Raw genomic sequence first — 57,671 nt, 5'->3', positions numbered from 1 at the left:
TACGGAGAAGTAGAAACCAGCAGAAAAGGTATTCAGCCCAATCTGGAATATTACAAAAGAGACTTATTCTTAAAAGGGTTAACTGCAAGAATATCTGCCAACTACAATATCAACAGCAATAAAAGTATTGACACTTCAAGCTATAAATACAACTGGCTTGGAGAAAGAACAATGGCCGTGAGTAAAGGCGAGCGAGGCACTTCTGCCTTATCAGAATACGATAACGAGAATTATTCAGCAATGGGCAATATCAGCTATGAAATCAGTCCATCACACTCGGTTACTATAAACGATGTCCAGACTGGCTCAAAACGATATTCAACTTCCACTGCCCCTGTGGAGCTTGTGACAGAATTTGAAAAATTACGCCGTCTAAGTTACAAAAATGTTTTAGGGATTTCGTACCGCTTCCGTCAGCTCAATAAATGGAATGTCAATGTTTTTGGAAAAAATTATTATCAGAAAGTTATCGGACCTTATAATACTGCCGACGAGGCGCATCCTGACTGGCAGGAACGTGATGCCAGCTATAATACAACGGGCTACGGAATTGCTTCAACTTATTTCTGGAAGTTTTTCCAATTCAAAGCTTCTATGGAAAGGGCTTACCGTTTACCGTCGGATAATGAACTTTTTGGTGATGAAAATGCTGAAGTAGGAAATTCATCTCTTGTGGCTGAAAATTCAATGAATTATAATTTAGGTTTTACAATAAATAAAGAATTCAAAAATTCTGATGCTCTTTATTTTGATGTAAATGGCTATTTCAGAGATACCGATGATTTTATTAAAAGAGAAATTTTAGTCAGAACAGGAACACTGACCTCTGTCAATTTTGGAAGCACTCACAATCTTGGTGTAGATGTAGAAGCCAGATACTACTTTAGAAACAAAGCCATGATCGGCGGAACATTTACTGCAATGCATCTGTATGATAATGAAAAATTCAGAGGATCTGAAGGTACCGTTTTAAATAGTCATTACAAGGATCGTATGCCAAATATACCATATAAGTTTGGTAATCTTGATGCTGCTTATTACATCCATAACATTGGAAAAAAATCTTCCGGAAATGTATTAAACCTTGAATACAGTCTTAATTATGTAGGTCAGTTTTATCTCAACTGGGAAAGTTTAGGCGGTACCGACAAATATGAACTGCCAACGCAATTGTCTCATGACTTTAGTGCTACTTACAGTATGAAAGGAGGTAAATACAATTTTTCCTTAGAAGTAAAAAATATAACCGACGAAGAACTAGCTGACAATTTCGGGATGATGAAACCCGGAAGAGCATTCTACGGAAAAATCAGAGTTTACTTCATGCATCGTGGAAAACATCAAAATAACTAAAAATAATAATTAAATTTTAATACTAAATGACTATGAATCGATTACTAAAAAACAAATCACTACTTATAGGTTTAGCTATGCTAACTCTTGCTTCATGTTCAAATGACAATAACTCCGGAGAACCGGAAGTGGACAATACTGCAGCCGATAAATATTTTCTGGCCGGAACATCATCAGATGGTACTACTACTTTTACTTATACTATGGCAGTTAAAGACCTTGCAAAAGATACTTTGGTCAGTACAAATTATCCAGGAACGATTGAAAATATGGGCAGTTATACACAATGGGGCTATAGCGGCACCAAAGCACTTTTTGCTATCAGCTATCAGCAGGGAAATCCCGCACCAGGTTCTGTTTTTCAATTAAGTGCTGCCGGGGCATTAAAAAAAATAGATGATTTTGTACTTGACAAAGGCTTTAATACCATTGGTAGTTTTAGTCACTACCTGGTTGCTGCCGCAAATGGTGAAACGCTTACTGGAGCAAATGACGGAAAAAAAGGTTCTGTCTTTTATTCATTTGATTTGAATAATAACAATGCAATTACACAATACGCAGCTGTAGGAGAAGGTTTTGTCGGAGGTGACCAAATTGCAAGCTTTGTAGGTATCGCAGATGCAGGAAATGATACTTTTTTTACAGCAGTTAATTTAGCTATTGGACCTAGTGCAAGACCTGTAAATGCAGATAGTATCTATGTAGCAAAAATGGATGCTCAGGCAAAATTAGTACGTCTTTACAAAGACAATCGTTTAAGTGCTTCAGGAGGTCAGTTTCGTTCTGCCCGCTACGGACAGCTTGCAAATGATGCTGATGGCAATACTTATGTTTTCTCAACAGGATACGGTACAACTACTAAAAAAAGTGGTGCTTTATTAATCAAAAAAGATGCGACGGCATTTGATGCTGCTTATTATTTTAATATTGAAGAAGCATCAGGCGGATACAAACTGCGTAAAGTTTGGAACATAACCGCTGATTATTTCCTTTTAGAAATGTACAATACTTCAGGAGTAGTGGCTTCTACTGTTGCCGCGACACAATATGCTGTTGCGCGCATGAGTACAAAAGATTTTAAATGGGTTAGAGACGGTTTCCCTACGGTAAGTGAAATCACAAGTGTGGGATGGCCATTTACAGCAGACGGAAAAGCTTATATTTCTGCTGTTACGCCAAATACAAATCCAACAGTATATGTAATTGACCCTATTACAGCAACAGCAAAAAAAGGAATCTCTGTATCAGGAGTATCTGCAATTCCGGGTATGGGGAAATTAAGCCCTCAAAGCGATATAAAATAATCACTTCAATCATTTCTGGAAGAAAATTTAAAGCTCTGCCAAAAATGAACAATTTTAAATTTAGTTAATTTAAAAAAGACTGTTGGTAAGCAAAGTCCCCTTACCAACAGCCTTTTGATGAAAAATAAAAGTAATGAGAAAAATATTTTTAATAGCAATTACAATGGCTTCTTTAACCTTTGTAAACGCACAAAAGTCAAAATTAAAAATTCTGGACAGGGAATTCTGGAAAACAAATCCGGATTTAACAGCTGTGAAGGCAGAATTAAATGGTTTCAAATTTGAAGATGTAAAAAACGGCGATGACCCTTTGAGTTTAGCCATTAATAATGATGCCTCAATCGAAGTAATTAAATATTTGGCTGATCAGCCGGGAATCGATTTCCAGAGAAATATACGCGAAGGGAGGACTTACCTGCATGCCGCTGCTTCAAAACCAAATGCGGAGGCTGTAGATTATTTATTGCAGAAAGGTGCCGATATGAACTTTTTATGCCATCACGATCAAACCGCGTTAACCTTCGCCGGTTTCAGCGGAACTGTAAATCTTGCTGTAATCAAAGCTTTTGAGAAACACGGATTAGATTTAAAGAAGACATATCCAGCCAAAAACGATGCTAATATCCTTTTATTAGCTGTAGGTTCTGATACCGATTTCAGCATTACCAATTATTTAATTTCTAAAGGTATTTCTATACAATCGAAAGATAAGAAAGGACTTAATGCTTTTGATTATGCTGTAAAATACGGAAACGTAAATGTCCTGAAAAAGCTGGTTGAAAAAGGGGTTAAATATTCTGATCAGGATTTAATCTTTGCAGCTCAGGGAGCTTTCCGCAAAGCAAATAAAATCGATGTTTTTAAATACCTTGTTGATGATTTAAAAATTAAACCGACCGTTACCAGCGAATCGGGCGATAATGTTTTGCATTACATTGCCGCTAAAAACAATCAGGATGACATTATTACTTATTTCATTAATAAAGGCGTAAACATTAATCAGGAAAACAAAGAAGGAAACACACCTTTTATAAATGCTGCGGGAGGGAAAAGTTTCGAAATAGTAGCCTTGATGCTTCCTAAAGTAAAAAACATAAATACTGTAAATTCAAAAGGAGAATCTGCCTTAACGTATGCTGTAAAAAGTGGCTCTCCAAAAGCGGTTGATCTTCTTCTAAGTAAAGGAGCTGATGCAAAAATCAAAGACAAACAGGGAAATGATTTAGCCTATTATTTGGTAGATTCTTACCGCCCGGCCCGTGGTGGTTTTGGAGGAGGCACTGCAGAAAATCCAAAACAGGATGATTTTGGCGATAAATTAAAATCGCTTCAAAAAAGTGGTTTAAATTTTAATGCTCCTCAAAAAGACGGAGGCACTTTATATCATGTGGCTATAACCAAAACCGATTTGGAAATACTTAAAAAACTGGCTCCTTTAAAAATTGATGTAAACACCAAAAACAAAGATGGTTTAACAGTTTTACACCGTGCGGCTATGTTGTCTAAAAATGATGAAGTCTTAAAATATCTGATTTCAATAGGTGCTAAAAAAGAAATAACATCTGAATTTAATGAAACGGCATACAATCTGGCGAAAGAGAATGATTTGTTGACCAAAAACAATATTGATATTGAATTTTTAAAATAATACTATGAAATTGTTATCACGATTATCATTTTTAATGCTGGGCTTTCTGTTTGTATTAAATGCATCAGCACAAACAAGCAAATACAAATGCATGCTTCAAATGTCAAATTATATGGGCGAAGGTGCCTATATTGTGGTTTCTCTAATAAATCCGCAGGGAAAATATGACAAAACACTTTATGTTATGGGAGAAGATAAAAAGTGGTACAAAAGCCTTAAGGAATGGTACGCCTTCTACTCTAAAAAGCCCACTGATATAAGTGCAAAAACCGGAGCATCGGTTACTGGCGGAGATAGAAGTTCGACTACTTTGGAAATTGAAGATTCTAAAATTAATAGCGGATACAAATTGCGTTTTGAATCGGCCGTGGAAGATCAGAAATATTATCAGGCAGATCTTGAAATCAATATCACAACTGAGGAACTATCTTCAAAAACTGAAGGAAAAAATTACATTAAGTATGTAAGATTTACTAAAGTCTAATGAAATTTAAACAGACACTGTTGGATATGCAGTGTCTGTTCTTATCATTCTGTTCTCAAACTGCCTAATTAATTCCTTTTAGAAAAAATAATTAGATGCATTGATTTAAGTAATACAATAGTTTTGAAAAATGGTATTGCATTGAAAGCTTTTTGCTGCACATTTTTATGCAGAAGTAGACTTTTCAAAAACACGCCAATAGTTTCCACCCGTTATCGCAATTATTTCCTTTTCAGAAAAGCCATTCTTCAGCATTGCTTCTACGACTCTGTACAAAAAGCCCTCTGAGCTTTCTCCCCAACTGTAATTAGTTTTTTTACCAAATCGCTCCTGTACATTATTTGGGAGTGCCATTTTTGTGTCTGTTCCTATGCATATATGCTCAGTTCCAACAACATCGGCCATCGCCTTCAAATTCTCAGCAAATTCCAATGGTGTATCTGCAAGATGCGTCCAGACACCTATTACACCTCCTGCAGAAGCAAATGTTTTAGCCTGTTCTTCACTAATAAGTCTCGGCATCATCATTTTCGCCATTTTTTCATCTTTACCTAAACGAGTATTGAGACCAGTGTGCGAAATAATCATTGATTTGGAAGAAACTTCTATAGCCCTGTTTATAGCTTCATTGTTACAATGCGCAAGATCAACCAGTATTCCCAGTCTGTTACATTCTATAATTGTATCAATTCCAAGTTGAGTTAATCCATTAAATTGAGGTTTATCTGTATAGATATCTCCCATTGGCGGTGATGTCTGCCCATCATGCATAAGTCCCAGATGTCGTATACCACGTTTGTAAGCTATTTCCAGACGTTCCAGCTTTCCTTCAATGAAGTGTCCTCCTTCAACAGACTGGATTACAAATTTCTTTTTTTGTTGGACGGAATTCTTCACATCTTTGTAGTTCAAAGCGCGGGTAAGATTATTCTCAATCAGCAGCTGATCCATCTCATCAAGGCTGGTAATAAAACGTTCGTAAGCTTCACCTTCATAGTTTAGCTTTGGACGGTCTACCTGAAAGGTCATACAAATTGCAGATAGTCCCGAACTATTTAATTCGCTCGCTAAAGCATAATGCTGTAACTTAAATTCTTCCCTGTTAAAAGGCACATCCATATGGTTGTGTGTATCAATTCCGATACATTTTGCCACAATCTTTTTTATATTGTCGGCCTCTTCTTTTCCTATCCATGAAGCAAGCGGATTAAACCCAAGTGCTGCACCAGCCACTGCGCCGGTTATTAAAAATTTACGTCTTGACCAATTATTGTCCATACTTTAATATTACGGTTTATTCAGTTTTATAATTCTGATAATTAATAGCTAAATTTTTTTTGCTTATATTTTTAAATCGTTCTTAGCAGCATTTACAAGTCCTTCCAGCCAATCCTGATGGCCGTTAATCATCGGATTGGGTTTTACTCTAGCCAGTCCCTGTGCCGGTTTTCCAATCTGGCTTTCCTGTGTGAGAATCCTAACTCTTCCACCAGGTAGGTCCTCAATAAGCCATGCGTGAATAACATCCAGTCTGGTTTCTGCATCACCTTCTGCCCAGCCATGCCACGCAAGCCTTGCTGGTTCATTTGCTGCAGGTGGCACAAATTCTGTGATTTCTGCTTCAATCGGAAAACCAAATGTTTTGAATCTGAATCTGGAATCCTTAGTGAATTCAGGTCCTCCTTTATGATCAAATTCGATTTCGGATGAGTTTGCATAATAAACAGGCCACGCAAAAGGATTGTTTAAATAAGGCCAAACCTTATCGACCGTTAATTCTGAAACTATAACTTCATTTGAGCAGTAATTATCTGTAGTACCCGGAAGGTATTCCTCGGACCAAAATATTTCATTTGCCATTTTTAATCTGTTTGATATTAATTTATTATTTAACGATGACCGATGTTATACCATCAGGTCTGCCTATTTCGAGGCGTTTAATTTCTTTTCGGGTAGTAAGGTCAATCACAATTACATAATTATCCGGTGTACAGGAAACAAACATTCTATTGCTTTCTTTATCCATGTAAATACCGGCTCCCCTACCAATATTCATCTGCTTTTCAAGCTTACGAGTTTTACGATTATAATAGAGAAGATCACCCGTTTTTACACTTACAATACATACCGTTTGACCGTCGGGAGTAATTTTTAAACGATGAAGTCCAAATACTTTAGAATCAAAATCAGACGTAACTTTTTTAGTCTAAAGATCAACTGTCATAATATGACCATCGGGTCTTGCTGTCCATAATTCTTTTCCGCCAGGTGATACATCAAAGTCTTCAGCCCCTATTCCAACATTTACTAATGTCTGCCGCCATTCTTGTCTATTTTTAGCATTAGCAGGCAGTACACCAGTTGGCGGCATATAAGGTGGAATTTCCAAATATTCATAAATACTAAGTGTCCCGGACTCTACGTTGGTAGTGTAAAATCTTTTTCCATTGGGAGTAACATAAAGCAAATGGGTAAAATCCTGACCGGTTCCAAAAACTGCTGTAACGGCATTTTGTTTTATATCAAAAACACCAATAATTTTAGAACCTTGTGCTGTAAACCAAAGCTGATCATTAAGATAAACAAGTCCATGCGGAATAAAGAAAGGTTTTGTATCTATAGTTTTTTCAGGCTGTAATGTTTTTAGATTTAAAACTGCAATTTCATGGCCTTTATCATTCATGAGTGGTTTTGAAACATAAGCAAATGATCCGTCGGGACTGGTTACAACCTCATGCGGATCTTCTCCAACAGGAATTTTTGCAATAGTATCGAGTGATTTATAATCATAAACAATTACCTTTTTCTCGCCTTTTGAAAGTGCTAAAATATATTTTTTGCTTTGACTGAAGCTTATACTTGATATTGTCAGTAGTAAAATTAAAAAGAGTTTCTTATATGTATTCATATTTTAAGTTATGAGATTTGAAAATTATACACGTAATTACACGAAGACATTCTCTAAATGTGTCAGATATTGCAATTTTAAATTGTTCAATCTGTTATTGTCCATATTTTTTTCAACATCATGGAAATGAAAACTCTCCAAAGGCTGTAACCCGCAAAAGGCATTCATTTTATGAAAAGGAAAAAGAACTCCATCATCGACACTTCTTCCCATAAAAAATTCCTCAGGAATTGTAAATGCTGCTTCTGGAGCATTCCATGTTGTAGTCACGAAGTATTTTTTATCGTTCATTAATCCGCCTGTTCCATAATTTCTTTCGGGATTATCTGCTTTTCTGCCGTCACTGTAATACATTCCTTTCCTATGTCCGGCAGTAAGTACTTTATCCAGATACTCTTTAAGTGTAAAAGGAATATACATCCACCATATTGGAAAATGGTAAATGATTATATCCGCCCAAAGAAACTTATCAATTTCACTTTCCACATCATAAGAATCTGATATTTTGGTTATTTTATATTCAAAATCGTCAGCTGTAGTAAAAAATTCCGTATCCCAAAAAGTTATTTCATCATTCAGTTTTCCTCCGGAGTGAGCAAAATGCTGTCCGGCATTTATAATAAATATATTTTTCACTCTTTATACTATAAAAATTATAGTTGCAAAAATACTTATAGTGAACTACCTTTGCAATAACTATCAAAAGCGATAGGTTTACTTTTATGGGAAAAAATGTAGTAGTTAATGGTAAATTGTATGCCTGCACGATAAGTTTGGCTATGGATATCGTGGGAGGCAAATGGAAAACGGTTATTCTTCATCACTTGAAAAGTGGTGAGAAAAGATACAATGAATTGAGAAAGGAAATTCCAGCCATAACTGAAATGACCTTAAGCCTGCAATTAAAACAGCTTGAAGAAAACGGACTGGTTAACAGGGTTGTATATGGAGATAAACCTCCTATAAAAGTGGTTTATAACCTGACTGAATTTGGGAGAACTTTTATTCCCGCTCTGGAAGCAATTGACCAATGGGGAATTTTTGTGGCAGATAAGATTGGCAAACCAGTTCAGTAAAAATTTAATATAAATTTTTACAAAATTATAATTTTGATTTACGTTGACCAATTTGATTAATTTCAATTAATAATCAATTACATATGCACAAATCATTATAAAAATATAAACCAATTTTTAACTTCAGTGGAACAACAATTATTAAGTAGGATTAAATGAAAATTAAGTAAATTATGATTATCAAATTTTGACCTAAATAAAGAAACAGCTTTAATTCTGTATGTAATGAAAAGATATTGAGAGTCCGATAGGTTTTTATTTCCTGAAACTGATTTAAGTAATTAGATTTTTCTCAAATAGATCTTGAACAGCTTGTTCCTCAAATTTAGTCATATTCAGTATTTAAAAGTAATTCTCAAATGTATATAAATTAGGTCAAAATTTCTTAATTTTTAAAGAATAAAAAAACCGATTTGTTTAGTTCACAAATCGGTTTCGGTATTTTTTAGAAAGAACTTTTAAAAAGCAGCTTTCATCTTATCTTTTATATTTTCTAAACACAAATTATTAATACTTCCTTCGTGGGTGTGTCTGGTTTCTTTTGGAGACTTATAAGTTCCTGCTTCTAATTGTTCTGCAACAGCTTTATAAGCATCTCTAAAAGGCATTCCATCAACTACCATTTCGTTTAAAGTATCTACAGTAAACAAATAATCGTATTTTTTATCTTCCAAAATATGATCTTTTACTGTGATATCTTTTATAGAAAAGATTGCAATATCCAAACAAGCTTTCAGATTTTGAATCGCCGGAAACAAACCTTCTTTTAAAAGCTGTAAATCTCTGTGATAACCGCTTGGAAGATTATTGGTGATTAAAGTGATTTCGTATGGAAGCGCCTGAATCTTATTGCATTTTCCTCGAATCAATTCAAAAACATCCGGATTTTTCTTGTGTGGCATAATGCTCGAACCTGTTGTAAGATGCGCCGGAAGACCAATAAAATCAAAGTTTTGGCTCATATACAAACAAACGTCCATTGCAAATTTTGACAATGTTCCTGCAACGCTTGTCATGGCAAAAGCAACTGTTTTTTCTGCTTTTCCACGGCTCATTTGCGCGGCAACGGCATTGTATTTTAAAGTCTCGAAACCTAATTCTTGTGTTGTAAATGTCCTGTTGATTGGGAAAGAACTTCCGTAACCTGCAGCAGATCCTAACGGATTCTGATCTACAATTTTTGAAGCTGCGTTCAGCATTGTGATATCATCAATCAAACTTTCGGCATAAGCAGAAAACCACATTCCGAAAGACGATGGCATTGCGATTTGCAAATGCGTATAACCCGGCAATAAAACATTTTGGTGTTTTTCTGCCGATTCCATCAACAAATCAAACAAGGTTTTTACCTGTTCTTTTATGGCTTTTAGCTCATCTTTTAAATACAAATGAACATCTACCAAAACCTGATCGTTACGGGAACGTGCGGTGTGGATTTTCTTTCCGGCATCGCCTAGTTTTACTGTCAACAGATATTCGATTTTAGAATGTACATCTTCAAAACTGTCTTCGATTTCGAAATTACCTACTACGATATCTGCAATGATTTCGTTTAAGGCATCAACCAGAGAAGTTGTCTCTTCTGCAGTTAACAAACCAATCTGACCCAACATTTTAGCGTGAGCGATTGAACCTAAAGCATCGTATTTTGCTAAAACCAAATCCAGTTCACGATCGTTTCCAACGGTGAATTGTTCAATTTGTTTATCTGTTGGTATTCCTTTTTCCCAAAGTTTCATATTGTCGATTTTTTTGTTTCACCGAGATACACAAAGTAAACTCAGAGATTCACAAAGTTTCTATTTTTCTTTATTTCTTAGTTTTCGAATGCCTTAGCCCCGATAGCAGTGGAAATCCTTTTGTGCCGGGGTTCGGCACAAAAGATTGTAACGGATAGCGGGATTAGCTCCTAAAAAATATTATAATTTAAAGAAATCGGTTAGTATTTTGATATACAGGTCGACTCCTTCTTCAATTTCATTTACAAATATAAATTCGTCTGCAGAATGCGAACGCAATGTTTCTCCCGGTCCTAATTTCAAAGACTGACAGCTTAAAACGGATTGATCTGAAAGCGTTGGAGAGCCATAAGTTGTTCTCCCCAGGGCAATTCCGGCCTGAACCAGACCATGAGAGATTGGAATAGACGAAGCATTCAAATGCATAGATCTTGGTTTAACTTCGGCATTTACATTCGTTTTTACTACTTCCAGAATTTCAGCATTGGTATAACAGTCGTTTACACGAATATCAACCACCAAATCACATTCTGACGGCACTACATTATGCTGTTTCCCGGCGTTTATCTGGGTTACTGTCATTTTTACAGGTCCTAAAACGTCTGATATTTTGTTGAATTTATAGTTTTTAAACCATTCCATTACCGGAATTGATTTGTATAAAGCATTATCGTCGTTTTGGTGTGCGGCATGGCTTGCGGTTCCTTTTACTTTTACGTCAAGAACTAATAAACCTTTCTCTGCAACAGCCAATTGCATTAAAGTTGGTTCACCAACAATAGCGCAATCCAGTTCCGGTAAATGTTTCAAAACACTGTTTAAACCATTTTTTCCGCTGCTTTCTTCTTCTGCAGAAGCTACAATTACGATATTATGTGATAAATTTTGATTTTCGTAAAAATGTACAAACGTCGCCAATAACGAAACCAGACACCCTCCGGCATCATTACTTCCTAAACCAAATAGTTTACCGTCTTTTTCAATCGCTTTAAACGGATCGTTGGTGTAGGCCTGATTTGGTCTTACCGTATCGTGGTGTGAATTTAGTAAAAGTGTCGGTTTATTTTCGTCGAAATATTTATTGAAAGCCCACACATTGTTGTTTTCTCTCTTGAATGGAATTTCATTCTGATTGAACCAATTTTCTATTAAAAGAGCTGTTTGATCTTCTTCACTTGAAAATGAAGGGGTTTCAATCAGTTTTTTTAATAAATTAATTGCTTCTTGGGTAAGCGTTTCTATATTTTTCATTTTAATTTAGGTACTGATACTATCCCGATAGCTATCGGGACTAAAATTCTAAGACTGCAAAAGTCTTGGTTTCTTTGAAACTTAGCAACTTTTTCTTTTATAAAGTAATCGTCGTATGCAGAATATCTGAATTTTGAAGCATTCGGTGATGCCCAATTTTGATTTTCTGTACACCTCTGGATAAACTATTGAAACAGTTATCCAGTTTTGGAATCATTCCCGAATGGATTACTTTTTCTTCTTTTAATTTATGGTATAAAGCTTCGTTGATTTCTGTTATTACAGACGAATCATCTTCTGAATCTTGTAAAACACCTTGTTTTTCAAAACAATAAGTCAGAGTAACATCAAAAACTTCTGATAATGCAATTGATAATTCGCTTGCAATCGTATCCGCATTTGTGTTTAATAATTGTCCCTTTTTGTCATGTGTAATGGCACAGAAAACCGGCACAACTCCGGCTTCTAATAAAGTAGCCAGTAATTTGGTATTAACTTGTTTTACGTCGCCAACAAATCCGTAATCTATTGTCGGGTGGTTTCTTTTTACAGATTGTATTAAATTTCCATCTGCTCCGGAAAAACCAATTGCATTATTATCTTTTGCCTGTAACTGCGCTACAATATGTTTGTTAATTTGTCCTGCATAAATCATCACGACAACATCAAGCATTGGAGCATCAGTAATTCGGCGTCCGTCAATCATTTGCGGAACCAGACCAATACTCTGTGCCATTTTCGTGGCCGATTTTCCGCCTCCGTGAACTAAAACTTTATGTCCTTCGATTTTAGAAAAATCCGTTAGGAATTGCTCTAATTCTGTTGGATTATCGATAATATTTCCACCTATTTTGATTACTGTAACTTGCATAAGTTTCTAAGTAGCTTAACTACAATTTCTTTAAAATTTTCTGTAAAACTAATTGTGCAGAATACGTTCTGTTATTCGCTTGCTCGATCACGATTGAATTTTCTCCATCTAAAACTTCATCACTTACAATTACGTTACGACGAACCGGAAGACAGTGCATGAATTTCCCTTTATTGGTTAAAGCCATTTTTTCGGCTGTAACAGTCCAGTTTGGATCGCTATTGGTTACTTTTCCGTAATCGTTGAAATTACTCCAGTTTTTTACGTAAACGAAATCGGCATTTTCGAAAGCTTTATTTTGATCATATTCGATTTTACTGTCTTTTGTGATTTCCGGACTTAGTTCATAACCTTCGGGATGTGTGATTACAAAATCCATATCTTTTTGCATCTGCATCATTTCAACAAACGAGTTTGCAACTGCCTGTGGTAAAGCTCTTGGGTGAGGTGCCCACGAAAGCACTACTTTTGGCTTGTGTTTGGTTTTATGCTCTTCCATCGTAATAGCGTCAGCCAAAGACTGTAATGGATGACGTACAGCACTTTCCATATTTACAATTGGCACCGTAGCATATTTCAGGAATCCTGAAATCACTGTTTCCTGATAATCTTTTTCTTTATCAACTAAACCAGCGAAAGCACGGATTGCAATAATATCACAATATTGAGAAACTACTTCTGCTGCTTCTTTAATATGCTCTGAAGCACCTTGATTCATAACAGTTCCATCTTCAAATTCAAGTGTCCAGCCTTCACTGCCAAAATTCATGACCATAACGTTCATACCTAGATTTAAGGCTGCTTTTTGAGTACTCAAACGAGTTCTTAAACTGGAGTTGAAAAACAACATAACCAAGGTCTTGTTTTTCCCTAGTTTTTTGTTTTTAAGTGGATTCTGTTTGATTTTAATCGCACTTTTTACCCATTTTGATAATGAGTCAATATCTTTTATTGAAATATAGTTCATGTCTTTGCCTTTGTTTTTGTTTAATCGGTTAATCGTTAATTTGTTTAATCGGATTGCCAAATAAACAAATCCAACTTTTATATTTTTATTAAAAATAGTCTTGAATTGTCCTCTGTATTAATCGATTAAACGATTACACAAATAAACAATTAAACAATTCTTGTAAATGAAATTTCATTCTTTAATGCTTTTAGAATAAAATTATCATTTAATCCATTGACGATCCAGGTTTCTATGTTGGCTGCTTTCGCAATTCCGGCAGCTTCAATTTTCGACTGCATCCCCCCTGTTCCATGTGATGACTTTGAATCTCCGATTTCTTTTTCGAGTGATTTTAAATCATTCACCTGAGTTATTGTTTCCGGAACTTCATCATGAATTGATTCTTTTGTATAAATTCCATTTGTATTAGTTGCAATTATCAGAATATCAACATTTAGCAACACCGCTGTTAAAGCCGCTAATTTATCATTATCCCCAAATCGAATCTCATCTGTCGCAACGGTATCATTTTCGTTGATAATCGGAATATAATTATTTTTAACTAATACATTAATCGTATTTACAATGTTCTTTTTGGTCTGTTCTTTTTCGAAATCAGAATAAGAAAGTAAACATTGTGAGGTATTCAATCCTAAATCTTTAAAATTCTCATTGTAAATCCGCATTAAATGAGGTTGTCCGATAGAAGCTAAAGCCTGTTTTACAAATACATCTTTATCCTGATTATCCAGCTTTACAAATTGCTTTGCTGCTGCAATCGCTCCGGAGCTCACTATGATAAATTCATATTCGTCGTTTAAAGCTGCAATCTGTATACCAAGGTCTTCAATCTTTCCCCGTGAAATATGATTGGTTTCTTTGGTTAAAGTATTACTTCCTATTTTTAATAAAATCCGTTTTTTAGTCATTTTATAAGATGCTAAGATTCTGAGATGCTAAGATTCTAAGTCTTTTTTCCCAAAATGAAAATTTTCTAATTATCAAATTGACACATTATCTAATTTGTCCCTCTCCGTATACATACCATTTATTGGTTACCAAATGCTGTAAACCAATTGGTCCTCTTTGATGTAGTTTATCAGTGCTGATTGCTAATTCTCCACCAAGACCGAATTGTCCGCCGTCTGTGAATCTAGTTGATGCATTTTGGTAAACCGCTGCTGCATCTATTGATTCCATAAACTGTTGTGCGACTTCATTATCTCTAGTAATAATTGCTGCAGAATGTCCTCCGCAGTATTTATTAATCATATCAATGGCATGATCTTGAGAATCAATGGTTCCGATTACAATTTTATAATCCAGAAACTCTTCGTGCCAAATATCTTCGTTTTGAATTGTTTTCGTATTCTCGAAATTCTCTAACGATTTATCGACAATTACTTCCACTTTCGATTCAATTAAAGCTTCGATTAACATCGCTGTAAAACCTTCAAAATTTGGTAGCTTAGAACTTATCAAAACTTTATCTAAAGCATTACAAGCCGAAATTTTAGCCGTTTTAGCATTTAAAATTACTTTTAAGGCTAAATCTGTATCTGCATCTTCATGAACGTAAACAAAGTTATTGCCGCGTCCACTTACGATTACCGGGCAAGTCGCATGTGCTTTTACAAACTCAATTAATTTTTCTCCTCCTCTTGGAACAATTAAATCTACTTTTTGAGTTGGTTTTTCTAAAAATGCTTGGGTTTCAGTTCTATTATAATTCAGATATTCTACCCAGTCTTTTGAAACTCCATTTTCTTCTAAAGCTTTATGCCAAAGACTAACAATCTTTAAATTTGATTTTAAAGATTCTTTTCCGCCTTTTAATAAAATTTTATTTCCGGATTTAAAAGCAATTCCTCCCGCTTCAATTGTAACATCTGGACGCGATTCGTAAATAATTAAAATGGTTCCGAAAGCTGCAGTTTTATTCACCACTTTAATTCCATTATCATGAGTAAAATGAAAACGCTCAATGCCGATGGGATCTTCCTGCGAAGCTAACTGATTCAATGACAAAATCATTTCATCTACTTTTTTATCATCTACTTTCAGGCGTTCTTCCATCGCTAAATCCGAACCGTCGTAATCGCTGAGATCTTCCTTATTGGTCAAAATGATCTGATTCCGCTCCTGTTCGACCAGCTTTGCCATAGTCCGCAAAACTGCATTGCGTGTTTCAATTGATAATGATTTCATTTTTTTGGTTTAATTTGGTTAATCGTCAATTCGTTTAATCGATTAACCAGTTAAACGATTAAACGAATTAACAGTTATAGACAAACTTAGTTTTTAAGTTCTTCTAAACTTTCTTTTAAAGCTTTTACAAACGTATTAATATCAGCTTTTTTCACTGTAAGCGGTGGTAAAATTCTCAATAGATTTTTATTGTTCGCACTTCCTGTAAAAATATGTTTTTCGATGATTAATTTCTTTCTTAAAGCTGCTACATCAAAATCAAACTCCACTCCAAGCATTAATCCTTTTCCTTTTACTTGTTTGATTCCTTCAACTTCTTTGATTTTTTCTAAGAAATATGCATAAACTTCATTTACATTTTTCTGTAAATCCAGTTTTTCAATTACATCTAAAACTGCAATTCCTGCTGCGCAAGACAAGTGGCTTCCGCCGAAAGTAGTTCCTAATAATCCAAAACTTGCTTCGAATTTTGGAGAAATTAAAATCGCTCCAACAGGAAAACCATTCCCCATTCCTTTTGCAACTGAAATAATATCAGCATTGATTCCGTGGTGTTGGAAAGCAAAGAATTTTCCGCTTCTTCCATATCCAGACTGTACTTCATCTAAAATCAAAACCACATCATGTTTTTTACATGCTTTTTCTAAAGCCTGAAAAAATTCTGTTGTTCCCTGGTCTAAACCTCCAACTCCCTGAATTCCTTCGATAATTACTGCTGTAACATCGCCTTTAGCTAATTCAGCTTCAACTAATTCAATTTGATTTAGAGGTAAAAAAGTTACTTCTTGCTGTGCATTGATTGGCGCAACGATTTTTTTGTTATCCGTAACAGCAACTGCTGCAGAAGTTCTTCCGTGGAAAGAATTATGAAAAGCTACCACTCTTGATTTTCCGTTATAGAAAGAAGCTAATTTTAAAGCATTTTCATTCGCCTCAGCACCAGAACTGCATAAAAACAATTCGTAATCTTCAAGACCAGAAAGTTTTCCTAATTTCTGTGCCAATTCCACCTGCAAAGGATTTTGGATCGCATTAGAATAAAATCCTAAATTATCTATCTGATCTTTAAGTTTTGCTACATAATCCGACTGTGTGTGTCCAATAGAAATCACACCATGTCCGCTGTATAAATCTAAATATTCTACTCCTTTGTCATCAATAATGGTACAATCTACTGCTTTTACCGGAGTTATGTCGTATAATGGGTAAACGTTGAATAAGTTCATGTGTTTTTTTGTTTAATTGTTTAATCGTTGATTTGTTTAATCGATTAACTGAATTAACGATTAAACGGTTAACCAACAATCTAAAATCCGCTTGGTTTCAAATGTAAACCTGTGGTTTCTTCTAATCCGAACATTAAATTCATGTTTTGAATCGCTTGTCCTGAAGCACCTTTGGTTAAGTTATCTATAATTGATGTTATGAGAACCCGGTTTCCTTTTTTCAATAAACTAATAATACATTTATTCGTTTGCACCACTTGTTTCATGTTGATGTTTGTTGTGGTAATGGTTACGTAAGGCTCATTTTTATAGAACTCTTCGTATTTTGCTACTAATTGTTCCAAACTATCATCGCACAATGTATAAAGTGTTGCAAAAATTCCTCTTGGAAAATCTCCTCTGTTCGGAATAAAAAGCAATTCGCTGTCAAAATCATCCTGTAACTGAACCAAACTTTCTGAAATTTCACCTAAATGCTGGTGTTCGAAAGCCTTATAATGAGAAAAGTTATTATTTCTCCAGCTGAAATGAGAAGTTTCTGAAAGACTTACTCCTGCACCTGTACTTCCGGTTGTTGCATTAATATGGACATCATTATTCAATAAATTGTGTTTTGCTAAAGGCAATAAAGCCAACTGAATAGCAGTTGCAAAACAACCAGGATTTGCGATATAATTTGCTTTTTTTATTTCAGCTTTATTTATTTCAGGCAATCCGTAAACAAAGTCTTTTCCTTCGAAATGCGCATCTTTGTTCAATCTGAAATCGTTTCCTAAATCAATGATTTTAGTATGACTGGCAAATTGATTTTCTTTCAAAAACGAAATCGATTTACCATGGCCTAAACACAAGAAAACAACATTCACATTTGGATTGATTTCGGCGGTGAAATTCATTTCAATATCGCCCATCAAATCGTGGTGCGCTACAGAAAGTGGCTTTCCGGCGTTTGTGGTACTGTAAACAAAATCGATGTTTACATTAGGGTGATACATTAATATTCTGATGAGTTCTCCGGCTGTGTAGCCCGAACCACCAATGATTCCAATATTAATCATGATCTAAATGATTTACAGATGAAAATATGTTTTGTGCATTTCCTAAAATCTTAATAAATCCTTTTGCATCTTCAGATGTCCAGGCATTGTTCATTTCGCCATACTGACCAAAACCTGTATTCATCAAATCATTTTTAGATTCGATTCCGTCAAGCGAAAAATGATATGGTTTTAATGAAACCGTAACAGTCCCATTTACAGTCTTTTGAGTATCCTGAAGGAAAGTCTCTATATTTCTCATAACCGGATCCAAGAACTGACCTTCGTGGAATAACATTCCGTACCAGTTTCCTAACTGCTCTTTCCAGTATTGCTGCCATTTTCCTAAAGTATGTTTCTCTAATAAATGGTGCGCTTTGATGATAATTAATGGAGCAGCAGCTTCAAAACCAACTCTTCCTTTAATTCCGATGATAGTATCACCAACATGAATATCTCTTCCAATTGCATAAGCATTTGCCAGTTTTTCAAGTTTTACGATATTATTTTCAGGAACATCTTTTTTTCCATTTAATGCAACTAATTCTCCTTGTTCAAAATGCAAAGTCACTTTTTCTTCACCTTCTTTTTGCAATTGCGAAGGATAAGCTTCACTTGGTAATGGCTGGCTTGAAGTTAATGTCTCTTTTCCTCCAACACTTGTACCCCAAAGTCCTTTATTGATAGAATATTGCGCTTTTTCCCAAGAATAATGAACCCCATTTTTAGCCAAATAATCTACTTCTTCTTGTCTTGAAAGTTTTAAATCTCTAATCGGAGTAATGATTTCAATTTCCGGAGCGATAGTCTGGAAAATCAAATCGAAACGAATCTGATCATTTCCTGCGCCTGTACTTCCGTGTGCAATTGCACTTGCTCCTACTTTCTTAGCATATTTAATAGCTTCAATTGCCTGAAAAACACGCTCAGCACTTACTGATAACGGATACGTATTGTTTTTTAATACATTTCCGAAAATCAAATATTTTATCGCTTTATCATAATATTTGTCTATGATTGTTAGGTTTGCATGCTGTGCACTTCCTAATTCGTAAGCTCTTTTTTCTATAGCCGATAATTCTTCTTCGCTAAATCCTCCTGTATCAACAAGAACGGTATGAACTTCATATCCTTTTTCATTTTTTAAATATTTCAAACAATACGAGGTATCTAATCCTCCGCTATAAGCTAATACTACTTTTTTCATTTTTTATAATTTTGGCTAATACTTTCGTATATAGCAGTTTGAGATTTTTTCTAATTTAAATTTTGAATAAAAAAATAAATGACAATATTTTAGTAAGAAATAAAGCCTGTTTAATTTTTTTAAGTCTGCTTAAAACAGCCTCATTAAAAGGATGTCTTGGCGGTGTTTTTTGTTTTTCTTTAGGGTCATATAACATCCCTGTGCAAAGACACATTTTGTTTTCTTTACTTTGTAAAATTGGAAAATTAGTACAGGTTTTACAGCCCGCCCAAAAACTTGGATCAGTTGTAAGTTCTGAGAAAGGAACTGGTTTGTAACCTAATTCAGAGTTAATTTTCATAACTGCCAAACCGGTTGTAATTCCAAATATTTTGGCATCAGGATATCTTTTTAATGAATAATCAAAAACTTTTGATTTTATCTTTTTTGCCAAACCTAAACTTCTGTAATCAGGATGCACAATTAACCCCGAATGTGCCACGAATTTTCCGTGCTGCCAGCTTTCGATATAACAGAAACCGGCAAATTTCCCATCAGCCAAAGCAATCATAGCATCACCATTTGCCATTTTTTTCTGAATGTATTCAGGAGTTCTTTTAGCAATCCCCGTACCTCTTAACAAAGCAGACGATTCTATTGTATCACAGATTTCCTGTGCAAATTTGAAGTGTTCTTCCTGAGTAACAACAATAGAGATTTTCATTTCAATAATTGAAGTTAGAGTTAAATATTAAAACGTATTGTTTGGTTTGAAATCCAAAAAACCAGTTAATAACAGATACAAAAAAAGCACTACCTTTAAAATCGAAAATCTGATTAAGGAAACTTTGATAAAAATAAATACTTTGGGTATATATCTGTCCGATGGACAATGTATGTGATTTCAAAATGAAAAATGAATATAAATAAATACGCGACGAAAAACTCTTGAATACTATGCTAATAGCATCCGTACTTCGGGAGAAGTACCAGGAGAAATTGTCCGTGACAAAGAAGTTATATGTAAACTTATTTTATTCATGGTGCAAAAGTACATTATTTTTTTATTTAGAAAACAAATTTTTAAAATTCTAACGTTTTTTTAATACAATGTTATTTTTTAGGACAAAAAAAGCCCGATAGATTACATAAACCTATCGGGCTGAGCAAATTACGTGTTTTGTTTTTATTTTTTGGTAAACGGAATTACTTGTCCATTTCCTAAAACAGTCATATCAAAAGCTGTTTTTGTTTCGTTAAATTTAAATTTCAAACCCGCTCTGTTAGACTGAAAAGTATCTTTTTCTCCAGCAACAGGCTCCACGGTAAACTTAGGAAAATCTGTAATTTCTACATTTAAAGTACTGTTTTTTTCAGTAAACTCAATTTTCAAAGGAGCTCTGTTTGTCGAATAAACTCCTAAATAACCATCAAGAATAACATCTTTTTCGATTTTACTTTTTGAAGCTGCCCAAATATTATTTGACTCATTATAATCAGGGAAAACATGATCAGGATCTAATACAATACTTTCTATTTCTTCTGTCGAATTATGCTTGAAAGACCAGTCGTTATTGCGCTGCCAAATTTCTACAGGTAAATTAACCCTTGTAACTTTTCCGCTTTTGCCCTTTATATCCAAAACAATAGGCATTGGCATTTTGTCAAAATTTTCAACATTAATAATAACCCCTTTTGCAGGATCATTTTTCACATATTTAATAGAGTTTATTCCCTGGTCAAAACGCCAGTTGTTTACATACCAGCTTCTCCAGAACCAGCTTAAATCTTCACCTGCAACATTCTCCATAGATCTGAAAAAATCATCCGGAGTTGGGTGTTTATAAGCCCATCGTTCAATATAAGTCCTAAAGGCAATATCAAAACGTTCTTTACCTAAAACCTGCTCTCTTAACAAAATAAGACCCGCACTTGGCTTAAAATAACAAAGTGTCCCAATATTAGCTTCCTTCATATTATCAGGAGAGCTCATTATCGTTTCTAAATCCGGACTGGTGAATGATTCTGCTTCTTCATGCAAATCGGTTGGTTTTTCTTTGTATTCACCATTATTAAATGCTGCTGTACTCAATGAATTGATAAAAGTGTTAAAACCTTCATCCATCCATCCGAATAGTCTTTCGTTTGAACCAACAATCATCGGAAACCAGATATGACCAAACTCATGATCTGTCACTCCCCATAAATCCTGGCCTTTTGATTTCCATCCACAAAAAACAATTCCCGGATATTCCATTCCGCCTTCGTTTCCTGCAACGTTCGTCGCAGCCGGATAAGGATACTCAAACCATTGTTTAGAATAATGTTCAATGGATGCTTTTACATATTCTGTAGAGCGTCCGTATCCATCTCTTCCTGAACTCTCTACCGGGTAAGCAGACAAAGCCAACGCTTTTTTACCACTTGGAAGATTAATTTTTGCTCCATCTAAAATAAAAGCCGGTGACGAAGCCCACGAAAAATCACGTGCATTTTTAATTTGATAATGCCAGGTTTTTTCAGCAGATGCATTAGTATTTGCAGTCGCTGCAACTTCTTCTTCAGAACGTATCATAACCGTTTTATCACTTTGAGAAGCTTCTTTATATCTCTTAAATTGCTCTGCAGGTAATACTTCAGCACCATTTAACAATTCTCCGGATCCAACAACATAATGATTTGCAGGAACTGTAAGTTTTACATCAAAATTACCGTATTCCAGATAAAACTCAGAAGCTCCCAAATATGGCGGTGTATTCCAACCTCTTACGTCATCATACACACACATACGCGGGTACCATTGAGCAATAGTAAAAATTTTACCATTTTTAGTTTCCAAAACTCCCATTCTATCTGAACCTTCAAACGGAGCTATAAATGAAAACTCTATTTTAATTTTTACTGATCCGCCTTTTGATCCTAGTTCCTCCGGAAGAAAGATTTGCATTCTGGTATCTGTAACTACATATTTCACATCAGTTTCTGTACTTTTCTTCCCTCCTGAAATTACTTTCACTGATTTTATTTTATTTCCTCCGTCAAAAATCTGTCCCTGAGCCCCGTTACGACTTCCTGTCAAAGGTATAACCGCATTTCCTCTTGAATCATTTTTGAATAAATTCTGATCTAAATTCAGCCAGACAAAAGACAATTTATCCGGACTATTATTAGTGTAAGTAATTATATCAGTACCAATAATTTCGTTTGTTGTAGCATTTAATTTTGCTGTAATTTGATAATCAGCCCTGTTTTGCCAGTATTCAACACCCGGCTGACCACTTGCTGAGCGGGTTGGAGTACCGTTTTTAGTGTAAAAATGCGGTGCGAAAGCATCATGATAATTGTATTTATTAACTGGATTCCCAACAGCCTTTGGTGCTTCCTGCGCCCAAACCGAAGAAAATCCCACAAAAAAAGCCATACTTAATAAGGCTTTCGAGAAGTTTGTTTTCATATTTATACCTATTTGTATAACAAATTAATGAAAAAAAAAGCTATTTACAGAGAAAAGCAAAACCTTTAATTTAATTTTAGCTAAATTTTATTAAAACAACAATTTGCTAATTTGAAAAGATAAAAACAGATTTTAAAAATATATTTACAACTATTATAAATCCAATTTTAAATCAATTCTCATTATTTTGAACACAACAATCTCAAATAAAAAACTAAAAGCTTCTATAAAACATGCGGGAGCCGAATTATTCTCTCTGATTGACAATCAAAACATAGAATACATGTGGAATGGCAACCCAGATTATTGGCCAAAACACTCTCCTGTTCTTTTTCCAATTGTCGGAAGTTTAAAAAATGAAACTTATACATTCAATCAAAAAGATTATCATTTACCAAGGCACGGTTTCGCACGCGATATGGAATTTCAATTGATCGAAAAAACAACATCGTCTGCTGTATTTTCTTTGATATATAATGAAGAAACTCTCATAAAATATCCATTTAAATTTGAGTTACAGATTGTTTACAGTCTTGAAGAAAACAAACTAAACATCGCTTACAAAATAATCAATAAAGAAGAAAAAAAGCTCCCCTTTTCTATAGGTGCACACCCGGCTTTTGCTTTGCCAGGAGATTTTTCTAATTATAGTATTCAATTTGAAAAGCAAGAAAAACTGGAATATCACCTCCTTGAAGATGGTTTAATTTCAAATACAACTGAAATTTTAGCCGCTTCTAATAATATAGTTCCGTTAAATTACAAATTATTCGAAAAGGACGCATTGATTTTTAAAACCATAAAATCAAATTCACTAACAATTTATGAAAACACAAAACCTTACCTAAAAGTTGATTTTGAGAATTTTCCAAATTTAGGAATCTGGACCAAAGAAAATGCTCCTTTTATTTGTATAGAACCCTGGTATGGCTATTCTGATACAACTGAAAAATATGGGGATTTATTAAAAAAAGAAGGAATATTAATTCTTGAGGCAAATCAAACTTTCGAAACCTCATTTGATATCGAAATTCTTTAAATCAAGTATAAGAAAAACCCATTTTGAAAATTGTCTCAAAATGGGTTTCTTTATTTTTAAATCTGGAAGCAAATCATCTACTCCACTCTGAAATGCTGTCTTTATTCATTTTTACATAATCCTGATTATTCGCAGCTTCAGAAGCGGCCAAAGAAATTTTAGCAGTTTCTATAGCACCAGCTTTGTCTCCTTGTTTTGCCTGAATTAACGATTTCAATCTTGATAAATAATATGGCTTATCCTGACTCATTTCCCATGCACGGTCAACATAATCCCTTGCGTTTGTCAAATCTCCATTTGACTGAAACAAATATTGGGATGCTGCATAATAATCATTCCATGTTGGTCCGGCTAAAGTTTTCTTGATACTCGCAGCTGCCATTTTTTCTGTAGGAACTTCAAATTTTAATGCTACACGAGAGTTTTCCCATGCCATTTCTAAATGACCAAAATTCTGATCAAGACTATTGATACCAATCGTAAATGTTTCAACCGGAATAGTCAATGCTTCTTCTTTAACAGTTGTTTTCAAAGCTACATAAGCGTCACTCCAATTTTCAGGTAATCCCCAATTATCTGTCGAAAGATAAAAAATCACTTCCCAGCTTTCTATTCTTGGAATGGTATAAATGGAATATTTACCCTTTTTTAAAGTTTTTCCGTCAATAACTACATCATCGCCAAAGTTGATGATTGTATTTTCATTAGCCCCTGTTCTCCATAACTTTCCAAACGGAACTAAATTTCCAAATACTGCCCTTCCTCTTGCACTTGGTCTTGAATAAGTTACTTCAACGTCAGTAAGCCCGACAGTTTGTTTAATATATCCTTTTGGACTCGCCTGCGGTGTTTTTATTTGTGCTTCTGAGGCAAAAGGAGCCAAAATAATGGCTAATGCAATTAGTAGTTTCTTCATTTTTTAAAGTCTGTTTTGTTTTTTTTTCAAATTTACAAATTCAAAAAAGGCGAAAAAGTTAAATTTTACTTAATTCAAACACTTAACTGTGATATACTTAAAGCATTTAATTCGTTGAAATGATTAATCACCAAACTGGCCTCTGATAAATCCTGTCCTTCAGAATTTTGGCTTCTGTAACCAACACAAAAAATCCCGGCGCCTTTGGCTGCTTTGACACCATTTGTACTGTCCTCAATTATAATACAATTTTCTTTCGGAGCAATTGACAACGAAGCTGCATGCTCAAAAATTGCAGGATTTGGTTTTGATTGCGGAAAATCCTCTCCACTTACAATTGCAGAAAAATACTGATGAAGATTAAATCGGGTAAAAACACGTTCAATTGTCACTTTTGAAGCTGACGAAGCTAAAATTAACTGAATTCCGTTTGCATGCAGATCTTTAATTAAATCCTCGACTCCTTCCAATAAATATAAATCCTCTTTGGTATCAAAAGCATCATTAAAAATACTTCTCTTTCTTTGAATCAATTCTTCAACACCAGATTCAATTGCTGGAAAAAATTCCTTTAAAGTCTGAAAAGTATTTCGCGTTGAAAATCCGGTAAATGAAGTGTACATTTCTTCGGAAACATCAATATTTAATTCTGAAAATTGTTTATAATAAGCATAACGATGAACGGGTTCTGTATCGACAATTACGCCGTCCATATCAAAAATTACTGTTTTAATCATTTTTTTTAATTAATAAAGGCTGAGCTCCTCAGATTCTAAGTTTTCATCCCTGATTTAGTTACTTAAAACTTAGCATGAGCTATAAACCTATTCTTTTTTAAGTAAGTGACGAATTACGGTTTCAGCAGCATGTAAGCCAAATAAAGCAGGGATATAACTATTCGTACCGTAAAATGACTTTTTAAAATTCTTACCGTCGGTCATTCGTAAACTCTTCTTATCGGGAATCTCAGGCGAAAAAATAACTTTTAATTTATAAATTTTTTCTGCTTTTAATCGGCGTCTAATTGTTTTTGCAAAAGGGCAATAACAGGTTTTTGAAATGTCTCCAACTTTTACTTTTGAAGCCAGCATTTTTCCGCCAGCTCCCATACTGCTTATAATTTTTACTTTTTTACGTTTTGCAGCAAAAATTAAATTTAGCTTTGGAGTAACACTATCAATACAATCCAAAACATAATCAAATTCTGGAGAAACGATTTCAAAAGCACGTTCGGGAGATAAAAATTCCTGCACTCGGGTTAGCTTTAATTCAGGATTAATATCCATCAGACGATCCCCTACAATTTTAATTTTTGGTTCTCCTACAGTCGAATGTAAAGCAGGTAATTGTCTGTTTATATTGGTAATATCAACAACATCACCATCAACGATAGTCATATTTCCGACTCCTGCCCTAGCCAAAAACTCAGCTGCAAATGATCCGACTCCACCTAAACCTACAACCATAACATTTGCGTTTTGCAGGTTATTTAATCCTTCTTTTGTAAATAAAAGCTCGGCTCTTTCTGTCCACTCTGCCATATATTTCTTTTGTTATTTTAATTTTATTTGTTTCACGTTTCATGTTTGAGATTTCATGTTTCATTTAAACTTCTAAACATCCCATGTAATCAGAACTCAAACACATTTCTATAATTACTTGAAATTATACTTTGTAATTCTTTTATTTTTAAATTTTTATATTCAGAAGCTAAATTATAAACCTGCTCTATATTCTCTTCAATTGTATCTGTTTCCAAAAAGAAACGATTATTCGGAATTTGTTGAAAAACCGTTTTTAAATCCGGATTTTGCAATAAATATTTCCCAAACGAAATGTAAAATCCTTCCTTAATAAGCTGACCGGCAACCTGACTATTTTTAGAAAATCCATGAATGATCATCGGAACTGAAATCTTTAATTTCTTTTTAACAGCAATCACTTCCTGATACGCTGCCACACAATGAATAATCACAGGTTTTTTATATTTTTCAGCTAAAAACAATTGTTTTTCAAAAACAGTAACCTGTTGTTCTAATGGGATTTCAATTCGTTTATCTAAACCACATTCTCCTACTGCAAGACAATTTTTTGTACTCAGTTTTTCTTCAATAATCTGCAATTCTGAATCAATTTTACTTTCCTTAATATGCCAGGGGTGTATTCCGATTGAATAAAATGGAATCGACTCGTCAAATTCCATCGGATATTGATTCACCAATTCTAAAATATTGGGATTATTTGTAAACTGATGTGTATGAAGATTAAAAAATTCCATTAATGAAAAGTTTTTACCCCAGCTTTAATTTCTACATTCAAATCATTTTCCGAAGGAACAATTGGACATGAATACTTATAATTGTAAGCACAATATGGATTATAAGCCTGATTAAAATCTATTGAAATAGTATTTCCTTTCGGAATTTTCAAATCAATGTATCTACCTCCGGCATAACTTCCTTTACCACAAGTCAAATCTGAAAAAGGTAAAAACAGATAATCCTTATACTCATCCTTTTTTAAAAGTTCCACATCCTGATAAACACTCAGTTGTAATGCCACACCATTTAAAGTAAAAAATACTGTACCGAATTTAATATACTTAGGCCTTCTGCTTGTAGACGTTTTCATGTCGAATGCCTTTTCATTTTTTGCCTGAACAAACTTCGCATTTACAAAATACTTACTGTTTACCGGATAAAACTCCAATGATTTAAATACCTTCAAATCTTTTTCCTCCAAAGGGCTTGTCTTAGCATCAGCATATTCCGAATTAATCTTCTTCTGAAATTTTTCTGCATCCGAATGACTGAATTTCTTTTGACAGAAGCCCGAAGCAAAAACTAAAGACACAATAAAAATAAAAAAATTCTTCATTACTAAAATTTTGGCAAAATTAAACCAAAAAACAATAAATCAATTATTCACTTTAATTATTTATCAATTCAATACTTTTCTGTTTCAAAACTGCGTTTTCAACCGATTTCAGCTAACTAAAAAATAAATTATAAATTTTAGTTAATTTATTGAACTAATTCATTTTTTTAATAAAAATATTTTTGTAATAATCATTTTTTTAATATTTATTTTAAATAAAATGTAATTTGTACATTTTTTTTACATAAGTTTGCGTAATCGATTACATTACTGAATATCAGTATTTTATTTCAAGCGCTTGGAATACAAAAAAACTTTATTAACCACTATCAAACTTTAAATTATTATGAAAACAAATTTTAAATTACTTGTTTTATGTTCAATTCTTTCCCTTACCGCCTGTGAAACCAGCGATACACCTGTTACAGAAAACGAAACTGCTATCGATAATCAGGAAGTTACACCAACAAACAGCAGTTCTCTTACTGCTAAAAGTACGACCGTTACAACTGAAGCTGCTTTAAGGTCTGCAGTTTCATCAGCAGTAGCCGGAGATATTATCACAATTAGCGGTACCATAAATCTTACGCAAACTTTAGAACTTGCAAAAAGCGGTACTTCCAGTTCTAAAATAAATCTAACAGGAGGTGTTTTAAATTGTTCAGGACAGCCATCAGGCAGCTGGGGTGTAAAAGTAAACGGAAGCTACTGGAACATTACCAATATGACCATTAAAAACGCAAAAGACTGCGGTTTGGTTTTCCAAACTGGTGGCTACAATTATGTTTATAATGTAAGTACTTTGGCTAACGGAGATTCTGGTTTGCAAATTTATAACGGAGGACATGACAACTATGTTCTTTCCTGCAAATCAAACGATAATTATGACTCAGCTAACGGAGGTGAAAATGCTGATGGATTTGCCTGTAAATTATCTGCCGGAGCAAACAATAAGTTTGAAAACTGTACTGCTAATCACAACTCTGATGATGGTTGGGACTTATATGGACAACCATATACTGTAACTATAAAAGGATGTACAGCAAGCAATAATGGTTTTGGTACAAATGGAGACGGAAACGGATTTAAACTAGGAAGTGCAGGGCAAAACGTTGCTCATACTGTAACCAATAATACTGCTACAAATAATCTGGCCTGGGGTTATGACGGAAACGGAAATACCGGGCATATCACAATTACCGGCAGTGGAGGTTCTGGAAACGGAAAAGGATTATTTACTCGTCTGTATTAATATTTTTTCGATAAAATACTTTAAAAGGCTGCCTTAATTGGTAGCCTTTTTTTGTTACTCATAGTTTCTTTTTTAAACTGTCTTTATTTTAAAACTACTTAAAACTACAAAACAAGTTAAATAACTATTTTTTTAGTTGTAAAACTAAAAAAATAGTTGTATTTTTGATTTAAAATTAAAAAACATGCAAAAGTTAACTAATAAAGAAGAAGAAATTATGCACATTTTGTGGAAGCTTAAAAAAGCTTTTGTAAAAGAAGTACAGGCAGAAATAACTGAAGACCAACCACATTATAATACACTTTCTACTATTATTCGCAATCTGGAAGAAAAAGGTTATGTTGGACACAATGCTTTTGGAAACACCCATCAATACTACCCAATTGTAAGCATTGAAGATTACAGAAAAGGATTTATGAGTACTGCCATTGATAATTATTTCAATAGTTCTTATAAAAGTATGGTTTCATTTTTTGCAAAAGAAGAAAAAATTTCAGCTGTAGAGCTACGCGAAATCTTAGCTATGATCGAAAATCCAAAAGAAGAAAAATAAATAATTCATGGAAGCACTATATATATATGTCGCAAAATCATCAGGTTTAATTGTATTATTTTATTGTGCTTACTATTTTTTATTGCGCAAAGAAACTTTTTTCAACAACAACAGATATTTTTTGTTGACTGGTTTAATTACTTCTGCCCTGCTCCCTTTTCTTGTTTATACTAAAATTGTATGGATAGATCCTGTTCCGGCGACAGATTTAAATTTTCCTGAAGTTTATTTAAGTCAGACACCTTCGAAAAAAAACTTTGAAATAAATTGGAATTACATCATTCTTTCTCTTTACTGTATCGGCTTTTTAATATTTCTTATCAAACTGGTAAAGGATTTTTATCATTTGAATTCCGTTTTAAAAAGCAAAAAAATTCAAAAACAGGCTGATTACAAATTAATTGACACAACTGAAAAAATTGCACCGTTTTCTTACTTTAAATATATAGTATACAACTCATCAATGTATACAACTTCTGAGTTAGAAAATATTATTGAACATGAAAAAGTACACAGTGACCAAAACCATTCTGCAGATGTATTAATTTCCCAGATATTTTGCCTCCTGTTTTGGTTCAATCCAATTATATGGCTTTATAAAAAAGTAATTGTTCAAAACCTTGAATTTATTGCTGATAAAGAAGCTTCCAGAAAAATTTCAGACAAAAAAGCGTATCAGTATACACTTTTAAAAATAACAACACACGAAAGCTGTGTTGCCATCACCAATCATTTTTATCAATCATTAATCAAAAAACGAATCGTCATGTTAAACAAAAATCAATCAAAAAAAAGGAATTTATGGAAGTATTATGTCATTCTTCCTGCACTTACAGCTTTTATGCTTTTATTTCAGGTTGAAATAGTCGCACAAGAAAAGGGACCAAAAAATATCGAAAATATAAATCCGGACAAGGTTGAATCGATGGATGTATTTACCATAAATAAAAACACTACCAATGATGAACTCGACAAAAAGACAAAAGCACTAAAAGATGAATTTAATATTTCAGCCAACATCTCTGAATTAGAAAGAAATTCCAAAAACGAAATTACCTCTATTAATATCAATCTAAAAAACGAAAATGGAGTTAATAAAACTAAAAAAATAATATCTAATAAAGGGATTGAAAAAATCGGAATCATTGTTATTAAAGAAAAAAACGGAACAATCTCATTTAATTTAACCGACTCCGAGCCTATTACAACAGGCTATAAAACAGAGGATAAAAACATTCAAATAAGAATTAAAGACACTCAAATTTCTAATATAAATAATGATGCTAAAACTAATTCTAATACTGATACAGACATTCATACAAATGTTAGCACAAATACTTCTATAAACAAAGACGGAAACATTATAAGAGTTGTAACTAAAAATGATACTAAACCATTAATCATAATTAATGGCGATGTTTCAAGTCCCGATTTGGACATTAAAGACATAGATCCAAACAAAATTAACAGCATAAATGTTTTGAAAGGATCAGATGCCACAGCAAAATATGGAGATTTAGGAAGTAATGGTGTTATTGAAATCATTACTAAAGATAAAACAGAAGAACCACAGCAAAAAACTGAGAAAGAAACTGAAATCAAACAAAACAACAACTGGAAAGTAACAGGACATAAAAACTCTGAAAATGTTTTATCAATTGTTGCAGAAAATCAAAAAGTTGATATAAAAAAAATATTAATTGTGATAGACGGAAAAATTACGAATAAGACTGCGAATGATTTAGATCCACAAAATATTGAACAAATAAATGTTTTGAAAGAGCCGACATCTACAACTAAATATGGTAACAAAGGAAAAAATGGCGTAATTGAAATAACTACCAAAAAATAATTTCAAATATATTTAAAATCACTATTCAGGTCATGCAAAAGTTAACCAACAAAGAAGAAGAAATAATGCATATTTTATGGAAGCTAAAAAAAGCTTTTGTAAAAGAAGTTCAAGCAGAAATCACTGAAGATCAACCACATTACAACACACTTTCAACAATTATTCGTAATTTAGAGGAAAAAGGGTATGTAAGTCACAATGCCTTTGGCAATACACATCAATATTATCCGGTTGTAAGCATTGAGGATTACAGAAAAAGCTTTATGAGCACTGCAATTGATAATTACTTCAATAGTTCTTACAAAAGTATGGTTTCATTTTTCGCTAAAGAAGAAAAAATCTCTGCTGCCGAATTACGTGAGATCTTGGCTATGATTGAAAATCAAGAAGAAAAATAATTCGCTTATGGAAACACTTTTTATCTATATCGCAAAATCATCCGGGTTGATTGTATTGTTTTATTGTGCCTATTATTTTTTACTACGCAAAGAAACATTTTTCAACAGTAATCGCTGGTTTTTACTTGCCGGATTGGCAACTTCTGTTTTACTGCCTTTTTGGGTGTATACTAAAATTGTATGGATTGATCCTATTCCAATGCCAACTATGAATTATTCCACAGCTTTTGTGGCACAAAACATTCAGGAAGAAACATTTGAAATTAATTGGAATTATGTTGCAATTGCCATTTATAGTATTGGATTCCTTGCACTCATAATAAAATTTATAGCAGACTTTTACAATTTGAATTCGGTTTTAAAAGGAAAAAAAATCAAACAGCAGGCTGATTTTAAATTCATTGATGTAAAAGAAAACATTGCGCCTTTTTCTTATTTTGATTACATCGTATACAACTCATCAATGTATACTTCATCAGAATTAGAAAGTATTATAGAACATGAAAAAGTTCACAGTGATCAAAACCACACTATTGATGTAATAATTTCAAGAGTATTTTGCGTCTTGTTTTGGTTCAATCCAATTATTTGGCTTTATAAAAAAGCCATATTACAAAATCTGGAATTCATTGCGGACAGTGTAGCTTCTAAAAAAATATCAGACAAAAAAGCGTATCAATACACGCTTTTAAAAATAACAACGCACGAAAGCTGTGTTGCCATCACCAATCATTTTTATCAATCATTAATCAAAAAACGAATTGTCATGTTAAACAAAAATCAATCAAAAAGAAGGAATTCATGGAAGTATTATGTCGTTCTTCCCGCCCTTGTAGCATTTGTATTTTTATTTCAAATTAAAATTATTGCACAAGAGAAAAAAGAAATTCAGGAAATTTCTGAACCACCGGCTTCTGTTGATGTTTACAAAATTAAAAACACAACAACAGATGAAGAACTAAAAGAAATTAAAGATAAATTGAAACAAAATCATAATGTCGATATTGCAATTTCTAAAGTAAAAAGAAACTCAAACAATCAATTGACAGCCATTAAAGTTGATATTGAGAAAGGCACAGGAAGAGACCAAACTATTGAGATTGAAGGTAAAAATGTAATAAAAAGCTGCGGAATTGTAATTTCTGCTGACGCTAATGGTACTAAAAAAATAAGCCTTGTCACTGATGATAAAATAAGCAATCCTATGGTTATGGAAGCCCGTATGATCAATGTAAGAGATTCACAAGATTCTCATGTTACACCTCCAACTCCTCCAACTCCACCTGTTTTTCCTAATGGCCCTATGCCGCAGGCTCCTGAAATAGATATGTCAAAAATGCCAAAACCTCCCGTTCCTCCTTTAAATCCAAAAGAAAAAACTGCTATGAAAAATTTTGAAAAAGAAATGGCTGAATTTGAGAGAAAAATGAGTGCTTTTGAACCGGATATGTCTGCTTATGAAAAACAAGTTGAAGAAATCATGGAAAAAAGAGCAGCAATTTTTGATAAAGAAATGGAGAAATACGACATCGCCATGGAAAAATTTGATGCTGACATGGAAAAATATACTCAGTATATAGAAGAAAAATACGGTAAGGACATGAAACAGTATGAAATTCACATGAAAAAATACGAAAAAAGTATGAAGGAGTATGAGAAAAACATGAAATTACATGAAAAGGAACTAAAAAAGATGGAGAAAGAAAGTAAAAAATCTTAAACCTTAAAACACAAAAAAGACTTTGCCATTAAGCAAAGTCTTTTTTTTATCTTTGAGAAAAATTCATTCTTATGTTTAAAATCTTAGCCAAAATAAACAAACTCCTTCTGCCAAGTTTTACCAAACAAGGTCTGGATATAGCAAAAGCAAAAAAATGGCAAATGGCAATTATTGGTTATCGCGCATATGTAACAAAACGAGCTTTAGATTAATCACAGATACCTTTCTGAAACCACTCTTATATGATGATTTTGATGGCCTGTAATAATAAACCCAATTGCTCTTACTGAAATAGCTGTATTTGAAGCTGTCCCCATAAACAAAAGCTGCTCTTCATTTAGACTCTCAAAAAAACTAATCGTTGCTTTTCTTGCATTTTCATATTCAGCCAACAGACTTTCTATAGAACGTGAATTAGCAAATGCAAAAGGTACATAATCGTTTTCTTCAAAACCAGGCAAAGGAGTTTTGTCTCCCCTGCTGATTCTTAAAGCACGATAAGCAAAAATACGCTCTGTATCTATCATATGCAGAACAATATCCTTTATTGTCCATTTTCCTTTCGCATAACGATACTCTAATTTTTCAGCCGGTACATTTTTTACAAAATCTACCAACTGAGGCAAGCCTTCAATTAAACCATCTAATAGTGTTTTATTATTAGCGGCTTTTATATAAGTTGCATTAAAAACAGAATATTCATTTGTTGATAAATCTGAAGCTAACATAATAAATAAATTTAGGCAGAGTTTCTACTTGCATTTGTGTTTCCAAAAAGAGAACGGGTTACAATTTTTTCGTATACCTTAATCAAATTCTCATTTTTTTCATTTTCTTTATTCAGTTCATTAATTCTTAATAAAGCATATTGCTGTATAGTCAACAATGGCAACACAATACGTTCTCTAATCTGAATTGAAGCTTTACCGTCAGGATAATTTTCCATCAATGTTTTATGACCCGCAATTTTAAGTAAAAGACGTTCTGTTTCTAAAAACTCGTCATAAATGATTTGCCAGAATTCACCAAACTCAGGATCTTTTCTCATATATGCTGTTAATGGTAGAAATGATTTTGCCAAGGACATCATACTATTCTCTAAAAGTGTTTTAAAGAATAATGAATTATGATACAGATCACTCACTTTTTCCCATTGGTTTGTTTCTTCAAAATGTTTTAAAGCCGATCCAACTCCAAAAAATCCTGGCACATTCTGTTTCAACTGACTCCATGAACCTACAAAAGGAATCGCTCTTAAATCGGCAAAATCCAATTGCTCAGATTTACTTCTTTTTGACGGACGGCTTCCAATATTGGTTTTAGAGTAATATTTCAATGTACTCATCTTCTCCAAATACGGAATAAATTTAGGGTGGTTTTTAAAACTCAAATACTTATCGTAACCTAAATTTGCCAATTGCGTCAAAATTTCAGTTTCTTCTGCACTCAGTTCATTTTTTTCTTTACCAAAAACCTGATTTGTAACACCGGCACTTAATAAGTTTTCGATATTGTAACGGCAGGAATCCAAAGTTCCGAAATTAGAACTTATGGTTTGTCCCTGAACTGTAATCTGAATTTCGTTATTCTCAATTTTAGGCCCTAATGATGCATAGAATTTATGTGTTTTTCCACCGCCACGCGCTGGAGGACCTCCACGTCCATCAAAGAAAATAGCCTTAATTCCGTATTTTCTTGAAATTTCAGTTAATGAAATTTTTGCCTGATAAATACTCCAGTTTGCCATCAGGTAACCACCGTCCTTTGTTCCGTCAGAAAAACCAAGCATGATAGTTTGTTTATTATCACGTGATTTTAAATGCGCTGCATATTCAGGATTGGTATACAACTGCTCCATTATCGAATGCGCATTCTGCAAATCATCAACTGATTCAAAAAGTGGTATAATATCTACACTAGGGTTTTCCCAATTATTCAAACGAATCATTGCAAAAGTCTCCATAACGTTCAATGCACTTTCATTGTTACTAATGATGTAACGGTTAGCACCAAATTCTCCGTTATTTTCCTGAATCGTTTTAATAGCCTGAACCGATTCTAAAGTCAGTCTTGTAATATCGCTATCAAAATCAGCCGGATTCAAATCCCCTTTTACTTTAGATAAAATCACTAATTTTTCATCTTCGGACAAATCAAAATAATTTTCCGGGAATATACCTGAACCTGTTTTTAAATAATAATTTACTACATCATGAAAAACAGCATTATGTATTTTACTGTTTTGACGAATATCTAATGTAGCAAAATGAAAACCAAATAAATTAATTTTTACAAGCAGTGCTTCTAATTCATCTAAATATAAAGACTGATGTTTTTCAATTATTATTGCCCTGATTTTGTTTAATTGTGTCAACAATTCTTCTAAAGTAATGTAAATTTCGCCCTTAGAATAAAAAACAGATCTATAAAGTTTATATTCAAGTTCTGCCACCAAAGTATCTACATCTGAAAAAGTTAGCTTTCTTTTCAGATTTCTCATTTCAACATAATAGCATTTTAAGATTGAAGTACGTAAACGTTCTGCAACTTTCAATGTAATATCGGTTGTTACAAAAGGATTTCCGTCTCGGTCACCACCTGGCCAGAAACCAAGTTTTATCAATTGATTCTGAATTGCATCACCCTCAAGAATATTTTTTTGCAAATAATGAACAATTTCACCTGCCGTTTCATAAAACACATTTTCCAGATACCAAATTAAACTTACCGCTTCATCATACGGGTTTGGCTTTTCTTTTTGTATAAAAGGAGTTTTCCCTAACTGAGCAAGCAATTGCTTGATTTTCAATAAATCATTCTGTCTTATTGCTTCAGTCAAATCGTTTATAATCCCAAGAACCGGTCCTGGATAGAACTGAGTCGGGTGTGCTGTCAGAACAGTTCTCACATTAAAGTTTTCAAGAAAATCTATTAACTCTTCATCTTTCTCTTTTGCATCCGATTTTTCTTTGATATCACGTAACGAACCACGACCTTCCATGTTGTTGACAACTGGGAAAGCTGCATCTTCGATAGCATCAAATAATACAATCTGACGTTCGATATACTGAATAAATCGAAACATTAGGTCGATTTTTTCTTCTTCAGAAGAGTTATTTAAAAATTTATTTGAGAAAAAGTCAAAAATTTCTTTCGGAGTTTCCTGTTTTTTAAACCCCGTTTCGCATGTCTCTGTAAATAAAGGAAGTAAAACCCCTGTATTATCAATAGAATCGAAAGGCAGTGTTATAAAAACACTATTATAAATATGGTATTTTGAGAGAACGTCCTGATTGAAACGTTCTATTTTAGGCAACGTATACATAATCCTTTTTATAGTTGTTTAGTTATTTAGTCATAAAAAAACCCCAAGAAAACTTGAGGTTATATTTTATTAATATAGCATTCAAGAAAATATTACATATTTTTGAAAATAGTATGCATCAAACGCTTCTTATCATTAATACTTTCTTCTAATGAAATCATTGTTTCAGTTCTGTAAACACCTTCGATATCATCAATCATGAAAATAACTTCTTTAGCGTGTTTAGTATCTTTAGCTCTAATTTTGCAAAAAATATTAAATTTTCCTGTAGTTACAGAAGCTACAGTCACGAAAGGAATTTGGTTAATTCGTTCTAATACAAATTTTGTCTGAGATGTATTATTAAGAAAAACTCCTACATAAGCAATAAATGAATACCCTAATTTATCGTAGTCTAAGGCTAATGAAGACCCCATTATTATTCCGGCATCTTCCATCTTTTTTACTCTAACATGGACAGTTCCGGCAGAAATCAATAATTTTTTTGCAATGTCAGTAAACGGAACTCTCGTGTTGTCTATTAACATATCTAAAATCTGGTGATCTACTTCATCTAAACGAAATTTACTCATAATTCTTTAATTAATATTACTAATTTGTATTACAAAGTATAAAAATATATATAAAAAACAACAAATTCACATAAAATTTAACTTTTTATCAGTCCGTTAACAAATTTAACGTTTTTATTTAAATAAAAATTTGCTTTTTGATCAGTCTTCGGAAAATTGGTAAAATCATCTGAATATGCAGCGCCTTTTGCATCGTAGATATAATGTCCAAAATAATTTTCTAACTCCCCTACTTCAACTATATAAGCATTAAATTGAATTTTGCTGTCAATCAATTCTTCTTTGTATTGTGCGACAAAATTCGTAATAATTTCGATACCATCATAATTTATCTTGACATTTTTATACATAAAATCATAAAAAACCACTTTATTTTGTGAAATATTCAAATAATCATTAATCCTATTATTAACTATATCGTTTTCGAAAAGAGCTTTGAAACTTGTAACAAGAGAAAAGAAAATAAACTTTCTGGTAACTTCTCTGTCGTAGTCATTTTGGAAATGACCTGCTTCAAATAAAATTGTAGGCGTTCCTAAATACTGAAATGTATCTCCTATACAATTAATATTAAAAGAATCGTCAAAACGTCCTACCTGCCCGGGAATATATTTTTGCAGTTCATCATTAATTGCAGCAATTATATTGATAGCTTTTAATCTGTTTTCATTAACTTCTCTCTCTTCATTATATGATGGCGCTAAAAAAGACACTGTTGCGGGGTTTCCTGTTTCTCCAGCTCCAAAAATAGTACGCTGATCATGAAGATTAAAACAAAAATCAGGTTTAAAAGTCTCAAAAACTTCACGTAAAACCCTGCTTTCCGGCTGAGTTAAGTCTTGCGAATCCCTGTTTAAATCAATCTGATTAGCATTTACTCGTGTATAGAACGCAGCCCCATCAGGATTTAGTATAGGAATACAATAAAAGGTAAATGCTGAAAGCATTTCTTCTGCAAACTCAGAGCCATTATTTAAAACATTAATAAAATCAAACAGCGCCTTAGTAGTCGTACTTTCGTTTCCATGCATTTGCGACCACAAATAAATTCTGGTTTTTCCTGAACCAATTTCATAACTATATATAGGCTTCCCTAAAACCGATTTACCAACAACCTTCACCTGATTGTCTGTATTAATCTTTTCTAATATTGGCTGAATATGTTCTAATGTAAGGTAGCGTCCTTCTATGGACTGTTCTTTGTTTTGATTGAATAATTCTTCTAAGTTCATTGTGCTTTTTAATTAGTTTTACAAAAGTAAATATCTTTATTTTTACAATTGTAAAACGTTTAAATTTTAAACAATTTAATATTGTAAACAGCTTTTTGAAACTAATATCATTTTTTTTTATCACTACAAGCATCTGCTTTTAAAACAAAATAAAACATAATTTAAAATATTATATTTCAACAATTTAAAACTCACAATTTATTACTTTAGTTTAAATAAAAATCATCGCTTATTAATTTTACAACTGTAAAATCACCATGTGAGATCTTTTTATTTACATTTGTAAATATTCATTTTTAAAATAACATTTCACAATGGTAAACATCGATGAGTTTGTAAAAAGACTTGAAATTGTACTGGATTATTATGGTTTAAATGCTTCTGCTTTTGCAGATAAAATTGGCGTACAGCGTTCAAGTATATCTCATCTCTTATCCGGACGAAACAAACCCAGTTTAGATTTTATAATGAAAATCTTAGAAGTTTTTCCTGACGTAGACTTATATTGGATTTTGATCGGGAAAGGAAATTTTCCAAAAAACCTTGATGAAAGATCTTCAGAAATTTCAAAATCTCTTCCTCCTATTTTGTCCAATGAAGACTCCTTTTCTACAGATGAATTAAATAACATAAAAACAACAGGGAATTCATCAGAACCAAAAAAGCTAAATTTTAATCTGGAAAATAGCGAAATTGAAAAAATTGTACTTTTTTATAAAAACGGCACATTCAAGGCTTTTTCTCCATAATTTAAAAATTAACACATATTTGAAGAACGGTAAAATTAATTCTCACTCACACGATTCTCGTGCATTTGAAAAATTTCTCAAAAACTACAATTGAATTCCATTTTCAGGAATTTTCCCAACAACACCCTGATAATGATTTTTTAGAATTTCAAAATCTGTTTCATAATTTCCTGTTGGCAAAAACGGCTCCCCAAGTCTAACTTCTTTTTTACCCCAATCAAAAGCTACGGGAATAATGGGTACTTTTGCTTTAAGAGCTATAAAATAAAACCCTGTCTTAATTTCTTTTACTTTTTTTCGTGTTCCTTCGGGCGCAATGGCTAACCTAAAAATCTCTTTTCTTGCAAAAATAGAAGCAATCACATCTACTTTATTCAAACCGCCCGATCTGTCTAATGGCTCTCCTCCCACACTTTTAAAATAATAACCAAAAGGAAATTTAAATAATTCTTTCTTACCCACCCAGTTCATTTCTAATCCAGATATCCCTCTTGTAAAGATCCCTAAATAAAAATCATGATTACTTGTATGCGGCATAACCATCATCACACATTTTTTGACTTCAGCGTTTTCTATCCCGACTATCTTCCAGCCCATTAGCTTAAAAAATAGAATTTTATACAATTGTTTTTTCATTAAAATTTCATATTCCGCACAAAATAAAAAAATATAATGCTAAATTTGGGTAAAAGCATAAAAAATGATTCAAAAAATCTTCAGTTATTTAATTCCTATAAAAATCTTCAAAAAAAAATCAGCCCGTAGTAAAATGATTGAGGTTACCTGGGCAAATGGGGAATTAGTTTTAGATTCTGAAAACACAAATTACTCTTACGGAAGTCTTCAGCGTATATTAAGGTATGGCTTAAGAAATATTGGTTTTGAAACTATTCAGAGAATGAATCATATTCTCGTTTTGGGAGTTGCAGGCGGAAGTGTTGTAAAAACACTGGTTGATGAAATCGAATATAAAGGAAAAATAACCGGAGTTGAAATTGATACTGATATTATTCAGGTTGCCAATGAATACTTTAATCTTTCTCAAATTCAACAATTAGAAATTATTATTGATGATGCTTTTGAGTTTGTCCTGAAAACCAAGAACCAATACGATTTGATTATCATTGATATTTTTGAAGATACTAAAATGCCTAATTTTTTATTTGAGTCTTTTTTTAGCGAAAGAATTTGTGCTATCTTAAAAAATAAGGGATTTGTTCTTTTTAACACCATGATTCTTGATGAAGCCCATAATATTAGAAACCGCAAATATGTTTCAGATATTAATACTGAATTATACTCTGTTAAAATGCTTCCTCGTGTAGAACACCATAACGAATTGATTGTGATTGAAAAGGTAGCCTAAATACTATTATGAAAAGCCTTGTCTCCATATTAAAAGAATTACCATCTACTAAAGTTATTGATGCTAACATTGATTATTCTGAATATCTTTCTTTAGACTTATCTCCTAATAATCTTGAATTGATCAATAAAAATCTTCAAACTTCAACTGATTTTGAAAATTATATTACTGATTATTTAAGAACGAATAATGCTAAAGCAGCTTATGGAGGCTACATTGAAACTCGAACATTGTATCAGCGAAGCGAAATTTTCAGGAACGATTTGATTCCCGAACGCAACATCCATATTGGAATTGATTTATGGACAAAAGCCCAAACTCCTGTTCTAGCTGCTCTTGACGGAATAGTGCATAGTTTCAAAAACAACAATAATCTCGGGGATTATGGCCCAACCATTATTTTGGAACATGAAATTGAAAATCAAAAAATTTATACTTTATACGGTCATTTATCGTTACAAAGTATAGAGAAAATAAATGTCGGTGATTTTTTCAAACAAGGAGAATGTCTTGCTACACTTGGTGATTCAAAAATTAACGGAGATTATGCACCGCACTTACATTTTCAGATTATTAAAAACATTGGAGATTATTTGGGGGATTATCCTGGAGTTTGTAATAAAAATGATTTGGATTTTTATACAGAAAACTGCCCTGACCCCAATTTATTATTAAAAATAATATAAAAAGTTATGAAGAAAGCAGGATTGATTATATGTTTGTTACTATTAATTGGATGTAAATCTAAAACTGTAAAAAGAGATACTGAAGATTTAAAAATTAAAAAGGTTCTGACATCTGAAATAAATTCAAATCAGCAAAACAAAGCATATTCGTTGGGCAAAAGAGTACTTGAAACATGTAATACGTCAAGATTCAAACCATTCAACGAAACAGAAGTTACCAAATCGGTAATGGAAAACACAACTGAAGAACGTTTGACGAAAACCTGTTTGAGATTTCGTCAATATTATGGAAGTTTTGTTGATTTGAAATTAGATGGTGTTTATAAAACCAGGCAGGAAACTATTTACCGCTATCATGCGTTGTATACAAAAAAAGTTGCCAACAAAGAGCTTAGAGTTTTTGTAAATGAAGAAAATTTAATTTCTGCTATAAAATCAATGGATTGGGATGAAAAATTTGATGCTAAAATAACCAAATAACAATCTGACAAACTTATGAATGTAAAACTATCCTTCTTTTCGTTTCTTTTAATTTCATTTTTTGCTAATGCACAGCAAAATCTAAGTGTAAAAGGTTCCAAACCATTTCCAGCAACTGAAACTTATACTTTTATCTGCGAAAAATATGCTTTTACAGGAGAAATTAATGTTCAGATTGCAAAAACAGACAAAGGCGGCATTTTAAAATTAACCATTGCAACCGCAAATGACAAAGCCCGAATTGCCGGAGGAGTTTATGTTGATTTGGCAAATGCCGACGTAATTGCTTGTACAGACAAAAACATGAAAGAAACTGAGGAAGGAAAAACAACCTCCTATTATTATTTTACGCCAGCCGAATTTTTAAAACTAAAAAAAACAGATATCAAAGCAATTAGATTTATCATAACCGGAAATTCAAATACATTTGGAAACCAAACCGGATATTTTACAGCAATAAATAAAAAAAATTACTTCTCTACTGCTTATGACCAATCTAAAAAAAGTTTTGACACAGCAACAGCAATAAGTCAGCTATAAAGTTTGTGAATCCAAAAATAATCTTACTTTTATAGTCAAATATTGTTAGAATGAATCCAAACGAAAATTTAATCAGTAAGTTTTATACTGCTTTTGCAAATGCTGATGCCAAGACAATGAGTCAATGTTACCATCCACAAGTTCATTTTATAGATCCTGCTTTTGGACTTTTGACAGGTAATCATGTTTCTAAGATGTGGGAAATGCTTCTTTTAAAAAGCAAAGGAAATATCAAAATTGAATTCTCAGATATAAAAGCTGATGAATTTTCGGGATCTGCACGCTGGGTTGCTACTTATAATTTTAGTAAAACCAATCGAAAAGTAGTTAATCAAATTTCAGCTGAATTTATTTTTCAGGATGGACTGATTATCAAACATACTGACAACTTTGATGTTTGGAAATGGGCAAAACAAGCCTTCGGAGTTACTGGTTATTTATTAGGCTGGACCGGATTTTTTCAAGACAAAATAAAAGAACAAGCTTTATTATCACTTAAAAAATACGAAAAAATAATATAACTTTACATCAAAAAAGAATCCCACAAATTAAACATTGTATTTAATTTGTGGGATTCTTTTTTTTCTAAAAAATTCTATATGTATTAATGACCGATATTTTCTAATTCTTTTGGATCATGCTTGTGTTTAAACAAAACAGCAAAAGCGATTGCAATAATTAAAGCATAAGCTGCAAAAGAAAGCCATATAGTATGCCAATCTTTCATTAAAACCGGATTAGTAAAAACTCCATCACTTGAAATTGAATTCCCCTGTGATTTCACAAAATCTAACATTTTAGAATTAGAAGCATCTGTCTCTAAAAATGTAGAAAGTTCATTGGCAGTTAAAAATGATTTTGTAAAATATTTATCAATTGCCCAGCCTGAAGTCAAACTTCCTAAAACAGCTCCCACACCATTAGTCATCATCATAAATAATCCCTGAGCAGAAGAACGAATTTTAGAATTGGTATTAGTTTCTACAAATAAAGAACCAGAAATATTGAAAAAATCAAATGCCATTCCGTAAACAATACAGGATAAAATGATCATCCACAAACCTGTAACAGGATCTCCAAAAGCAAATAATCCAAAACGTAAAACCCATGCCAGCATACTAATCAACATCACCTGTTTGATTCCAAAACGTCTTAAGAAAAATGGAATTGCCAAAATAAACAAGGTTTCAGAAACCTGAGAAATTGACATAATAATAGTTGAATATTTTATTACAAACGAATCGGCATATTTAGGAAAGTGTTTAAATTCATCCAAAAAAACATCTCCATAAGCATTCGTTAATTGTAAAGCTCCTCCCAGAAACATCGAGAAGATAAAAAATAATGCCATTTTGTAATTTCCAAACAATTTAAAAGACTCCAAACCTAAAGTCTCAACCCATGAAGCATCTTCTTTTGTTAAGCGTTGTGGTTTACATTTTGGCAATGTAAAAGAATAAAAACCTAAAATCAAAGCCCCAATTCCGGCAATATAAAACTGATATTCTGTTGCTTTGCTCCCTGTTAAGTTTGTAATCCACATAGCAGCAATAAAACCTACTGTTCCCCAAACACGAATAGGAGGAAAATCTTTTACAACATTTTTATTATTTAATTTCAAAGAAGTATATGAAATGGAATTACTTAAAGCAATTGTTGGCATGTAACAGCACATCGCAGCCAGCATTACATAAATAAAATTTTCAGGAGTTGTAACATGAGCTATACTAAATAAAACTACTGCATACAAAATATGTAAACCTGCATATAATTTTTCTGCGTTAACCCATCTGTCAGCAATAATACCTGTCAGAGTTGGCATAAATAAAGAAGCAATTCCCATTGTTCCGAAAACCAAACCGAATTGAGTTCCTTCCCAATTTTTAGTTCCAAACCAATAATTTCCAATAGTAATAAGCCAGGCTCCCCAAACAAAAAATTGAAGAAAACTCATTACAATCAATCTGTTTTTAATTCCCATAGATGAATTGTCTTTAAATAAATTAAGCGGTAAAACTACTATTTAAAATGAAATCTACAAAGAATTAAGCAGTTTTAACAACCTCGTTTACCAATTCTAAAACAGCGGAAAATTGCTCTTCTTTATTTAAATAGGAATTATCAATTTCTATAGCATCTTCAGCAATTACCAAAGGAGAATCTTCACGGTGTGTGTCTATATGATCTCTTTCTATTACATTTTTTAAAACTTCTTCGTAAGATACATTATCCCCTTTTTGTTGTAATTCGTCAAAACGTCTTTGTGCACGGGTTTCTGCACTGGCAGTCATGAAAATTTTAAGTTCGGCATCAGGGAAAACTACGGTACCAATGTCTCTTCCATCCATTACAATGGCTTTGTTTTTGCCCATTTCCTGCTGTTGTTCCACTAATTTTGAACGAACTTCAGAAACTTCTGCAACTTTGCTTACAAAACTGGAAACTTCAATAGTACGAATTTGCTTTTCAACATTCTCACCATTCAGATACATTTCTGCAAAGCCTAAATCTGAATTAAATCTGAATTCTAGCTGAATATTTGGAAGTGAATCTATTAAAACTTTTTTATCAAAAAAATCGACTTTAATAAAATTGTTTTTCATTGCATAAAATGCAACTGCCCTGTACATTGCACCTGTATCTACATATACATAAGCAAGTTCTTTGGCCAGCTGTTTTGCTAAAGTGCTTTTACCGGTTGATGAAAAGCCGTCTATAGCAATAGTAATATTTTTCAAAGTGGTGTAATTAAGAAAGGTTACTCTTTTTAATAATAAATATCTAAAAGGATGTTTGATTTTGAAGCGTCAATGATTTTTTCAATTCTTTTAAAAAATTGTTCATTAACCATTGGACAGCCATGACTACGGCTGATGTAATGATCTTGCTCTTCGTATGGAACTGCAGAATAATGATGTAAAACAATCGCTCTTTTGAATGCATTACTATTAGTTTCATCCAGGCCAGATAATCGATAAGCTTTTCCGAAAATTCCATTATAATTACTTCCGATAGCGTATCTTCCTAATGAAGTACAATTTGAATTGGGTACATTACTAAACTTCAAGTCTCCTTTAATCCCGGTTTCCGAACCACATCCATGAGCTACAAGTCCCTGATCTATGATTTTATTATTTTGCAAATCGTATACAAAAAAACGATTTTTACCAGACGGAATTCTCATGTCAACAAAAAAAGCAATTTTAGAGTTGTATTTAGAATTAGAATTCAGCATTGATTTCATTTCATCAATTCTAAAATTAATTCTTTCTATTTCTAAGCTATTAGGTTCATCTTTAAAATAAGGTTTTGAACTTATAAAAGCACCTGACACTATTAAAACTAAAATCAAATTAAATATTCTCATTTAAATCAATTATTGAAGATTAATATTTAAACCAAAAAGACTTGTATTTGCTGCTAATGTATATTTAGAATATGAATAATTAAATTTTAGTCTGTTCATTTTTAATCCGAAACCTAATGAAACACCCGAAAAATTACGTTGTTCTTCTATTCTTAATTCTTCTGCTCTTCTAAAATTATATCCTAATCGAATGTTGAATGCTTTTTTAGGAAAAAGTTCAACTCCAAAAACCACATGTCTAAGAGCGTTGTTCACAAAAGAAACCTTATCTTCTTCTGTAGAGCCATCAAGATTTCCTTGGCCTCGTACCGGATTCGAAAAAGAAATATTCCATTGCTGCAAATTCTCTAAAGAAAGATGCCATCTGATAGGCACATGATCCAATTCTTGTGAAACACCTGCAATAATTTCAAGAGGTAATTTTTCTTTAATTCCTGAATAAGTAGTAAACTGAGTTCCAACATTTCGTATCGCCAATGCCCAGTTTACATCATTTCTTTGATCTATAAACAAAAAACCAAAATCTAACGCTCCTCCAACAGAATTATAATTTTCTAAAGTAGAGGTAATTAATTTTGCGTTTGCTCCTATAAATATATCTGTATATGGAATATTGTATGCGTAACCTAAAGAAAGAGCTCCTTCACTCCCTGTAAAATCTGAGGTTGCCTGACCATTTTCGTCATATCCCTCAAATGTCCCATAATTTATATAGCTTATTCCGGCATAAAAAGTCTGCAAATGCCTGTCGTAAGTATAGGCATATGAAGCTGTTCCGTAAGAAGCCTCACCATAGTAATTACCGTAATTCATTGCCAAATGATTATCCATATCTGCATTTAATGTTGCCGGATTAAACATAACCTGATTAACATCTTCATCATAAATCGTAATTGACTTTCCTCCCAACGCAGCCTGTCTCGGCGAAGTTGTTAAATTTAAAAACTGATATGCATACCGCCCTCCTATTTGACCGAAAGAAACGGTTGTAAATGAAAACAAAAAAAACAGAACAAATTTTTTCAACATGTTTGTTAAGAGCTTAATCTGCATTATAACGCAATTGTGATGATAAAATTATAATTCTGAAACATTTAATTTTTAAAATATAATTTCTATTAAATTGTTTTTTTGTATTCTAAAGCAAAAGTACAAAAAAGAAAATTACAAATTCAAAAAATCCAGACTCCAAAATTGTTAATTTCAACACAACATTTGGAGCCCGGATTCTATTAATTTAACAGGGATTTATTGCTTATTTTTAAAGTATTAAATCCTGAATATCATTATAATGCACTTTTTGAACAATAGTACCCTTTTGAACTACAACTATGCTCGGATTAGCTCTTTCAACTGTTTTTAAAGCCGTGGCATCACAGAAATAAAAATCAACATTTAAGCCGTATTCTTTTTTAGTTTTTTCAATTACATCGGCACCGGAAGCTGTCATTGCAATTACTTTATATCCTTTTGCTTTAGCTTCCTGATTTAATTTTTCTAACTTTTTTAAACCATCAATATTCGATAAATTCAAATCATAAGTTACAAAAATCAACAATTTTGGCTCTTTCAATAATTCTTCTTTATAGTCAGAATCATCTTTGGTCATAGTAAAATCGTGAATTGGCGGCACATAACCTTCTGTAATTACTTTGTCTTTTCTGTCAACAAATGTTGCTCCTTCAGGGATATTCATTAAATCCTTTTCGGTAAATTCCTTATCAACACCATTTACTTTGTAAATAAAAACCATCTCTACAACTGATTTTGGCGCTCCTTCAGGAATTTCCATACCTTTTTCAATATTAGTTCCTACTTTATAAGGACGGAAATCTTTTATTGGATTATGATTTAAAACCCAAAAAGCCATAAAAGCACATAAAATAACACTTAGATAAACTGCAAAATTGTTTTTTGATTTTGCGAATAAAGGTTTTATTAATTTTTGATTGAAGAATAAAATTAGAATAAAAAATAATAAAACAACGTCTTTTGTGAACGATTCCCAAGGAGTTAAATGTAAAGCATCGCCAAAACAGCCACAATCTTTAACTACATCAAAATAAGCAGAATAAAAAGTAAGGAAAGTAAAGAAAACTATTAAAAGTAATAGGCTCCATATTGTTGTTTTAGTTTTGTATCCTACCAATAACATTACACCCAAAACGACCTCTAAAATCACTAAAAAGATTGCCAATCCCAAAGCAAATGGCTCTAAAAAAGGCATGTTAAAAACCGGTTCGCTAAAATATTCAGCTAACTTATAAGAGAAACCAACCGGGTCGTTTAATTTAATCAGTCCGGAAATGATAAAAAGTACACCGACAAATAATCGGGAAAATTGGGTAATGATGTTTTTCATGATAATGATAAAATTGGGGTTATTTTAAAATATCAAACTCCAAATTTCAAGTTTAGCATTGGATTTTGGAACTTAAATATTTGAAATTTTATTTATTTATTAGGATTTAGAATTAAGGCAAAAACAGCATAATTAATCATGTCCTGATAATTGGCGTCAATACCTTCAGAAACTAATGTTGCTCCTTTATTGTCTTCAATCTGTTTTACGCGAAGCAGCTTTTGCAGAATCAAATCGGTCAAAGAACTTACTCGCATGTCACGCCATGCCTCACCGTAATCATGATTTTTAGCCTCCATTAAATCTTTTGTCAGTTTAACTTTAGCATCATATAATTCAGTTGCTTTATCTACGTCAAGATCAGGTTGGTCGACAACGCCAAGCTCTAACTGAATTAAAGCCATAATCGAATAATTGATGATTCCGATAAATTCGCCTTTCTCGTCTTCATCAACTTTTCGGATTTCGTTTTCCTGTAAACTTCTAATTCTTTGTGCTTTTATGAATATCTGGTCCGTCAGGGATGGCAGTCTTAAAATACGCCATGCGCTGCCGTAATCTTTCATTTTATTGATGAATAAATTACGGCAAACCGTAATTACATTATCAAATTCTAAGGAAGTATTCTTCATTTATTGCTGTATATTTGCTAAAATTTCTTCAAAAATAAGGATTAAATTAAAGAGTTTCAAGTTTCATGTTTTCTTTGTTTTAAGTTTTTTCTAAACAAAGTGTTAACGGAATAACTTGGAGCTGAAAAAAGTTTCAAGTTTCAGGTTTGCTTCGCCAGTTAGGTTTTAAGCCTCGGGTATAGTTGTAAAACTTGCGCAATCTGCATCAACCTGAAACTTGAAACAAATAAAAACTTGAAACAAATAAAAACTTGAAACAAAATGTTGATTAACTGCAAAAGAGAACTTATAGATCTGTCTATCCCAAAAGTAATGGGAATCCTGAATATTACTCCGAATTCCTTCTTTGACGGCGGAAAATATAAAAACGAAGATGAAATTATCTCACAAACAGATAAAATGCTTTCCGAAGGCGCAGCATTTATTGACATAGGAGCTTATTCAAGCAAACCAAGTGCTGAATTTGTATCGGAACAGGAAGAAATCGATCGGATTATACCTGCAATTGAATTGATTTTAAAACATTTTCCCGATACCTTATTATCAATTGATACCTTTAGAGCTGAAGTCGCCAAAGCAAGTATAGAAAGCGGTGCAGCAATCATAAATGATATTGCAGCAGGAGAATTAGACGAGAAAATGTTTGATGTAATTGCGCATTATAACGTTCCGTATATCATGATGCACATGAGGGGAAATCCACAGACTATGCAAAGCATGACGCAATATGATGACATTGTAAAAGATATGCTTTTCTATTTTTCTGAAAAAGTAAAAAAAGCCAGAAGCTTAGGAATTAATGATTTGATTTTGGACCCGGGTTTTGGTTTTGCTAAAACAACCGATCAAAATTATGAAGTGATGCAGAAAATGGAACTTTTTAATCTTTTAGAATTACCTGTTTTGGCGGGTATTTCAAGAAAATCAATGATTTATAAAACGCTTGATATCACTCCCCAAGAAGCTTTAAACGGAACAACTTTTCTGAATACAATTGCTTTAACAAAAGGAGCAAAAATTCTTCGTGTTCATGATGTGAAAGAAGCTGTCGAATGTATTACTTTATTTGACAAATTGAATAATATCTAAATGACAAATTTTGAGTAAACTTTTGTACAAAAATGAAAAACAAATATCCCCTTCTTTACTTTATTTTTTTAGCGGTGAACTTAAACTATTCGCAAGTGCCTTTGCCACCGATACCACCAAAACAAAATGCTAAAACAAAAGTTTTAATTTATGGAGATTCTTCAAAAAAGAGCAAAAAAGAGGATGAAGAATCTGCTACAAAAATAATTGAAGTATCGAATAATGTTAGCATTTCTGAAGAGAACACATCTCAAAAAAGCATTCAACCTTATAATGTATCAATTACTGAATTGACAAATCAAAATTCTGTCTATTATTATAAAAATGTTCAGACACTGCTTCAAAAACTTGATACTACGGCTGTAACGGCAGCACAAATTATAAGTCTGACTAAATATAAAATCCATTCCAATACAATAAATCCAACTCGTTTAGACAGTATGGCTCGCAAGGCGTACAAATTGAATGAAGATAAAAAGTATGATGAGGCAATTATCACATCCAAAGAGATTCTAAACCTAAGTCCAAACAATATCAGTGGACATAAAGAATTAGCTTATGCATATAAAGGTTTGGGGAATCATGAATTATCTAATCTTTATTTTGAAATGATGGTAAAAATTATTACCTCAATATTTCAATATGGCGACGGAAGCCGAAAATCTCCCTATATTTTGAATAATTTTTTTGAAGGAATATCAATTTACGAAGCAAAATTTGAATGTTATCCAAAAAAAGTAACAGTCTTGCTTACCCCGGAAAAAGTACTTTTAGGAGGCTATGACTGTTATCACATCATGCGCTTTTCAAATTTAACGCATTGGCTTCCATTACTTAAAGAAGGAGATTATGAAATTGAATAAAAATAAAATAAATATGAAATACTTTACTCTGTTTATTGCGTTATTAATTTTCTCTTGTGAAGAAAAAAAAGACGTTTTACTACCAAAATCAAATGTTTCTATTGTAAAAGATGTACAGGATCATTCGCCAATTTACATCTTCTTTAAAGTTGAAGGAAAGGATACTTTGGCAGAAGTAAACCGAAAAAACAGTATTATTTCGACCAATTGGATTTTCAATATTGATAAACGTCTGCCTTTAAAACTAGTAATTCCTGAAGTTATGAAATTACAGGAAAAGAAGCGTGGAGACAGTGCTCACAAAAACGAAAAAGCTGAAAATTATTACTCTTATGCCGATTCTGTTGGGAAGAACTTAGCTTTTTTACCGTTTACAAAAGTGTATTATAAAACAGAAAAGTCAACTGAAACTGATAAAGTTGTTCTTCGATTTAAAAAACAGAGCAATACCGTTTCAATTGACAATACAGATATTCAAAAGACCGAAATTCTGAATTTTATTCAAAGAATAGATTACACCGCTCAGTCTCAAATAATTTTACTTTTTGATAAAAATATGAGTTACGAACAATATATTCAAAATAAAATTCTGATTCAAAAATTTACTTATGACTTAAATAAAGTTCCCGAAGAATTTATATTCTAATAATTCCAACTTTAGCAGCTGTTTCTCTGGCCTGCGGGATTAATGACTTCAAATTAGCAATTCTGGTAGCGTCAGAAGGGTGCGTACTCAAAAACTCTGGAGTTCCGGAACCTCCGGATTTGGCAGACATTCTGCTCCAAAAAGCAATCGAGTCATCCGGATTATAGCCTGCTATCGTCATAAGAGTCAAACCGATTTTATCCGCTTCGCTTTCATGGCTTCTGCTAAAAGGCAGCATCACTCCTACCTCTGAACCCAATCCATAATATTTTTGCCACATCGCCTGACTTTGTGCACTTTGACTTCCCGTTGCCACTGCTACTCCAACAGCTCCTAACTGCTGTAATTGTGCTGCACTCATTCTTTGAGCTCCATGGTTTGCCAAAGCATGTGAAACTTCGTGTCCCATAACAGTCGCCAAACCTGATTCATCCTGCGTAATTGGTAAAATACCAGAATAAACCACAATTTTACCTCCCGGCAAACACCACGCATTCACTTCTTTATTGTCAACTAATTTATATTCCCAGCGATAATCTTTCAGGTATTGTGTTTGCCCTAAATAAGTTAAATATTTTTCGGCAGCAGCTTTAATTTTAGTTCCTATCAATTCTACTTTTTTAGCGTCTGCAGTCCCTGTAATCACTTTGTTTTCTTTCAGGAAAGTATCATATTGCTGGAAAGATGAAGGAAATAATTCGCTGTTAGAAACAAAATTCAGATCTTTTTTCCCTGTAACTGGATTTGTTGCACAAGCATAAACCAGAGCTAGTGTGATAGTTGCTATAAATAAGTGTTTTTTCATGATTTTGTCTTTTTTGAGTAGAGTAAATTTACAATAATTTATGATTTACTTTTTATAGAATTTATCTTTGAAATAATATAATTTTAATTTAAAATCAGTTCGGTTTTACTTTTTTCACGAATCTTTATTTAACTAATTTGTTGATTTTTTTTAGATAAAATAGGCAATTTAAAATCTATTTATGCTAATTTTAAATGCTTTAATAAATTTATATAAATCCCATATTTACAACACCTTAAATTTCAAACCACACCTATTAACAACATGGTAATTAATTCAAAAAGTTCTTTTGCATTTCTTTTTTTTATGTTATCCATCAGCTTGTATTCCCAAATTGATAATAACATTAAAAAAACATTACCTGTTGTCAAAAAATCGCCAGAAGCTGAGGAAAAAAAAACTGTTACAGCTCTCTATAATTTATACAACAAAGGAGATGAAAAAAAGGCATTTAGAAACACTAAATCATTTATAAAAAAAGCAAAATATCCTTCTAATATTGCCAGTCTTAATTTATTACAGGCTTATTATTACAATAAAAGAGCCATTTTAGATTCGTCTATCTATTACACAGATCAAGCCTTAAAGTACAATAGCAGATTAACCAACGATTCTTTAAAAAACAGACTCTTTTCTTTGAGTTATAACCTCATGGGGTTAAATTATAAGAAAAAAGGATTATTTGAAGTAAGCAAAAAATGGCATTTAAAAGGTCTTCAGACTTCTCAAAAATACAAAGAAACCAATCTTTATTATACACACCTGCACGGACTTGCCAGTATTTATAAGACTTTGGGCGATAATACGAATGCCATAAAATCGTACAAAGAATGTTTAGAATATAAAAAAGATGAAGAAATACTTTTAGGCAGTTATATTAATCTGGGTGATATTTATTCGGATGCAAATGATTTTGAAAAAGGAAATTATTATTACAATCTGGGAAAACAAATAAGTGAAAAAACAAATAATCAACAAGCGAGAGCTGTAATTGCTCTTAGCCTTGGAACCAATTATCAATTGCAGCAGAAGCCAAATGAAGCCATCAAAATGTATGATGAAGCTATTTTGGTTGCCGATAAAAACGAACTGAATCAAATTGCACTGGTCGCAAGAGGTAATATTGGTGATACTTACATTGATTTAAAAAAATACAATGAAGCAAAAGATGTTTTTTCGAATGCGCTTCAAAAAGCTGTTAATTTTGGCTATTTAGATAATCAGATATCTTTTTATGAGCAGCTCAAAAAAATTGCTGTTTTACAAAACGATTATAAAAGTGCTTTCGATTATCTGACCAAATCTACCAGAGTGAAAGATTCCGTGAATAAAATTCAGAAAATAAAGGAGATTAACGAACTAGAGATTAAATACAAGACAGCCCAGAAGGAAAAAGAAATACGGTTTTTACAGCTTGATAATACTACCAAAAAATTAAAACTTGAAAAACAGGAAGAAGCTATTGAGAATCTAAATCTTCAGGAACAAATTTCTCAGAAGATAACTGAAAACACTATATTGTTTTTTCAAAATTCATCTCAAAAAAAACTCAGCGAAATATCTTTACTTAAAAAAGACCAACAGCTGAAATTATTAGAAATCAAACAGCAAAAAGAAACCAAATTATTAACGATCTTCGGGTTTCTGATTGTATTAATTCCGATTATCGGATTATTGCTTCAGTATTATAAACGATTAAAAACACAACGTTTGTTAAACATTCAACAGGCTGAAATTAGCAAACAGAACATCAACAATCTTTTAAAGGATCAGGAATTAAAACTAATCAAGGCCTCTGTTAGCGCGCAGGATAAAGAAAGACAGCGTATTGCCCAGGAACTGCACGACAGTATTGGCGGAAATCTGGCTGCAATCAAACTTCAATTGAATCATTTAATAATTTCCAGCTCTCCAAAAATTAAAAATCTTACAGCATTATTAGACGAAACTTATAACCATGTAAGAAACCTTTCTCACACTTTGATTCCGAAGAAATTTACACACCATAAATTTTGTGAAGTTTTAGAATCTTATCTAAAAAATATAGGTGAAGCCAGTACTATTAAAACTGATTTTACAGTATATCCGAAAAAAGAAATAGATACCCTGAATGAAGATATTCAAATTGAAATTTTCAAAATAATTCAGGAACTTTTAACTAACACTATAAAACATGCAAAAGCTTCAAAAATTGATTTACAGCTTAACTTTATCGAAAATGTATTGAATATTTTATTTGAAGATAACGGTATTGGCTTTAATACAGAAAATTACAAACCCGGTATTGGTTTTATAAATTTAGAAAGCCGAATAGCCGAATTAAATGGCTCTTTTGTAGTGGATTCGAAACTTAAAAGGGGTACGATTGTAAATATTGAAATCCCTGTTTTATCATCAATAAGCAATGAAACAAACAAAGGGATTAACGTAAAAAAACAGCTTGATAACCTAACTAAATTATAACCAAAATTATATCTGATTGATGGAAAAATTAAAACTTATTATTGCCGATGACCACACTATGTTTCTTCAGGGAATTGTTTCACTGATTGAAAATGAATCCGGAATAAAAATAATTGGAAAAGCAGTAAATGGTATTGAGGTTTTGAATATTTTAAAAATTCAAAAGGCAGACATAATACTTCTGGACATCAGCATGCCTGAGATGGATGGGATTGAGCTGAGTAAATTATTAAAAAAAGAATATCCATTTATTAAAATTATAATTGTCAGCACACATAGCAATGCAAAAATAATTTCGAGACTAATCAGAATTGGAGTTAACGGATACCTCTTGAAAAATGCCGAAAAAGCCGAATTATTAGAAGCAATTTACAGTGTTGCAGAAGGCAGTAACTATTTTTCTGAAGAAGTTGAAGAACAATATCTTAATAACAGTCAAAAAATAGAGAAACAAATTTCGAATTTAACAGAATTAAGTTCCCGCGAAAAAGAAATATTGGTTTTAATTGCCCAGGAATACAATACCGCTGAAATTGCAGAGAAAACTTTTATTAGTTTAAATACGGTAAATACACACCGACGCAATTTGCTATCAAAGCTAAATGCTAAAAATACAGCTGGTCTTGTAAAATATGCTGTAGAAAATGGATTAGTTGACTGATATTTGATAATACACTTCTAATACACCAAAGAAAGCTGTATTATTTTAACATCTAAAAACACTCATAAAAACAAAAGGCAATTCTGAAGATATATTTTCAGAATTACCTTTCTTTACTAAATTGTAAAAAAACTACAAAACACTCTCAATCTCTCTTTTGATTCTTTCCTTTTCTTTGTGTGGAAACTTATAACCCGAGCTTATTTTAATATGAAGCTCTTTATCTTCTAAAACTGTTGAATCAGTTTCGGCAATTGAAATTTTAATATTTTTTATATTTTCAAGGATAGCTTTTTTTCCTAATTCGTCTTCAGTTAACGATTCAAAAATTGATGGCAAAAATTTAATCGTTTCCAAAACAAGCTTTCTGTTTTCTTCCGGATAATTGTCTGTATCCAAAACCAGGCTGATTTTAGACGCAGTACTTTTTTCCAAATCTTCTTCAATTATTTTAGCACTGCGCTTTAATTCCAGAATACTTATTTTTGAAGGAGTTTCAAGATTCATAATAGCTTTATCTGCATCACTAAAAGTTATCGCGGCTACCTGCATGCCCGGAACCAATGTAATTCTTGATTTTACATCCAAATCAGAAGTTTCTAAAACCATCAGGAGTTTTTCCTGCCTGGTTCTGTCGTATCCGATAATACAGCCCCGGATTACATTTCCTGTATGAAGCAGTAATTCCAGTTTTGGCAAACTGGAATTATCTTCTGCTTTTTCTGCAAAATCAGCCAGTTTTATAAACCAGCCTGTAAAATCTATAAGCAGATTTTTTTTGTAGGATTCAATCATTACAATTGGCTTTCTACGTATGATGCTATTTGTGAATCGGTTTGTGAACTAAAAGAAGCCTGAACAAGCTGATGTGTCAAAAACAAAGTATTATCTTTTAACTCCATTTTTACCTCATCATTATGCTCGGTATTAGTTAAATGGATAGTAGTAAGTTTATCTTTTAAAGCTTCTTTTCCTAAATCGTCTGCACAAATCTTTTTTACAAATGATTCCAGATCATCAAAAACAATATCCAATCTTTCAAGCGGATATTGATTAAAAGCTGTAAAAGTATTCCAGTCGATATCTACTTTGATATCGTATCCTGCCTTATCTTTCAGTTTTGCTTCAAATTCAGGTAGTTTTTCAACTTTAATGGCTTCTGCTAAACGTTTTTCTGCTAATCCCATGATTTACATTTTTATTATTAATTAAAACTTTATAATACAAATCTAATTCTGAGATTTTTACCAGTAGTCACTATAAATAATGATTTTGTATTTTGAAAAACATGAAATTTACTTCATCTGACACCTCATCATTCAATTGCTTATTTCTTAATTAGTCATTCCTTGTAAATGTTTAGCTGTTTTAATTTGTCATTCCGAATTTCATTTTTTTATCTTCTTCACTAATAACTCTTTCTGCATTGTCCGGGCAATCTATCACTATCATATCCTTATAAAAGAACTTTACCCCTCCATTGAGATACAAATGCAGGTATAAAATTTTAGTTTCCTTTCGGAATACTTTGAATTTATCAATTGGTGAATTTTCAGGCTCTGTCATCAAATCCTTTAGAGGAAAGGGAATTTCGATAGCATAATATTTGTTTTCGATATACGAAAACCATGACAATAAAACGGTGTCTGTGTTTAAAGGAATCTGCACCAGCTCCCTAAAACCTTCTTTACTGGCATAATACTGCCTGTTTTTTGTTTTTGTGCTAATAAATTCTTTATGAGAATAATATCGTATGTTATTTTTGATTTTGATATCAGAAGAATTTCTGTTCACTGTATTTACAAACTGAATATTATCTACTGCCAGAAAAAGATCCATATCATGATTAATAGCCAGAATAATATTCATAAACTCCAAATCCTGCTGTTTCTTTTTATAATAATACTGCCCTGATTTAAAAGTGTAATAAACCATCGGTAACCCAAACAAAATGAACAGCCATGAACAAAAGAGGAAAAGGCTGAATTCGTTTTTTTTCTGATATAAAACCAATAAATAAAACCCGAAATCGGCAATCAATAAAACGGTAAATATGAGCAAGAAAGAAAATATTCGATAACAAGCCGGTTTTAAACCTGCTTCTTCACTGTTTACATTTAAAATTGGAATGAATTTCTTCAGCCCTTTATGAAAATGAATAGTCATGAAAGTCATAACTCCATTAAAAAACACTGTGATCATAATTCCAAAAAAATACATGACAGGATAAGAAACATAAGATACTATCACCAACGGTAAAATAATACTGCTTAGTAATTCCTCAAAATTCAAACAGACAGGCTCAGCTTTTTTATACATCTTATATCTTTTCATCACTATTTAATCAGGAGGTTGATCGTATAGTCATTTCGGGTATTCTTAAGAGACATTCCGGTTTTAAAGGCTATTTCTGGCTTCATCATATTTTTATATTTGAAATCAAATGTATTGTTATTGATTTTTCCGGGAATCACTATTTATGGTGATTTTTCTCATAAATAGTGAATGCCTTTACTTTCTAAAATCGCATTT

Annotated in this window: 60 protein-coding genes (2 of these 60 only partly in view); 23 read left to right on the top strand and 37 right to left on the bottom strand. The window is 32.6% G+C overall.

Annotation, left to right across the window (positions count from 1 at the left end; genetic code table 11):
- The 4 genes from GWR14_RS00920 to GWR14_RS00905 form a co-directional block, all read left to right on the top strand.
- Nucleotides 1–1,353, top strand: the 3' portion of a protein-coding gene (locus GWR14_RS00920; protein WP_163407072.1) for a TonB-dependent receptor. It extends 1,044 nt beyond the left edge of the window; 1,353 of the gene's 2,397 nt are visible here — the last part of the coding sequence; its start codon lies off the left edge, out of view; its stop codon occupies nt 1,351–1,353.
- A gap of 32 nt (nt 1,354–1,385) precedes the next feature.
- Complete coding sequence (locus tag GWR14_RS00915) at nt 1,386–2,657, top strand: DUF4374 domain-containing protein (RefSeq protein WP_163407071.1); 1,272 nt, start codon at nt 1,386–1,388, stop codon at nt 2,655–2,657.
- Between the two features lie 133 nt (nt 2,658–2,790).
- On the top strand, nt 2,791–4,305 hold the full coding sequence (locus GWR14_RS00910) for an ankyrin repeat domain-containing protein (RefSeq protein WP_163407070.1): 1,515 nt from the start codon (nt 2,791–2,793) through the stop codon (nt 4,303–4,305).
- A gap of 4 nt (nt 4,306–4,309) precedes the next feature.
- Complete coding sequence (locus tag GWR14_RS00905; protein ID WP_163407069.1) at nt 4,310–4,789, top strand: DUF2271 domain-containing protein; 480 nt, start codon at nt 4,310–4,312, stop codon at nt 4,787–4,789.
- Nucleotides 4,790–4,954: 165 nt separating this feature from the next.
- Here GWR14_RS00905 and GWR14_RS00900 read toward each other — a convergent pair whose 3' ends face one another.
- The 5 genes from GWR14_RS00900 to GWR14_RS00880 all read right to left on the bottom strand — a co-directional run bounded on the left by GWR14_RS00900 (nt 4,955) and on the right by GWR14_RS00880 (nt 8,333).
- The gene (locus GWR14_RS00900; RefSeq protein ID WP_163407068.1) at nt 4,955–6,067 is read right to left on the bottom strand and encodes a dipeptidase; all 1,113 of its coding nucleotides are present in this window, start codon (nt 6,065–6,067) and stop codon (nt 4,955–4,957) included.
- Nucleotides 6,068–6,130: 63 nt separating this feature from the next.
- Complete coding sequence (locus GWR14_RS00895; RefSeq protein ID WP_163407067.1) at nt 6,131–6,649, bottom strand: SRPBCC family protein; 519 nt, start codon at nt 6,647–6,649, stop codon at nt 6,131–6,133.
- Between the two features lie 25 nt (nt 6,650–6,674).
- Entirely contained in the window at nt 6,675–6,845 is a 171-nt protein-coding gene (locus GWR14_RS00890; protein WP_163407066.1) for a hypothetical protein, read from the bottom strand.
- Between the two features lie 150 nt (nt 6,846–6,995).
- A complete protein-coding gene (locus GWR14_RS00885; protein WP_163407065.1) occupies nt 6,996–7,697 on the bottom strand; it encodes a YncE family protein in 702 nt (233 codons plus the stop codon).
- Between the two features lie 36 nt (nt 7,698–7,733).
- Complete coding sequence (locus GWR14_RS00880; protein ID WP_163407064.1) at nt 7,734–8,333, bottom strand: NAD(P)H-dependent oxidoreductase; 600 nt, start codon at nt 8,331–8,333, stop codon at nt 7,734–7,736.
- Between the two features lie 86 nt (nt 8,334–8,419).
- Between GWR14_RS00880 and GWR14_RS00875 the strand changes: the two genes are divergently transcribed.
- The gene (locus GWR14_RS00875) at nt 8,420–8,773 is read left to right on the top strand and encodes a winged helix-turn-helix transcriptional regulator (protein WP_163407063.1); all 354 of its coding nucleotides are present in this window, start codon (nt 8,420–8,422) and stop codon (nt 8,771–8,773) included.
- Between the two features lie 458 nt (nt 8,774–9,231).
- Here the strand turns inward: GWR14_RS00875 and argH are convergent, their stop codons facing one another.
- The 11 genes from argH to GWR14_RS00820 form a co-directional block, all read right to left on the bottom strand.
- Complete coding sequence (argH, locus tag GWR14_RS00870) at nt 9,232–10,512, bottom strand: argininosuccinate lyase (protein WP_163407062.1); 1,281 nt, start codon at nt 10,510–10,512, stop codon at nt 9,232–9,234.
- Nucleotides 10,513–10,692: 180 nt separating this feature from the next.
- Nucleotides 10,693–11,763 carry a M20 family metallo-hydrolase gene (locus GWR14_RS00865; protein ID WP_163407061.1) on the bottom strand — a complete coding sequence of 357 codons (1,071 nt, stop codon included), beginning with the start codon at nt 11,761–11,763 and terminating at the stop codon, nt 10,693–10,695.
- Between the two features lie 97 nt (nt 11,764–11,860).
- On the bottom strand, nt 11,861–12,634 hold the full coding sequence (gene argB, locus GWR14_RS00860; RefSeq protein ID WP_163407060.1) for an acetylglutamate kinase: 774 nt from the start codon (nt 12,632–12,634) through the stop codon (nt 11,861–11,863).
- A gap of 19 nt (nt 12,635–12,653) precedes the next feature.
- On the bottom strand, nt 12,654–13,601 hold the full coding sequence (locus tag GWR14_RS00855) for an N-acetylornithine carbamoyltransferase (RefSeq protein WP_163407059.1): 948 nt from the start codon (nt 13,599–13,601) through the stop codon (nt 12,654–12,656).
- Nucleotides 13,602–13,750: 149 nt separating this feature from the next.
- Nucleotides 13,751–14,512, bottom strand: coding sequence for a glutamate 5-kinase (gene proB / locus GWR14_RS00850; RefSeq protein ID WP_163407058.1), 762 nt, complete (start codon nt 14,510–14,512; stop codon nt 13,751–13,753).
- Between the two features lie 85 nt (nt 14,513–14,597).
- Nucleotides 14,598–15,791: a glutamate-5-semialdehyde dehydrogenase gene (locus GWR14_RS00845; protein WP_163407057.1), complete on the bottom strand. Its 1,194-nt coding sequence runs from the start codon at nt 15,789–15,791 to the stop codon at nt 14,598–14,600.
- Nucleotides 15,792–15,877: 86 nt separating this feature from the next.
- Nucleotides 15,878–17,017 (bottom strand): aspartate aminotransferase family protein, encoded by a 1,140-nt coding sequence (locus GWR14_RS00840; protein WP_163407056.1) that lies wholly within the window; start codon nt 17,015–17,017, stop codon nt 15,878–15,880.
- An 80-nt stretch (nt 17,018–17,097) separates the two neighbouring features.
- Nucleotides 17,098–18,075: an N-acetyl-gamma-glutamyl-phosphate reductase gene (gene argC, locus GWR14_RS00835; RefSeq protein WP_163407055.1), complete on the bottom strand. Its 978-nt coding sequence runs from the start codon at nt 18,073–18,075 to the stop codon at nt 17,098–17,100.
- On the bottom strand, nt 18,068–19,261 hold the full coding sequence (locus GWR14_RS00830) for an argininosuccinate synthase (RefSeq protein ID WP_163407054.1): 1,194 nt from the start codon (nt 19,259–19,261) through the stop codon (nt 18,068–18,070). The genes argC and GWR14_RS00830 overlap by 8 nt, the downstream gene beginning before the upstream one ends.
- A gap of 55 nt (nt 19,262–19,316) precedes the next feature.
- A complete protein-coding gene (locus GWR14_RS00825) occupies nt 19,317–19,964 on the bottom strand; it encodes a GNAT family N-acetyltransferase (protein WP_163407053.1) in 648 nt (215 codons plus the stop codon).
- A 462-nt stretch (nt 19,965–20,426) separates the two neighbouring features.
- Nucleotides 20,427–22,694: a M1 family metallopeptidase gene (locus tag GWR14_RS00820; RefSeq protein WP_163407052.1), complete on the bottom strand. Its 2,268-nt coding sequence runs from the start codon at nt 22,692–22,694 to the stop codon at nt 20,427–20,429.
- A 187-nt stretch (nt 22,695–22,881) separates the two neighbouring features.
- On the opposite strand from GWR14_RS00820, the gene GWR14_RS00815 reads away from it, so the two are divergent.
- The gene (locus GWR14_RS00815; protein ID WP_163407051.1) at nt 22,882–23,733 is read left to right on the top strand and encodes an aldose 1-epimerase family protein; all 852 of its coding nucleotides are present in this window, start codon (nt 22,882–22,884) and stop codon (nt 23,731–23,733) included.
- A 73-nt stretch (nt 23,734–23,806) separates the two neighbouring features.
- Here GWR14_RS00815 and GWR14_RS00810 read toward each other — a convergent pair whose 3' ends face one another.
- The 5 genes from GWR14_RS00810 to GWR14_RS00790 all read right to left on the bottom strand — a co-directional run bounded on the left by GWR14_RS00810 (nt 23,807) and on the right by GWR14_RS00790 (nt 27,526).
- Nucleotides 23,807–24,649 (bottom strand): DUF2911 domain-containing protein, encoded by an 843-nt coding sequence (locus GWR14_RS00810; RefSeq protein WP_163407050.1) that lies wholly within the window; start codon nt 24,647–24,649, stop codon nt 23,807–23,809.
- Between the two features lie 74 nt (nt 24,650–24,723).
- Nucleotides 24,724–25,386 (bottom strand): HAD family hydrolase, encoded by a 663-nt coding sequence (locus GWR14_RS00805; RefSeq protein ID WP_163407049.1) that lies wholly within the window; start codon nt 25,384–25,386, stop codon nt 24,724–24,726.
- An 87-nt stretch (nt 25,387–25,473) separates the two neighbouring features.
- The gene (locus GWR14_RS00800) at nt 25,474–26,190 is read right to left on the bottom strand and encodes a tRNA threonylcarbamoyladenosine dehydratase (RefSeq protein WP_163407048.1); all 717 of its coding nucleotides are present in this window, start codon (nt 26,188–26,190) and stop codon (nt 25,474–25,476) included.
- A gap of 89 nt (nt 26,191–26,279) precedes the next feature.
- Entirely contained in the window at nt 26,280–26,927 is a 648-nt protein-coding gene (locus GWR14_RS00795) for a TatD family hydrolase (protein ID WP_163407047.1), read from the bottom strand.
- The gene (locus GWR14_RS00790; RefSeq protein WP_163407046.1) at nt 26,927–27,526 is read right to left on the bottom strand and encodes a DUF1684 domain-containing protein; all 600 of its coding nucleotides are present in this window, start codon (nt 27,524–27,526) and stop codon (nt 26,927–26,929) included. The genes GWR14_RS00795 and GWR14_RS00790 overlap by 1 nt, the downstream gene beginning before the upstream one ends.
- A gap of 346 nt (nt 27,527–27,872) precedes the next feature.
- Between GWR14_RS00790 and GWR14_RS00785 the strand changes: the two genes are divergently transcribed.
- From GWR14_RS00785 to GWR14_RS00760, 6 genes are all read left to right on the top strand, one after another.
- Complete coding sequence (locus tag GWR14_RS00785; RefSeq protein WP_163407045.1) at nt 27,873–28,778, top strand: right-handed parallel beta-helix repeat-containing protein; 906 nt, start codon at nt 27,873–27,875, stop codon at nt 28,776–28,778.
- Between the two features lie 184 nt (nt 28,779–28,962).
- Entirely contained in the window at nt 28,963–29,331 is a 369-nt protein-coding gene (locus GWR14_RS00780; protein ID WP_163407044.1) for a BlaI/MecI/CopY family transcriptional regulator, read from the top strand.
- A gap of 7 nt (nt 29,332–29,338) precedes the next feature.
- The gene (locus tag GWR14_RS00775; RefSeq protein ID WP_163407043.1) at nt 29,339–31,183 is read left to right on the top strand and encodes a M56 family metallopeptidase; all 1,845 of its coding nucleotides are present in this window, start codon (nt 29,339–29,341) and stop codon (nt 31,181–31,183) included.
- A 32-nt stretch (nt 31,184–31,215) separates the two neighbouring features.
- Complete coding sequence (locus GWR14_RS00770) at nt 31,216–31,581, top strand: BlaI/MecI/CopY family transcriptional regulator (RefSeq protein ID WP_163407042.1); 366 nt, start codon at nt 31,216–31,218, stop codon at nt 31,579–31,581.
- 7 nt (nt 31,582–31,588) lie between these two features.
- Complete coding sequence (locus tag GWR14_RS00765; RefSeq protein ID WP_163407041.1) at nt 31,589–33,301, top strand: M56 family metallopeptidase; 1,713 nt, start codon at nt 31,589–31,591, stop codon at nt 33,299–33,301.
- A 71-nt stretch (nt 33,302–33,372) separates the two neighbouring features.
- A complete protein-coding gene (locus tag GWR14_RS00760) occupies nt 33,373–33,513 on the top strand; it encodes an SsrA-binding protein (RefSeq protein WP_163407040.1) in 141 nt (46 codons plus the stop codon).
- Here GWR14_RS00760 and GWR14_RS00755 read toward each other — a convergent pair whose 3' ends face one another.
- The 4 genes from GWR14_RS00755 to GWR14_RS00740 form a co-directional block, all read right to left on the bottom strand.
- Nucleotides 33,514–34,029 carry a DinB family protein gene (locus GWR14_RS00755; protein WP_163407039.1) on the bottom strand — a complete coding sequence of 172 codons (516 nt, stop codon included), beginning with the start codon at nt 34,027–34,029 and terminating at the stop codon, nt 33,514–33,516.
- A gap of 11 nt (nt 34,030–34,040) precedes the next feature.
- Complete coding sequence (locus GWR14_RS00750) at nt 34,041–36,626, bottom strand: phosphoenolpyruvate carboxylase (protein ID WP_163407038.1); 2,586 nt, start codon at nt 36,624–36,626, stop codon at nt 34,041–34,043.
- A 92-nt stretch (nt 36,627–36,718) separates the two neighbouring features.
- The gene (locus tag GWR14_RS00745) at nt 36,719–37,198 is read right to left on the bottom strand and encodes an Lrp/AsnC family transcriptional regulator (protein ID WP_007805990.1); all 480 of its coding nucleotides are present in this window, start codon (nt 37,196–37,198) and stop codon (nt 36,719–36,721) included.
- A gap of 77 nt (nt 37,199–37,275) precedes the next feature.
- Entirely contained in the window at nt 37,276–38,430 is a 1,155-nt protein-coding gene (locus GWR14_RS00740) for a M14 family metallopeptidase (protein WP_163407037.1), read from the bottom strand.
- A gap of 314 nt (nt 38,431–38,744) precedes the next feature.
- Here GWR14_RS00740 and GWR14_RS00735 point away from each other — a divergent pair, with 314 nt between their 5' ends.
- Nucleotides 38,745–39,179, top strand: coding sequence for a helix-turn-helix domain-containing protein (locus tag GWR14_RS00735; protein ID WP_163407036.1), 435 nt, complete (start codon nt 38,745–38,747; stop codon nt 39,177–39,179).
- An 84-nt stretch (nt 39,180–39,263) separates the two neighbouring features.
- Here GWR14_RS00735 and GWR14_RS00730 read toward each other — a convergent pair whose 3' ends face one another.
- On the bottom strand, nt 39,264–39,815 hold the full coding sequence (locus GWR14_RS00730) for a 1-acyl-sn-glycerol-3-phosphate acyltransferase (protein WP_163407035.1): 552 nt from the start codon (nt 39,813–39,815) through the stop codon (nt 39,264–39,266).
- A 64-nt stretch (nt 39,816–39,879) separates the two neighbouring features.
- Between GWR14_RS00730 and GWR14_RS00725 the strand changes: the two genes are divergently transcribed.
- From GWR14_RS00725 to GWR14_RS00705, 5 genes are read left to right on the top strand one after another with little or no spacing between them, the layout of a single operon-like run.
- Nucleotides 39,880–40,545, top strand: a complete 666-nt coding sequence (locus GWR14_RS00725) for a spermidine synthase (protein WP_163407034.1) — start codon at nt 39,880–39,882, stop codon at nt 40,543–40,545.
- Nucleotides 40,546–40,553: 8 nt separating this feature from the next.
- Nucleotides 40,554–41,231, top strand: a complete 678-nt coding sequence (locus GWR14_RS00720) for a peptidoglycan DD-metalloendopeptidase family protein (protein ID WP_163407033.1) — start codon at nt 40,554–40,556, stop codon at nt 41,229–41,231.
- Between the two features lie 6 nt (nt 41,232–41,237).
- Complete coding sequence (locus tag GWR14_RS00715; protein WP_163407032.1) at nt 41,238–41,711, top strand: hypothetical protein; 474 nt, start codon at nt 41,238–41,240, stop codon at nt 41,709–41,711.
- A gap of 15 nt (nt 41,712–41,726) precedes the next feature.
- Nucleotides 41,727–42,251 carry a hypothetical protein gene (locus GWR14_RS00710; RefSeq protein WP_163407031.1) on the top strand — a complete coding sequence of 175 codons (525 nt, stop codon included), beginning with the start codon at nt 41,727–41,729 and terminating at the stop codon, nt 42,249–42,251.
- 50 nt (nt 42,252–42,301) lie between these two features.
- Nucleotides 42,302–42,772, top strand: coding sequence for a nuclear transport factor 2 family protein (locus tag GWR14_RS00705; RefSeq protein WP_163407030.1), 471 nt, complete (start codon nt 42,302–42,304; stop codon nt 42,770–42,772).
- 83 nt (nt 42,773–42,855) lie between these two features.
- Here GWR14_RS00705 and GWR14_RS00700 read toward each other — a convergent pair whose 3' ends face one another.
- From GWR14_RS00700 to GWR14_RS00675, 6 genes are all read right to left on the bottom strand, one after another.
- Nucleotides 42,856–44,232: a nucleoside permease gene (locus tag GWR14_RS00700; RefSeq protein ID WP_163407029.1), complete on the bottom strand. Its 1,377-nt coding sequence runs from the start codon at nt 44,230–44,232 to the stop codon at nt 42,856–42,858.
- A 64-nt stretch (nt 44,233–44,296) separates the two neighbouring features.
- Nucleotides 44,297–44,989 (bottom strand): (d)CMP kinase, encoded by a 693-nt coding sequence (gene cmk / locus GWR14_RS00695; RefSeq protein ID WP_163407028.1) that lies wholly within the window; start codon nt 44,987–44,989, stop codon nt 44,297–44,299.
- Nucleotides 44,990–45,018: 29 nt separating this feature from the next.
- Complete coding sequence (locus tag GWR14_RS00690) at nt 45,019–45,618, bottom strand: murein L,D-transpeptidase catalytic domain-containing protein (RefSeq protein WP_163407027.1); 600 nt, start codon at nt 45,616–45,618, stop codon at nt 45,019–45,021.
- A gap of 9 nt (nt 45,619–45,627) precedes the next feature.
- Nucleotides 45,628–46,647: a type IX secretion system protein PorQ gene (gene porQ / locus GWR14_RS00685; protein WP_163407026.1), complete on the bottom strand. Its 1,020-nt coding sequence runs from the start codon at nt 46,645–46,647 to the stop codon at nt 45,628–45,630.
- A gap of 232 nt (nt 46,648–46,879) precedes the next feature.
- Complete coding sequence (locus tag GWR14_RS00680) at nt 46,880–47,980, bottom strand: BT_3928 family protein (RefSeq protein ID WP_163407025.1); 1,101 nt, start codon at nt 47,978–47,980, stop codon at nt 46,880–46,882.
- A 92-nt stretch (nt 47,981–48,072) separates the two neighbouring features.
- A complete protein-coding gene (locus GWR14_RS00675; protein ID WP_163407024.1) occupies nt 48,073–48,612 on the bottom strand; it encodes a DUF1599 domain-containing protein in 540 nt (179 codons plus the stop codon).
- 261 nt (nt 48,613–48,873) lie between these two features.
- Here GWR14_RS00675 and folP point away from each other — a divergent pair, with 261 nt between their 5' ends.
- The 3 genes from folP to GWR14_RS00660 are packed head-to-tail and all read left to right on the top strand — an operon-like array spanning nt 48,874 to nt 51,210.
- Entirely contained in the window at nt 48,874–49,701 is an 828-nt protein-coding gene (folP, locus tag GWR14_RS00670) for a dihydropteroate synthase (RefSeq protein ID WP_163407023.1), read from the top strand.
- A gap of 32 nt (nt 49,702–49,733) precedes the next feature.
- Nucleotides 49,734–50,564: a DUF4919 domain-containing protein gene (locus tag GWR14_RS00665; RefSeq protein ID WP_163407022.1), complete on the top strand. Its 831-nt coding sequence runs from the start codon at nt 49,734–49,736 to the stop codon at nt 50,562–50,564.
- Nucleotides 50,565–50,577: 13 nt separating this feature from the next.
- Nucleotides 50,578–51,210, top strand: a complete 633-nt coding sequence (locus GWR14_RS00660) for a hypothetical protein (protein ID WP_163407021.1) — start codon at nt 50,578–50,580, stop codon at nt 51,208–51,210.
- Here the strand turns inward: GWR14_RS00660 and GWR14_RS00655 are convergent.
- Complete coding sequence (locus GWR14_RS00655) at nt 51,200–52,015, bottom strand: M48 family metallopeptidase (protein WP_163407020.1); 816 nt, start codon at nt 52,013–52,015, stop codon at nt 51,200–51,202. The two genes, GWR14_RS00660 and GWR14_RS00655, sit on opposite strands and share 11 nt — an antisense overlap.
- Nucleotides 52,016–52,321: 306 nt before the next feature.
- Here GWR14_RS00655 and GWR14_RS00650 point away from each other — a divergent pair, with 306 nt between their 5' ends.
- Both GWR14_RS00650 and GWR14_RS00645 read left to right on the top strand, forming a co-directional pair.
- Nucleotides 52,322–54,478: a tetratricopeptide repeat-containing sensor histidine kinase gene (locus GWR14_RS00650; protein ID WP_246236249.1), complete on the top strand. Its 2,157-nt coding sequence runs from the start codon at nt 52,322–52,324 to the stop codon at nt 54,476–54,478.
- Nucleotides 54,479–54,497: 19 nt separating this feature from the next.
- Complete coding sequence (locus tag GWR14_RS00645) at nt 54,498–55,139, top strand: response regulator (RefSeq protein WP_163407018.1); 642 nt, start codon at nt 54,498–54,500, stop codon at nt 55,137–55,139.
- Nucleotides 55,140–55,271: 132 nt separating this feature from the next.
- Here the strand turns inward: GWR14_RS00645 and GWR14_RS00640 are convergent, their stop codons facing one another.
- The 4 genes from GWR14_RS00640 to GWR14_RS00625 all read right to left on the bottom strand — a co-directional run.
- On the bottom strand, nt 55,272–55,934 hold the full coding sequence (locus tag GWR14_RS00640) for a hypothetical protein (RefSeq protein ID WP_163407017.1): 663 nt from the start codon (nt 55,932–55,934) through the stop codon (nt 55,272–55,274).
- Nucleotides 55,934–56,326, bottom strand: a complete 393-nt coding sequence (locus GWR14_RS00635) for a hypothetical protein (protein WP_163407016.1) — start codon at nt 56,324–56,326, stop codon at nt 55,934–55,936. The genes GWR14_RS00640 and GWR14_RS00635 overlap by 1 nt, the downstream gene beginning before the upstream one ends.
- Nucleotides 56,327–56,507: 181 nt before the next feature.
- Nucleotides 56,508–57,458: a hypothetical protein gene (locus GWR14_RS00630; RefSeq protein ID WP_163407015.1), complete on the bottom strand. Its 951-nt coding sequence runs from the start codon at nt 57,456–57,458 to the stop codon at nt 56,508–56,510.
- A 173-nt stretch (nt 57,459–57,631) separates the two neighbouring features.
- On the bottom strand, nt 57,632–57,671 hold the end of the coding sequence (locus tag GWR14_RS00625) for a tetratricopeptide repeat protein (RefSeq protein ID WP_163407014.1). The gene runs 1,871 nt beyond the window's last position; only the last 40 of its 1,911 coding nucleotides appear in the window; its start codon lies off the right edge, out of view; it ends in the stop codon at nt 57,632–57,634.

Origin of the sequence: Flavobacterium ajazii (genome assembly GCF_010614725.1) — a bacterium.
GTDB lineage: Bacteria > Bacteroidota > Bacteroidia > Flavobacteriales > Flavobacteriaceae > Flavobacterium > Flavobacterium ajazii.
This window is presented reverse-complemented; position numbering and strand designations above follow the sequence as displayed.

Excerpts from the sequence above, each read along its gene's own strand:
- GWR14_RS00915 (WP_163407071.1), top strand. The coding sequence starts at position 1,386 with ATGAATCGATTACTAAAAAACAAATCACTACTTATAGGTTTAGCTATG.
- GWR14_RS00910 (WP_163407070.1), top strand. The coding sequence starts at position 2,791 with ATGAGAAAAATATTTTTAATAGCAATTACAATGGCTTCTTTAACCTTT.
- GWR14_RS00905 (WP_163407069.1), top strand. The coding sequence starts at position 4,310 with ATGAAATTGTTATCACGATTATCATTTTTAATGCTGGGCTTTCTGTTT.
- GWR14_RS00900 (WP_163407068.1), bottom strand. The coding sequence starts at position 6,067 with ATGGACAATAATTGGTCAAGACGTAAATTTTTAATAACCGGCGCAGTG.
- GWR14_RS00895 (WP_163407067.1), bottom strand. The coding sequence starts at position 6,649 with ATGGCAAATGAAATATTTTGGTCCGAGGAATACCTTCCGGGTACTACA.
- GWR14_RS00890 (WP_163407066.1), bottom strand. The coding sequence starts at position 6,845 with ATGAATATTGGTAGGGGAGCCGGTATTTACATGGATAAAGAAAGCAAT.
- GWR14_RS00885 (WP_163407065.1), bottom strand. The coding sequence starts at position 7,697 with ATGAATACATATAAGAAACTCTTTTTAATTTTACTACTGACAATATCA.
- GWR14_RS00875 (WP_163407063.1), top strand. The coding sequence starts at position 8,420 with ATGGGAAAAAATGTAGTAGTTAATGGTAAATTGTATGCCTGCACGATA.
- argH (WP_163407062.1), bottom strand. The coding sequence starts at position 10,512 with ATGAAACTTTGGGAAAAAGGAATACCAACAGATAAACAAATTGAACAA.
- GWR14_RS00865 (WP_163407061.1), bottom strand. The coding sequence starts at position 11,763 with ATGAAAAATATAGAAACGCTTACCCAAGAAGCAATTAATTTATTAAAA.
- argB (WP_163407060.1), bottom strand. The coding sequence starts at position 12,634 with ATGCAAGTTACAGTAATCAAAATAGGTGGAAATATTATCGATAATCCA.
- GWR14_RS00855 (WP_163407059.1), bottom strand. The coding sequence starts at position 13,601 with ATGAACTATATTTCAATAAAAGATATTGACTCATTATCAAAATGGGTA.
- proB (WP_163407058.1), bottom strand. The coding sequence starts at position 14,512 with ATGACTAAAAAACGGATTTTATTAAAAATAGGAAGTAATACTTTAACC.
- GWR14_RS00845 (WP_163407057.1), bottom strand. The coding sequence starts at position 15,791 with ATGAAATCATTATCAATTGAAACACGCAATGCAGTTTTGCGGACTATG.
- GWR14_RS00840 (WP_163407056.1), bottom strand. The coding sequence starts at position 17,017 with ATGAACTTATTCAACGTTTACCCATTATACGACATAACTCCGGTAAAA.
- argC (WP_163407055.1), bottom strand. The coding sequence starts at position 18,075 with ATGATTAATATTGGAATCATTGGTGGTTCGGGCTACACAGCCGGAGAA.
- GWR14_RS00830 (WP_163407054.1), bottom strand. The coding sequence starts at position 19,261 with ATGAAAAAAGTAGTATTAGCTTATAGCGGAGGATTAGATACCTCGTAT.
- GWR14_RS00825 (WP_163407053.1), bottom strand. The coding sequence starts at position 19,964 with ATGAAAATCTCTATTGTTGTTACTCAGGAAGAACACTTCAAATTTGCA.
- GWR14_RS00820 (WP_163407052.1), bottom strand. The coding sequence starts at position 22,694 with ATGAAAACAAACTTCTCGAAAGCCTTATTAAGTATGGCTTTTTTTGTG.
- GWR14_RS00810 (WP_163407050.1), bottom strand. The coding sequence starts at position 24,649 with ATGAAGAAACTACTAATTGCATTAGCCATTATTTTGGCTCCTTTTGCC.
- GWR14_RS00805 (WP_163407049.1), bottom strand. The coding sequence starts at position 25,386 with ATGATTAAAACAGTAATTTTTGATATGGACGGCGTAATTGTCGATACA.
- GWR14_RS00800 (WP_163407048.1), bottom strand. The coding sequence starts at position 26,190 with ATGGCAGAGTGGACAGAAAGAGCCGAGCTTTTATTTACAAAAGAAGGA.
- GWR14_RS00795 (WP_163407047.1), bottom strand. The coding sequence starts at position 26,927 with ATGGAATTTTTTAATCTTCATACACATCAGTTTACAAATAATCCCAAT.
- GWR14_RS00790 (WP_163407046.1), bottom strand. The coding sequence starts at position 27,526 with ATGAAGAATTTTTTTATTTTTATTGTGTCTTTAGTTTTTGCTTCGGGC.
- GWR14_RS00785 (WP_163407045.1), top strand. The coding sequence starts at position 27,873 with ATGAAAACAAATTTTAAATTACTTGTTTTATGTTCAATTCTTTCCCTT.
- GWR14_RS00780 (WP_163407044.1), top strand. The coding sequence starts at position 28,963 with ATGCAAAAGTTAACTAATAAAGAAGAAGAAATTATGCACATTTTGTGG.
- GWR14_RS00775 (WP_163407043.1), top strand. The coding sequence starts at position 29,339 with ATGGAAGCACTATATATATATGTCGCAAAATCATCAGGTTTAATTGTA.
- GWR14_RS00770 (WP_163407042.1), top strand. The coding sequence starts at position 31,216 with ATGCAAAAGTTAACCAACAAAGAAGAAGAAATAATGCATATTTTATGG.
- GWR14_RS00765 (WP_163407041.1), top strand. The coding sequence starts at position 31,589 with ATGGAAACACTTTTTATCTATATCGCAAAATCATCCGGGTTGATTGTA.
- GWR14_RS00760 (WP_163407040.1), top strand. The coding sequence starts at position 33,373 with ATGTTTAAAATCTTAGCCAAAATAAACAAACTCCTTCTGCCAAGTTTT.
- GWR14_RS00755 (WP_163407039.1), bottom strand. The coding sequence starts at position 34,029 with ATGTTAGCTTCAGATTTATCAACAAATGAATATTCTGTTTTTAATGCA.
- GWR14_RS00750 (WP_163407038.1), bottom strand. The coding sequence starts at position 36,626 with ATGTATACGTTGCCTAAAATAGAACGTTTCAATCAGGACGTTCTCTCA.
- GWR14_RS00745 (WP_007805990.1), bottom strand. The coding sequence starts at position 37,198 with ATGAGTAAATTTCGTTTAGATGAAGTAGATCACCAGATTTTAGATATG.
- GWR14_RS00740 (WP_163407037.1), bottom strand. The coding sequence starts at position 38,430 with ATGAACTTAGAAGAATTATTCAATCAAAACAAAGAACAGTCCATAGAA.
- GWR14_RS00735 (WP_163407036.1), top strand. The coding sequence starts at position 38,745 with ATGGTAAACATCGATGAGTTTGTAAAAAGACTTGAAATTGTACTGGAT.
- GWR14_RS00730 (WP_163407035.1), bottom strand. The coding sequence starts at position 39,815 with ATGAAAAAACAATTGTATAAAATTCTATTTTTTAAGCTAATGGGCTGG.
- GWR14_RS00725 (WP_163407034.1), top strand. The coding sequence starts at position 39,880 with ATGATTCAAAAAATCTTCAGTTATTTAATTCCTATAAAAATCTTCAAA.
- GWR14_RS00720 (WP_163407033.1), top strand. The coding sequence starts at position 40,554 with ATGAAAAGCCTTGTCTCCATATTAAAAGAATTACCATCTACTAAAGTT.
- GWR14_RS00715 (WP_163407032.1), top strand. The coding sequence starts at position 41,238 with ATGAAGAAAGCAGGATTGATTATATGTTTGTTACTATTAATTGGATGT.
- GWR14_RS00710 (WP_163407031.1), top strand. The coding sequence starts at position 41,727 with ATGAATGTAAAACTATCCTTCTTTTCGTTTCTTTTAATTTCATTTTTT.
- GWR14_RS00705 (WP_163407030.1), top strand. The coding sequence starts at position 42,302 with ATGAATCCAAACGAAAATTTAATCAGTAAGTTTTATACTGCTTTTGCA.
- GWR14_RS00700 (WP_163407029.1), bottom strand. The coding sequence starts at position 44,232 with ATGGGAATTAAAAACAGATTGATTGTAATGAGTTTTCTTCAATTTTTT.
- GWR14_RS00690 (WP_163407027.1), bottom strand. The coding sequence starts at position 45,618 with ATGAGAATATTTAATTTGATTTTAGTTTTAATAGTGTCAGGTGCTTTT.
- porQ (WP_163407026.1), bottom strand. The coding sequence starts at position 46,647 with ATGTTGAAAAAATTTGTTCTGTTTTTTTTGTTTTCATTTACAACCGTT.
- GWR14_RS00680 (WP_163407025.1), bottom strand. The coding sequence starts at position 47,980 with ATGAAAAACATCATTACCCAATTTTCCCGATTATTTGTCGGTGTACTT.
- GWR14_RS00675 (WP_163407024.1), bottom strand. The coding sequence starts at position 48,612 with ATGAAGAATACTTCCTTAGAATTTGATAATGTAATTACGGTTTGCCGT.
- folP (WP_163407023.1), top strand. The coding sequence starts at position 48,874 with ATGTTGATTAACTGCAAAAGAGAACTTATAGATCTGTCTATCCCAAAA.
- GWR14_RS00665 (WP_163407022.1), top strand. The coding sequence starts at position 49,734 with ATGAAAAACAAATATCCCCTTCTTTACTTTATTTTTTTAGCGGTGAAC.
- GWR14_RS00660 (WP_163407021.1), top strand. The coding sequence starts at position 50,578 with ATGAAATACTTTACTCTGTTTATTGCGTTATTAATTTTCTCTTGTGAA.
- GWR14_RS00655 (WP_163407020.1), bottom strand. The coding sequence starts at position 52,015 with ATGAAAAAACACTTATTTATAGCAACTATCACACTAGCTCTGGTTTAT.
- GWR14_RS00650 (WP_246236249.1), top strand. The coding sequence starts at position 52,322 with ATGTTATCCATCAGCTTGTATTCCCAAATTGATAATAACATTAAAAAA.
- GWR14_RS00645 (WP_163407018.1), top strand. The coding sequence starts at position 54,498 with ATGGAAAAATTAAAACTTATTATTGCCGATGACCACACTATGTTTCTT.
- GWR14_RS00640 (WP_163407017.1), bottom strand. The coding sequence starts at position 55,934 with ATGATTGAATCCTACAAAAAAAATCTGCTTATAGATTTTACAGGCTGG.
- GWR14_RS00635 (WP_163407016.1), bottom strand. The coding sequence starts at position 56,326 with ATGGGATTAGCAGAAAAACGTTTAGCAGAAGCCATTAAAGTTGAAAAA.
- GWR14_RS00630 (WP_163407015.1), bottom strand. The coding sequence starts at position 57,458 with ATGTATAAAAAAGCTGAGCCTGTCTGTTTGAATTTTGAGGAATTACTA.